The sequence below is a fragment of the uncultured Bradyrhizobium sp. genome, assembly GCF_964252615.1.
Lineage (GTDB): Bacteria > Pseudomonadota > Alphaproteobacteria > Rhizobiales > Xanthobacteraceae > Bradyrhizobium.
The window spans coordinates 1-56,193 of record NZ_CAXUNQ010000021.1; the positions used below are offsets into that span (position 1 = coordinate 1).

The window sequence follows — 56,193 nt, forward strand, 5'->3', positions numbered from 1 at the left end:
ACGACTCGCTCGACGTGTTCGGCGTCCACTGCATCGGCGGCATCGTCGGCGCGCTTGGCACCGGCATCCTGGTCAATCCGGCCCTCGGCGGCACCGGCATCATGGACTACACCACCGGCAAGATCGCGGACTACGACCTGGTCGCCCAGATGATCTCGCAAGTCTGGGGCGTCGGCACCACGCTGGTGGTCTCGGGCGTCGGTTCGGCGATCCTCTACAAGGTGGTCGACGTCATCGTCGGGCTGCGCGCCTCGGTCGAAGTCGAGCGCGAAGGCCTCGACCTCACCGAGCATACCGAGCGCGCCTACAACATGTAAGGTTCTCCCAGGGCGCGGTCTTGCAGCATGATCCGGAAAAGTGGATTTCCGGTTTTCCGAAAAGATCATGCTTCTACAAGAGACCGCGCCCGCAACTCCGGTTCGGGCACATACCCGGCAATGCCCTGACCGTTGAGGGGCTCCAGCGCAAGCTGGGGCCCCTTTCTTTTATGGGAAGCGACAAAATACAACTCCGAAACAGTACCCGGATGATCGTGGCATGAGACGATCTGAAATGCCGGAACGCCCATCAGCCCAGTGTCCTCGCTCGGCACGCAACGGACGGGATTTCGTTGGACAAGGCAGCGGAAATATCCATTCCGGACATGGCCAGATATCAATTGCTCATAAATCGGCGCAGCAGATTACTTGGCGAAAGATATTTTTGCGGGCTCGCCGCCCCAGCCATCGCGGCGGCGGCCGACTGGCTCTACTACCGGTCGTAGATTACGAGCGCCTGGGCGGGGCGCCGGCGTCGATCGCGGAAGCCCGCCTTTTAGAATAGAAGTCGGCGGGAGCGGCGGAGGCGGTTTACCGCTGACATGGTCAACTCCGATCGTTCAGACCGGCTAGCCCTGACTTTGGGCAAGCCTGAGCCAGCGTACCGTATTCCCAGATATGGGATTCCGTAGCAAAATCACCACAACCGTCGATGGTTAATCGCGTCTTAACCTCGCCGTATCTATGGTGGTCTAATCCGTTTCCGGCCGGCTATCCATGCGATCGGCCGCCCTTTAGAGTGCTGGCGCTACCCAATGGCAATGACCGTCTCATCCGGTCCGGCGCAAGGCGCCGGCAGCCAACAGCCCGCCGGTCGACCCGAACGCTCGCCCTTTGTGCGGGTGACCGAATTGCTGGCCCCGTACCAGCCGGGTAAGCCGGAGATCATGCTTTCGCTCGGCGAGCCGCGGCATCCGATGCCTGCTTTCGTCGGGCCCGTGCTGGCCAAAAACCTCGCCGATTTCGGACGTTACCCCTTGGCCAAGGGCATCGAGCCGTTTCGTCGCGCCGCCGCCAACTGGCTGGGCACCCGCTTCAAGCTGCCGCGGCCGGTCGATCCCGAGAGCGAGTTGCTGGTGCTGAACGGCAGCCGGGAGGGATTGTTTTTCGCCGCCATCACTGCCGCCCGTACCGTCACGGAGCGCAAGGGAAGGCCGGCGATCCTGATGCCGAACCCGTTCTATCCGGCCTATGGCGCCGGCGCCCGTGCCGCGGGCTGCGAACATGTTTATCTTCCGACCACGCTCGCCAACGGATTTTTGCCGGACCTCGATGCGCTGGACGACGGCCTGTTGGCGCGCACGGTCGCGTTCTACATCGCCTCGCCGGCCAACCCGCAGGGCGCGGTGGCATCGCGCGAATATCTCAGCCGCCTGTACCAGCTCGCCAGCCGCCACGGCTTCATGATTCTCAGCGACGAGTGCTATTCGGAAATCTATACCAAGCAGGCTCCGGGCAGCATGCTGGAAGTGGCCGGGCCCGACTTCAACAACGTGGTCGCATTCCAGTCGCTCTCAAAACGTTCGAACCTGCCGGGCATGCGGGTCGGCTTCGCCGCCGGCGACAGGAAATTTCTCAGCACCTATCTCGAGCTGCGCAACGTCGCGGCCCCCCAGGTGCCGGTGCCGCTGCAGCATGTCGCCGTCGCCGCCTACAGCGACGAGGCGCATGTCGAGGAGAACCGGCGGCTCTATCGCACCAAATTCGATCTCGCCGATCAGATCCTCGGCAGCCGCTACGGCTATCATCGTCCGGCCGGCGGCTTCTGCGTCTGGCTCGACATCTCGTCGTATGGCGGCGATGAGGCGGTGACGCTGAAACTGTACAAGGACGCCGGCGTGCGCGTGCTGCCTGGAAGCTACCTTGCGCAGCAGCAGCCCGACGGCAGCAATCCCGGCCTTGACTACATCCGGCTGGCATTGGTGCAGGACAGCGACACCATTGCCGAAGCGCTGCACCGGCTGGTGCAGACGCTCGATCATCGCGGAGCGCCATGAGCATGCCGGCGATCGAACGCGTCATTCCCATCGTCGGCCAGTTGCCGGCTTCGATCCGCGAAGCTTTGGCGCGGCGCTTGCGCGAACTGGCGGGCCTCGCATTGCTCAGCCTGTCCGGGGTCGCCGCGGCCGCGCTGATGACGTGGTCGGTGCAGGACCCGAGCCTCAGCCACGCCACCTCGCGATCGATCCGCAACATCGTCGGTTATCCCGGTGCGATCGCCGCTGATCTTTCCATGCAAATCCTCGGCCTCGGCGCCATCATGCTGGTCCTGCCGGTGGCGATCTGGGGCTGGCGCATGCTGACGCACCGGAATTTCGATCGCGAGGCGCTGCGCATCGCATGCTGGATTCTCTGCACCGTGATCGCGGCCGGATTTGCCAGTTGCTGGCCACATGGCGGCGCATGGCCGTTGCCGACCGGCCTTGGCGGCGTGGTCGGCGACGCGCTGGTGCGTGCGCCCGCCATGGTATTCGGCCCGCCGGGTTTCGCCTATCGGCTGGTGTTCGGATTTATTCTTGGCGCCGCGATGATTGCGACACTGCTGTTCGCCGGTGGTTTCGGCGCGCGGACAAAAGAACAGGAGCTGACGCCGATCGAGGACGACGACGCGCCGTTCATTGAGGAGGACGACCGCGGCTCGGCGGCGCTGGGATGGATCGTTCATGCGGCGATGAGCGCGAAAGCGCGGATCGGGCGCTTGCTGGCGCTGGCCTACACATCGCTGGTATCGAGCGCGCCGAGCTCGCGCGCTTCCGCCTTCGATCGCCAGGAACCGAGTTTGAACCCCGGCGTCGCACCGTCGCTGGCGCCCCGGGCCGACGATGCGTTCGAGGGCGGCGGCGAGGAAGACGACGGCGAAGAGGCCCCGGTCGCCCGCGCGCCGCGCAAGAAGGCTGCGCCGCGCGGTCCGCAGCGGAAATCATCAGACAAGTTCGAACTGCCGTCGGTGAATGTGCTTACCGCGCCGAAGGCATCCGATCGCCAGCCGCTGAGCAAGGCCGATCTCGACGCCAATTCGCGCGCGCTGGAAGGGGTGCTCGGCGATTTCGGCGTTCGCGGCGAGATCGTCAAGGCCAATCCCGGCCCGGTGGTAACGCTGTACGAACTGGAGCCGGCCCCCGGCATCAAGTCGTCGCGGGTGATCGGACTGGCGGACGATATTGCGCGCTCGATGAGCGCGCTGTCGGCGCGCGTCGCCGTGGTACCGGGCCGCAATGCCATCGGCATCGAACTGCCGAACCCGCACCGGGAAAAGGTTTATTTGCGCGAGCTGCTCACCGCCAAGGAAACCAACGACGCCATCAAGCTGCCGCTGTGCCTCGGCAAGAATATCGGCGGCGAATCCATCATCATCGATCTGGCGCGCACGCCGCATATGCTCATCGCCGGCACTACCGGCTCCGGAAAATCGGTCGCGATCAACACCATGATTTTGAGCCTGGTGTATCGGCTGCGGCCCGATCAGTGCCGCCTGATCATGGTCGACCCGAAGATGCTCGAGCTCTCGGTCTATGACGGCATCCCGCATTTGCTGACGCCCGTCGTCACCGATCCGAAGAAAGCCGTCGTCGCGCTGAAGTGGGCGGTGCGCGAGATGGAAGAGCGCTACAAGAAAATGTCCAAACTCGGGGTGCGCAACATCGACGGTTACAACCAGCGCCTGCTCGAAGCCAAAGCCAAGGGCGAGAAGCTGACGCGCACGGTGCATACCGGCTTCGACAAGGAAACCGGCAAGGCGATCTATGAAGAAGAAACCCTCGACCTCGAACCGTTGCCTTACATCGTCATTATCGTCGACGAAATGGCCGACCTGATGATGGTCGCCGGCAAGGACATCGAAGGCGCGGTGCAGCGGCTGGCGCAGATGGCGCGCGCCGCCGGCCTGCACGTCATTCTCGCCACGCAACGTCCGTCGGTGGACGTCATCACCGGCACCATCAAGGCGAACTTCCCGACCCGCATCTCGTTTCAGGTCACCTCGAAAATCGACAGCCGCACCATCTTGGGCGAGATGGGCGCCGAACAGCTGCTGGGCCAGGGCGATATGCTCTATATGGCCGGCGGCGGACGCATCAGCCGCGTGCACGGACCGTTCGTGTCAGACGAAGAGGTCGAGAAAGTCGTGCGCCACCTCAAGACCCAGGGCCAACCCGAATATCTCGAAGCCGTCACCGCGGAAGAGCCGACCGATGAGGACGGCGCGGTGTTCGATTCCACCGGCATGGGCGGGACCGAGGGTGCCGACCTGTTCGCCCAGGCGGTTGCGATCGTCAAGCGCGACCGCAAGGCTTCCACCAGCTATATCCAGCGGCGGTTGCAGATCGGCTATAACCGCGCGGCGTCGCTGATGGAGCGGATGGAACTCGAGGGCATTGTCGGGCAGGCCAACCACGCCGGAAAGCGCGAAATTCTGGTCGAGGAAGAAGAGGGCGGGTTTTGAAATGCATCATCCTGCTCACGCAAAAACGATATCCAATTGCGCTGAAAGCGCTGTAAAATGCACCCCCTCAACAGGACGTAACCTTGCATAAATTTCCGACAAACCGGGCCGGGCCGTTGTTTTCAGTTCAGGGCTTTCTGCGTGCCGGGTTCGCCGCGCTGGTCACGGTGTCGATGGCCGGCGCTGCCGCGGCGCAAGCCATTCCGGTCCCGAAGCCGGCGCCGAAAGCGCGCCCTGGGGTCGCGCCATCGGTATCCGACGCACAGGCGAGGGCGCCCCTGACCACGGCGGCGACCACCATCGTGCCCGATCCGGTCATTCCCGATCCGCGCCGCAACGTGCCGGCCAATATTTTCGCGACCTTCGACGCCAACCAGAAGGCGCAAGCGGCCAAGGTCAGCACCTACCTGTCGTCGCTGAGCACGCTGGTCGGTAATTTTGTCCAGGTTGGTCCGGACGGCACCAGGACCAAAGGCGACTTCTATATCCAGAAGCCCGGCAAGGTGCGTTTCGAATATGACGCGCCGACTCCGATTGCGATGATCGCCGACGGATCCTCGCTGGCGGTGCGCGACCGCAAGCTCGCGACGCAGGACATCTATCCGCTGTCGCAGACGCCGCTACGCTATCTGCTGTCGGACCGGATCGACCTGTTGAAGGACACCAATGTCGTCAACATCACCGCCGACGATCAGTTCATCAGCGTCACCATCGAGGAAAAGAGCGCGGTGATCGGCACCAGCCGGCTGATGCTGATGCTCGGCGCCAAGGATAACCAGCTCAAGCAGTGGACCGTAACCGACCCGCAAGGCTACGACACCACCGTTGCGGTATATAACCTGGATACCTCGAAGAAGCCCGATCCCGGCCTGTTCAAGATCGATTTCACCAATTATTCGGCGCCGCCGGGCTAGAACGCCGGGCGCCGACGCATGACCGGATGATCTGCCGCCTGTGACTTAAAAGTTACGCATCGCGGAAAACCCCACCACTTCCTCCGGTCAGGCCTTCTTTTTCAGGCACGCCTAGCTAAGCTGATCGCATTAGATTGCGGAAACTTTATTATTCCACGCAGATGGAAGACGGGTTTCTCGCTAGCAATTGGGGCCGGCGTGAAGTTTATTTCAGTACTCAAGGCAGCGATCGGCTGCGCGCTTGCAAGCGCGGCTTTTTCCAATGCGGGCGCGCAGCAGCCGGCTGGCGCGGCCGTGATAGGGACCTCGGTCGTTCAGTACGACTACGACGCGCTGTTTCAGCAGATGTACAAAAGCCCATCCAATCTGGATGTGAGCTTCAAGTTCGCCGAACAGGCGGTCGCGCGCGGCGACTATGAGGCCGCGATCGGCGCGCTCGAGCGGATGCTGTTCTTCAATCCCGACCTGCCGCGCGTGAAACTCGAGCTCGGCGTGCTCTATTTCAAGCTGGGCTCCTACGAACTGGCGCGCGGCTATTTTCAGGCAGCCACCCAGTCGGCGAGCACCCCCGACGACATTCGTGCGCAGGTCCGGGCCTATCTGGCGGAGATCGACCGCCGGCTTGCGAAATACGAATACAGCGTCTTCTTCAACGCAGGCCTGCGCTACCAGACCAACGCCAATGTCGGACCCGACGGCCAGCTGGTGCGCGCGCTCGGTCAGGACGCCATCCTCGACAACAAGTTCGGCAAGCGGCCCGACTGGAATTCCTTCCAGGTGCTGGCCGCAACCTACGCATACAAGACCAGCATGCGCGGCGATGCGATCGAGGCGACATTCGTCGGGCTGAACTCACGTCAGTTCGTGCTCGATCAGTTCAATCTGGGTGTCGTCGAACTTCTGGTCGGACCGCGCATCGCGCTGGGCCAGAACGCCTCCTTCAAATTTTACGGGATCGGCGACCAGGTCTGGCTCGGAGATGCGAATTATTTCAGTGCAGGCGGCGCCGGCGTCTCGGCTCGCTCTACCATCGGCAATGTCGGCTTGATCGAGGGCTACGTCGAAGGCCGCCGTCGAAACTTCTCGGACTCGTTCAATTATCCGACCGCGAGCCAGCAGACCGGCGGTCTTCTGACCTCCGCGGTGATCACCGATTTCACGCTGATGCCGGGATTGCATTGGGTGGGGCGCGCCGGCTACGACGAGAACCGGGCGATTTTCGATTACAACAGCTACCACCGCTACTCGATCGATGTCGCCTTTCCGTTCGAGTTTGCGCTCAACCTGTTCGGCACGCCGCGTCAATACGTGGTCGCGCCCACCGTGGGCTATAGCTGGGCCGATTACATCGTGCCCAACCCGATTATCGATCCGATAACCATCCGCCATGATCGCGAGCAGCGCTACGGCGTCATCTTCGACGCGCAGCTCGTCGATAATGTCGGCATTAGAACGCAAGTCCAGTATATCAAGATCAACTCCAGCCTGCCCAATTTCACCACGTCGAATTTTTCCATCGGCTTCGGGCCGACGCTGCGGTTCTGAGGGTTAGGATGACGGTGATGACCAGGCTCCAGAACGTGAAAATGGCCCTTGCGCTGTCGGCGGCCGCAACCTTGGGCGTTCCCGCATCTGCCGAACAGGTTGTCGGCACCGCCTCTGCGGTCAATCCCGCCGCGACCGTCAACCTGCGCACCATCAGCATCGGATCGTCGATCGCGCACAAGGAACGCGTCCGGACCACGGCAAGCGGCTCGGTCCAGGTGCTCTTTATCGACAAGACCTCGATGACCGTCGGCCCCAACAGCGACGTGACCATCGACGAGTATGTGTTCGATCCGAAAGCCGGCACCGGCAATCTGGCCGCCACCGTCGGCAAGGGCGCGATGCGTTTCGTCGGCGGCCTGATCAGCCATAACGGCAATGCTGAAATCAAGACTCCCACGGCGACGATCGGCATTCGCGGCGGCGTCGCTATCGTGAACGGGCCGAGCGTCTATGCCGGCTATGGTTCGACGTCGGTCACCTCCGGCGGCGTCACCGTCACGCTCGGCGCCAACGAATATACGCAGACCGGGAACGGAAACCCGCCGACCCCGCCCGGGCCGCCGCCGCCCGGCTTCGTGACCGCGATGCTTCAGCTATTCCAGAGCGCCGGAGGACAAACCGGCGGCGTATCGGCGGGAACGGCCTCGCGCGGCAATGTCGCGGCAGCCGAACGCCGCGCCACGGGATCGACGAGCGCGTCGGTCGCGGGCGCGCTGACGCCGCCGCCGCCAATTGCGCCGGTGAATGTGCAGACGGCGACGACCAACACCAATCTCACACAGACGATCCAGACCTCGGCACAGACCGCCGCCGCGCAAACGATTGCCGACCAGCGGCCCGTCATCGATCCGCGTCCCTCGGTGACCCTGAACGGTTTCGTCGGCGCTGTGGATCAAGTCAAAGCCGACGGGATCAACAACACCCCCGTCGCCGGAACGGCCCAGGTCGTGCTGGACGCAACCGGTAACAAAGTTCAGGCGAACTTCACGGCGTTCGGCAACACCCGGGACACGTTTCAGTTCGGCTCGACGGATCCGATGGACCCGACCGCCAGCGTCTATACCAACTACAACAATTTTTCGGCGCAATCCAAGCAAGGCGGCACCTTCAACGGCATCCCCTATAGCGGCGAAATGAACAATGTTTCCCCCGATGCAGCCAAGCAACTGGCGGCGGCGGCCGGCAAGGCGGACCTGACCCTCTGCCAATGCGATTACACGCGTTGGGGATTCTGGTCGGTCCGCAATCCCACCAACACCGAATCGATTTTCGGGCTGTGGGTTGCAGGACGTCCGGCCCAGGCCAGCGACGTGCCGGTCACCGGTACCGCCACCTATATCGGCCAGGTCGTCGCCAATGTCGGAAGCAGCGGGTCGAACGCCCTAAAGGCCGCGGCCGGCAATTTTTCCAACGAGGTCAACTTCGGAACGCGGACCGGCGCCGTTGCCGTTACCGGTCTCGATAGTACGAATTATTCCGGAACCGTTGCGCTTCAGGGCAACACCGCCAATTTCGCCGGCGCGCTTGCTGGGAATGTCGGCAACCGGCAGATGGGCCTGGTCGGCAGCTTCTACCGCTCCCCGACCAATCCGGTCGGAGAGATGGGCGGGAGCGTCGTGATCCAAGGCACCAACTACGTCGGCGGCGGCGTCTTTACCGCGGCCCGGCGGTAGGGCCGTCCTTTGCCGTTTTCCGCACCGCGCCGCAGCTACCGGCGCGGCCCACCGAGTTTCTTGTTCACCGACGCGCTGATATCGCCGAGCATGCGCCGGCCGTCGGCCATAAAAGCTCCGGACTTTTTGTCGAAGCTTTCGGCGAGCTCCCGCAGCGATTTCACGGCCGGAAGCAATTCGGCGAAATCGATGCGCCCGGCACGGCTCAGGAGGTCGTCGGTTTTGGCAAGGCCGAGGTCGACGGCGCCGACGCCGGTTTCAGCACGCCGCACCACGTCGTCGATGTTTTTGCCATTGGTCGCCAGCGACGCCGTAAACGTTTCGAGATTGAGCAGCGTATCTTTCAGATCGGCCTGATTGTCCGCGATGACCTTGTCGACGTTGCGCAGCGCCGCTTTGATCTTGGTCTCCACGTCCTGCGTCGCGTCCGGATCGGCGGTCAGCACCGGAACGCCGTCCTCGTCCAATGGAACCGGTGGTGCTTCGGGCGAGCCGCCGACCAGCGACAGCGCGGCTATACCCGTGAGTCCCTGAAATTCCAGGCCCGCCAGCGTGTCCTTGCGAACCGGCGCGCTGTTGTCGATCATGGCGAGGGCCACGACACGGCGGGGATTGTCCAGCTTGAGCGAGACCACCTCTCCCACCCGGATGCCGCCGAAATTGACGCTGCCTCCCTTGCGCAGACCGGACGCCGAACCTTCGAAAATCACGCGGAGCGGAATTCGCTGCTTGGCGCCGGCGAATTTCTGATAGCCGAGCACGGCGCCAAATCCGCTGGCGATCAGGACCAGGGTCAGCGAGCCGATCATCAGGTTGGTCATCCGCGGCTTCATCGGTAAATCCGGCAATCTTCAAGTTCGTTCATGAAATACCGGATTTTCTGCTGCCAGTCACGACCCTGCCGTCATTGCGGGTGAAGCGAAGCAGTCCGGCCGGCCGCGCGGAAGACCGGATTGCGTCGTCGCTTGCGCTTCCCGCAATGACGGGCAACAAGGAACGGCATGCAATTCACCCTGACCACGTGGAATATCAACTCGGTCCGCCTGCGCATCGGCCTCGTCGCGAAATTTATCAAGGCGGTGCGGCCGGACGTGTTGTGCCTGCAGGAAACCAAATGTCCCGACGACGCCTTTCCGCTCAAGCGCTTCAAGCGGCTTGGTTACGAGCACGTCGCGCTGAACGGGCAGAAGGGCTATCATGGCGTCGCCGTGATCTCGAAGCTGCCGTTCGACGCAACGCATATCCGCAGCTTCTGCGACAAGATCGATTCGCGGCACGTCTCGGTGGCCTTCGGCGACAAGGCGCAGATACGCAAACCGCTGGTGCTGCATAACTTCTACGTCCCAGCCGGCGGCGATATTCCCGACCCGGCGCTCAATCCGAAGTTCCAGCACAAGCTCGCCTTTCTCGACGAGATGAAGGCATGCGGGCCGCTGCATCCGCGCGGCGATCAACGGCACGTTCTGGTCGGCGACCTCAACGTTGCGCCGCACGAGCATGACGTCTGGTCACACAGGCAATTGCTGAAAGTCGTATCGCATACGCCGATCGAGTGCGAGAAACTGCTCAGCGCGCAGGCCGAGGGCGACTGGATCGACGTCGCGCGGTCGCGCATTCCGCAGTCGGAAAAAGTCTACACATGGTGGAGCTATCGCGCCGCCGACTGGACGGTCGCCGACCGCGGCCGCCGCCTTGACCACATCTGGGTCTCCCGCGCGCTCGGCGAATGCGTCCGTGATTTCAGGATCACGCGTGAAGCCCGCGGCTGGGAGCGGCCATCGGATCACGTGCCGGTGACGGTGATGCTGGAGCTGTAGAGCTTCGCACGCTGCATCAGCATGCGTCGTCCCGGCGAAACTCAGATGCTCAGCTTGGCGCCGGCCATTAGTATATCGCTGGCGATCTGGCTGGTGCGGCCGGCGAATTCGTCGCGCAGCCGGCGCGCGGCGGCGGGATCGCTTTCCAACACCCGCGAAAACATGGTGCGGGCCAGACGGATCACGCTGGAAAATTCCAGCGAGATCGCGCTCGCCGGCCGCGGCATCGGAACGATCAGCGCCAGTTCGCCGATCAGCGTACCCGGACCGGCGATCACTTCCGCAGTGCCGTCTTCAAAGCTGATCCGGAACGCGCCGCGCTGCACGACGTAGCCGCAGTCGGAATCGTCGCCGGCATTGAACAGGCGATCGCCGCGCGCGAATTCGCGGTGCTCGGAGCCGATCGCGAGCACGCGCAAGGCTTCCCGTCCCAGCAGGCGCAAGGTCGGGACGCGCTCCAGCAGCGCAACATCATCTTCGATCGACATGGAGGTCCGGGTGACGCCCTGAAAGCCGACGCTCGTTACGAATCGATGGAGCGAATCGTATCATGGCACCAGCTTGTAGCCACCGGCTTCCGTCACCAGAATCTCCGGGTTGGCGGCGTCCTTCTCGATCTTCTGGCGCAGCCGGTAGATATGGGTTTCCAGCGTATGGGTGGTGACGCCGGAATTATAGCCCCAGACTTCCTGCAGCAGCGTCTCACGCGACACCGGCAACTGCCCGGCGCGGTACAGAAACCTCAGGATGGCGGTTTCCTTCTCGGTCAGCCGCACCTTCCTGGCGTTGGCGCCGGTCAGCATCTTCGAGCCGGGCCGGAAGCTGTAGGGGCCCATCGAAAACACCGCGTCTTCGCTGGCCTCATGCTGGCGCAGTTGCGCGCGGATCCGCGCCAGCAGCACCGCAAACCGGAACGGCTTTGCCACGTAATCATTGGCCCCGGATTCGAGGCCGAGAATGGTGTCGGAATCGGTGTCGTGGCCCGTCAGCATGATGATCGGCGCCTTGAATCCGCCTTTGCGCAAGCTGCGCACCACTTCACGGCCGTCGGTGTCGGGCAGGCCGACATCCATCAGCACCAAATCAGGCGCATTGATCTTGGCGGCAGTTGCGCCCTTGGCGCCGGTGTCGACCGCAGAGGCCTCGAACTCTTCGTGCAGCGACAACTGCTCCACCAGCGCTTCGCGCAGATCGTTGTCGTCGTCCACGATCAGGATCTTGCGGGCAGTGGCCATTGCGTACCATCCTTATGGAGCGGCTGAGGACACGCGGGAGCGCGTCCCTTGTCCGGCTAAGTTCGTTCTGAGATAGCAACCTGTTACCGATTCACAAAGCAACCGGTAGTCTAGCGCAAAACTGGCGACTTTTTTGATGAATGTCCTGTAATGGCGCGAAATAGGGCAGTTGCAAGACCAGCGCCAGCGAGGGTTCCCCTCACTGGCACGGGAAGCGTAATTCCCTCAATCACTTATCGGATACCTTCGCGTGGCCGGCCGCTGCCTTTGGTGCGAATTCGCGCCGCTGCCGGTGCGCGCAGCCGCGGCTGGCTGACTGTCGCCGGGCAGGTCATCCCTGTCGCGCTGGGTCGCGGCGGCATCCGGTCCAACAAGCGCGAAGGCGACGGCGGCACGCCCGCCGGCATGTTCCACCCGGTGAGGCTGTGGTGGCGCGCCGACCGGCATCCACGGCCGCCCACCTTGCTGCCCGTTCGCGCCATCGGCCCTGAGGACGCCTGGTGCGAGGATCCCGGCGACCGGCATTACAACCAGCCGGTGCGGCTGGATCGACATCGGGGCGGCGACCGGCTCAGGCGCGACGATCATCTCTACGATTTCATTGTCGAGATCGACCATAACACGAGCCCGCGCATCGCCGGCCGCGGCAGCGCGGTATTCCTGCATCTGGCGCGCCAAAATTTTGCGCCGACCGCGGGCTGTGTGTCGATGACCAGGCCCGCGATGCTGCAACTGCTGAAGCGGCTGGGGCCGCAGACGAGGATCGTCATCGGCTGAGAGCCGTTTCCCGGGCGCGATGCAGCGCGCAATGTCGCTTCGCAGAACCGCGACAGTACCAAGCACGCGTGTTCGCTACGACCCCCCGCGCAGCAGCGCTCCGCTCCGCGAACAGCCACGCGCTGCGCTGCATCTGAGGACGCAGGCCCGTCATTGCTTCATTGCGAGGGCGCCTCGCAATGATGGCGACGCTCACCGCGTCCCGAAAATCGCCGAGCCCACCCGCACATGGGTGGCGCCGAACTGGATCGCGATGGCGAAATCGGCGCTCATGCCCATCGACAGCTTGGTCAATCCGTTGCGCGCAGCGATCTTCGCGGTCAGCGCGAAGTGCGGCGCCGGCGCGTCATTTACAGGCGGAATGCACATCAGGCCGGAAATCCGCAACCCATATCTGTCGCGGCAGCCGGCGATGAAGGCGTCGGCCTCCGCCGGCGCAATCCCCGCCTTCTGCGGCTCCTCGCCGGTATTGAGCTGGACGAACAATTCGGGCGTGCGTTTCTGCAGATCGATCGCCTTGCTCAACGCTTCGCAAATGCTTGGCCGGTCCACCGAGTGAATGGCGTCGAACAGCGCCACCGCCTCTTTCGCCTTGTTGGATTGCAGCGGCCCGATCAGATGCAGCGCCATGCCGGGCGTAGCGGACATCAATCCCGGCCATTTCGCCCTGGCTTCCTGGACGCGGTTTTCACCGAATACGCGCTGTCCGGCTGCGATCACCGGCAGAACCGCTTCGGCACCGAATGTTTTGGAGACCGCAATCAGCGTCACCGCGGCACGGTCGCGGCGCGCCTCGTCGCAGGCGCGGACAATGTCCGCTTCCACCGCAGCCAATCCGCTTGGTAAAGGCGGCGTTACCGGCGCGGCGTGCTCGTTAGCCATGTATCAACTGTCTTTATCGTTGGTTATGGAACTTGCAAAATCGTTCGAGTTTTACCGAATCCAAGAAAGGCTTCTTGAATCCTTATCCTTAAAGTCCAGCGCGGGGTAAGGGGACAAACGATGTCTGGCGTCAGTTTCAACCGCAAGCGCGCGAAACTCAAGGCAGTTCTGGGAATCCGGGCGCGGCTGGCCCTGCTGGCGCTGATCCTGGTGGTGCCCTTGATGGTGGAACGGGTGCGCTCGCTGGAGGACACGCGCGCCAGGCAGATCGCCGTCGCCTCCCTGGAATTCGCCAACCTGGCCCAGCACAGCGCCAATGCACAGCGCGAGGTGATCTCGTCGGTCGAGGCGATGCTGAAATCGGCTGCCTATATCCGCGCCTCGGCCGGCGGAGTCGGCAAAAGCTGCGTAATCCTGCGCGCCAGCCTGACCGTCGACCTGCCCTGGATCGGCAGCATGTCGATCGTCGGCCGCGACGGAAGGGTGCAGTGCTCGACCCTGAATGGCCTGGTCGGCGTCGACCTCAGCGACCGTCCTTATTTCAAGAGGATGCAGCAGACCCGCGGCTTCGTTCTCAGCGACTATCTGTTCGGCCGGGCATCGAAGCAGCCGACCATTGTGGCGGCCTATCCGGTCGCCGCGATCGACAGCGACGAGGACGCCTTCGTCATCGCGACCGTCAATCTCGACTGGATGTCGCTGAACATGGGCAATCTCGGCGGCCGCGCCGGCGTCTCCGCCGTCATGGTCGACAGCGTCGGGACCGTGATTGCAGCGCCCCCGGACCAGGCCAGCCTGATCGGCCGCCGGCTCGATCACCTGCCGCTATTGTCCGCCATTGCCAGCCAGGCGCTGGGGTCGGACAAATCCACCGGAACGGTTTCCTTCACTGCCGCCGACGGCACCAGACGCGCGGCGTCCTTTGCGCGCATCGCCGGCACCGACTCCCGCCTGGTTATCTCGATCGACGAAGCCAAGGTCTCGGCCGGCATCAACCGCGACATCCGCACCGCTTATTTCCAGCTCGCCTTCGTCTGCCTGTTCGTGCTGCTCGGCGCGCTGGTCGCCGCCGAGAAACTCATCATCGCGCCGATCAACATCATGGCGGGAATTGCGAAAAAATTCGGCCAGGGCGACTGGACCGCGCGCGTCACGCGCAAGGGGCTGCCGGCGGAATTCGTGCCGCTGGCGCGCGCGTTCAATGCAATGGCGGCGCATCTCGGCCAGCGCGAGCGCGAACTGATCGCTACCAATGACCGGTTGACCGTGATCGCATCGATCGACATGCTGTCCGGCCTCGCCAACCGCCGCGGCTTCCAGAGCCGGCTCGATTTCGAATGGCTGAAGGCGCTGCAGTCGTCCGGCGAGTTGGCGCTGCTGATGATCGACGTCGATCACTTCAAGCTCTACAACGACACCTACGGCCATCCCGAGGGCGATGTTTGTCTCTCCCGGCTCGGCGAAGCGCTGTCCGCCATCGCCGACGAGACCGGTGGCTTTGCCGGCCGTTATGGCGGTGAGGAATTCTGCCTGCTGCTGCCGAATTTCACCGCCGCGCGCGCGCTCCATGTCGGCGAAATGGTCCGCGCCGCGGTCCAGGACCTCGGCATGCCCCACGCCACCAGCGCCCATCAATACGTCACCGTGAGCGTCGGCGTCGCCTGCGCCACACCGAGCGACGCGCAGGCCCCGATGGATCTGATCGAAGCCGCCGATGCGGCGCTATATGCCGCAAAACACCGCGGCAGGAATGCGGTGGTGGAGCATGGGCTGGTAAGGGCGGGGGACGCGGGGGCAATGCAGATGGCGGGGTGAAGACGGCGCGCGTTGCGGCCAATCATCTCACCACACGGCGGGGCCTGACCGGAGTCTTGTCCGCGGACGCTCCGTCCGAAGCGCGAATCTCGTCTTCGACGAACCGCATGCGAAACTCGTCCGGAGAATGGACGAACTCACCGCAGCCGGCGGCGGACATTTCCTGTTTCGAGCCGTAGCCCCAGAGCGCGCCGACCGGCAATACGCCGTTGGCGAGCGCGCCCGTGATGTCGTAGTGCCTGTCTCCGACCATCACGGCTTCATGTTTGGCAACCCGTGCCGCCGTCAGAGCGCGCGCCACCAGATCCGTCTTGGTGTCGGTCTCGGCGAGGCTCGCGCCGATCACGCCCGCGACATAGCTGTCGAGCTTCAGGTGCGCAACGATGCGCACCGCCTGCGGTTCGGGCTTCGACGTCACCACCCAGATCGCAGAGCCGCGCTGCCGAATGGCGGTCAGCATCTGGATCACGCCGGGATATAATTCGTTGTCGATGATCCCGGTGATTTCGTAGGCCGCGCGAAACGCCGCCATGCCGGCGTCGATCTCACCTTGCGTGATCCCGGCGCGGAAGCCGCGAAACATTTCCGGCAACGGAGTTCCGAGAAAACCCGCCAGTTGCTCGTCGCTGACCGACGCCACGCCGATCGCATGCAGGCCGGCCCGAAACGCCGGATAGAGCCCCGCCCTGGAATCCGACAGCGTTCCGTCGAGGTCGAAAAGATAAGCTTTCATCCATCGAATATATGCGATCGAAGCGGCGTGCGAAACAGCGTTGTCGGACCGGTCCCAAAGAACTGCCGATCACTGCCGGCCGCTACGGATCCTGGGTCTGGGCGGACAGCAACGCCGTCATCAGGCTCGCCATCTTGGCGATGTGGCGCGAATAGTTTTTCTTCGCGGCTTTCAGCAGCCATTTGCGGACAAGATACCCCGCGACAAGGCACAAGGCGGCATAGACAAAAGCGCGCCACCCGCTGGCATTGATCAAAACCGAAACAAACAGCGCCGCGAATATCGCCAGCAGCGACAGCAGCAGGTTAAGCTGGAATTCCAGGTGGTACCAATATTGTTCCCGCACATAGGCGAACTTCTCGACGCCGATGCGCTCAATGAGGATGATCTCGGAATCAATGCAGTCGTCGCAATCGCCCGCCAAACTCGCATCCTTCGAGGCGATCGCGGCCCAGCACTGGTCGCGCAGCTTTTTCGAGAGCCGTTCGTACAAACTGCACAAGGCGGGCTCGTTGTTCTTGAACGGCGTGCGCACCCATCGATCGTTCAGGCCCATGAAAACGACAACGTTGGACAGCAGGCCCAACAGAATCGCCAGCGGGATCGCCAGCACCAGAGCGGCCTGATCCTTGGTCTTCAGGAACTCCCAGACGGACTTGTCCCAGCCTTGGATCTGGCCGAGGTCCAGCACGAAAATAACGAGTGCGATCAACCAGACGAAGCCGGGCAGGAAGGTCTTGATCAGGCTGCCGAAGGTGAATGCCCCGAAGATGTTCATGGTCGCCGGTCCGTATGCAGGTGCCGGGCATGATATTCACATGCGAGGGGGGCGCAACCCGGCGCCAAGATCGAGCTCGGAAGATGATGCGCGACCTTGGTAGATCGACCGTAACCCATTGACCCCACGGCCCCTTCATGTTCCTAGTCGGCCCGAAAGTATGACGCTCCGAAAAGACCGGATTGATGACCTCAGACCGCTACAACGCACGCGAATCCGAGCCGCGCTGGCAGCGCGAATGGGAGGTGCGCGGCATCTTCACCACCAGGAACGACGACCCCCGCGAGAAATACTATGTGCTGGAGATGTTCCCGTATCCGTCCGGGCGCATCCATATCGGGCATGTCCGCAACTACACGCTGGGCGACGTGATCGCGCGCTACATGCGCGCCAAGGGGTTCAACGTGCTGCATCCGATGGGCTGGGATGCGTTCGGGCTGCCGGCGGAGAATGCCGCGATGGAGCGCAGGGTTGCGCCGAAGGCGTGGACCTACGACAACATCGCGGCGATGAAGAAGCAGCTCAAGTCGATCGGGCTGTCGCTGGACTGGGCACGCGAATTCGCGACCTGCGATCCGAATTACTACAAGCATCAGCAGAAACTGTTTCTCGACTTCCTCAAGGCCGGCCTTGCCGAGCGCGAGCAGCGCAAGCTCAACTGGGATCCGGTCGACATGACCGTGCTCGCCAATGAGCAGGTGATCGACGGCCGCGGCTGGCGCTCCGGTGCCGTGGTCGAGCAGCGCGAGATGAACCAGTGGGTGTTCAAGATCACCCGCTATGCACAGGAATTGCTCGACGCGCTGGACTCGCTGGACCGCTGGCCCGACAAGGTGCGGCTGATGCAGCGCAACTGGATCGGACGCAGCGAGGGCATGCTGGTGCGCTTCGCGCTGGTTTCCTCGACCGCGCCTGACGGCGAAACCGATCTGAAGATTTTCACCACGCGGCACGACACGCTGTTCGGCGCCAAGTTCATGGCGATCGCGCCGGATCATCCGCTTGCCGCGGCCGCGGCGGCGAAAAATCCGAGGCTCGCCGAGTTCATCGCCGAGGCGAAGCGCCACGGCACCGCGCAGGAGATCATCGACACCCAGGAGAAGCAGGGCTTCGACACCGGCATCAAGGCGGTCCATCCGTTCGACGAAGGCTGGAAGCTGCCGGTCTATGTCGCCAATTTCGTGTTGATGGAATACGGCACCGGCGCCATCTTCGGCTGCCCGGCGCACGACCAGCGCGACCTCGATTTCGTCAACAAATACGGCTTGGGCAATATCCCGGTGGTGTGCCCGCCGGACGCCGATCCGAAAACATTCGTCATCACCGATGCCGCCTATGACGGCGACGGCCGCATGATCCATTCGCGCTTTCTCGATGGCATGACCATCGAACAGGCCAAGGCGGAGGTCGCGAAGCGGCTGGAAACCGCAACGCTCGGCAACGCGCCGGTCGGCGAGCGCAAGGTCAATTTCCGGCTGCGCGACTGGGGCATTTCGCGGCAGCGCTACTGGGGCTGTCCGATCCCGGTGATCCACTGCGCGGTTTGCGGCGTGGTGCCGGTGCCCGACCGGGAGCTGCCGGTGGTGCTGCCGGAGGACGTGACGTTCGACAAACCCGGCAACGCGCTCGACCATCATCCGACCTGGAAGCACGTCGCCTGCCCGCGATGCGGGGCCAAGGCGAAGCGCGACACCGACACCATGGACACCTTCGTGGATTCGTCGTGGTATTTCGCCCGCTTCACCGATCCGTGGAACGAGAACGCCCCGACCACGCCGGCGGTCGCCAATCGCATGATGCCGGTCGACCAGTACATCGGCGGCGTCGAGCACGCGATCCTGCACCTGCTCTACGCCCGCTTCTTCACCCGCGCCATGAAGGCCACCGGACACGTCGCGATGGATGAGCCGTTCGCCGGCATGTTCACGCAGGGCATGGTGGTGCATGAGACCTATCAGAAGGCGGACGGGTCATGGGCGACGCCGGCCGAGGTCAGGATCGAGAGCGTCGGCAGTGGCCGCCGCGCGACCCTGCATGACACCGGCGAGGAAGTGACCATCGGCTCCATCGAGAAGATGTCGAAGTCGAAGCGCAACACCGTCGATCCCGACGACATCATTGAAAGCTACGGCGCCGACGTGGCGCGCTGGTTCATGCTGTCGGATTCCCCGCCGGACCGCGACGTGATCTGGAGCGACGAGCGGGTGCAGGGCGCGTCGCGATTCGTGCAGCGGCTGTGGCGGCTGATCAACGAATCCGCCGGGGCGGCAAGGAAGGCGCCTACCGCGCGACCGCCGGTGTTCGGCCCGGAGGCCCTGGCGCTGCGCAAGGCCGCCCATGGCGCACTGGACAAGGTCTCGTCCGGCATCGAAAAACTGCATTTCAACGTCTGCCTCGCCTACATCCGGGAATTCACCAACGCGCTGGCCGACGTCCTGGCGCGCCCGGAAGCCCCTGCGCCTGACACGGTCTGGGCCATCCGCGAGGCCGCGGTCATTCTTGTTCAACTGTTCGCACCCATGATGCCGCATCTGGCCGAGGAATGCTGGGGTGTGCTGGGGCAGCCGGGGCTGGTTTCGGAGGCCGATTGGCCCAAAATCGAACGAGATTTGCTGGTTGAAGACCAGGTCACCTTGGTGGTCCAGGTCAACGGCAAGAAGCGCGGCGATGTCACAGTGGCCCGGAATGCGCAAAATCCCGAGATTGAGGCTGCCGTTTTGGCCCTCGATGCGGTAAAAGCGGCGCTGGGCGGCAAAACCGCCCGCAAGGTGATCGTGGTTCCCATGAGGATCGTCAATGTCGTTGGCTAAGATCGCTGCCCGGCTGCTGGTCGTCGCCGCCTTGGGCGCGCTGACCGCCGGCTGCTTCCAGCCGATGTACGCCGCGCATACCGACGGCACCCCCGCGCTGCGCGAGAAGCTGATGGGCGTCGACCTGCCGCCGGTGGACAAGCCGAACGGATCGCGCGATGCGCGGCTCGGCGTGGAGATCCGCAACGCGCTGGCATTCAAGCTGTATGGCGGCGCCACCGGCATGCCGCCGACCCACAAGCTGGTGATCCGGTTTACCACCAGCCGTTCGTCGCTGATCCTGGATCCGGCCACGGCGCTGCCGTCGATCGAGAATTACGGCATCGATGCACAATACAATTTGATCGAGATCGTCTCCAACAAGTCGGTGATGACGGGCAGCACCTTCTCACGCGTCTCCTACGACGTCCCCGGTCAACTGCAGCGTTTCTCCCGCCAGCGTGCCTTCCGCGACGCAGAAGACCGCGCAGCCCAGGAAATCGCGGAGAATATCCAGACGAGACTGGCGTCTTATTTCACCGCGGGCAGCTAACCACATTCGTCATTCCGGGGCGCGCGAAGCGCGAACCCGGAATCCATAACACGAACGGAGGTTATGGATTCCGGGCGCACGCCAAGAGGCGTCTCCCCGAATGACGAGTTTTCGTAGGTTTTCAACATGGTCGCGCTGCGCGGACGGGACATCGACGCATTCCTCAACAAGCCGGATCCGGCGCGTCCCATCATCCTGCTGTATGGCCCTGACGCCGGTCTGGTGCGGGAGCGGGCTGACGCGCTGGTCGCCTCGGCGGTCGACGATGCAAGCGATCCGTTTTCGCTGGTGCGGCTGGACGGCGACGAACTCGCGGCGGCGCCGTCGCGGCTGGTCGAGGAGGCGATGACCATCCCGATGTTCGGCGGCCGTCGCGCCATCCGGGTACGCGCCGGCTCGCGCAGCTTCGCCGGCGGGATCGATACGCTGAGCGAGATGCCGGTCAAGGATTGCCGCATCGTGATCGAAGCCGGCGAACTGCGCCCGGAATCGCCGCTGCGCAAGGCGTGCGAGCGCGCCAGGACAGCGGTGGCGATCGGCTGCTATCCCGACGGCGAGCGCGACCTTGCAAAACTGATCGACGACGAAATGCGGGGATCGAACCTACGCATCGCGGCGGACGCGCGCGCGGCATTGATGGCGCTGCTCGGCGGCGACCGGCAGGCCTCGCGCAACGAATTGAAGAAGCTCGCGCTCTATGCCCACGGCGAACGCGAGGTCACGCTCGACGACGTGATGGCGGTGGTCGCCGACGCCTCCGAGCTGAAACTCGATCCGATCGTGGATGGCGCCTTCGCAGGCCACTCCGCGCTGGTGGAAACCGAATTCGCCAAGGCCGTGGCCGCTGGCACCTATCCCGGCATGATCATCTCGGCAGCGCAGCGCCAGGCGGCATTGCTGCACAAGGCCAGTCTCGCTACGGCTGAAGGCACGCCGCCCTCCGCCATCGTCGAAAGCGGATTCCCCCGGCTGCATTTTTCGCGCAAGGCAAATGTCGAAACGGCGCTGCGCAATTTCAGCACCGCGCGATTGCACGCGATCATCGAGCAGCTCGCCGTCGCCGCGCTCGATATGCGCAAGCACTCGGCACTCGCCGCCGTGATCGCACAACGCACGCTGCTGTCGATCGCCGTGAATGCGCGGAGACGGGGATAGCGTTCCGTCGTCCGCCGCCCTCGCGGGGACGACATCACACCTTCGCGTCCAGCCTTCGTAAAATCTCGTCGAGCTGTTCGAGATCGCGGTACTTGATATGCATCGTCCCACTCGGTCCCTTGTGATCGACGCTGACCGAGAGACCCAGGATATCGCCGACCCGCTTTTCCAGCGCCAGCGTATCGGGGTCCTTGACCAGCGCCCCGCGCGCGGCCCGCGGCCTGCGCGGAGCGCCGCCGATATTGTGCGCCAGCGTCTCGACCTGCCTTACGTTGAGGCCTTCCGCGATGATGCGCCTGGCGGTCGCTACCTGATCGGGCACCGCGAGCAGCGCGCGGGCATGTCCCGCCGACAATTGTCCCGACGTGACGTAGGCCTGCACCTCCTCGGGCAATTTCGTCAGCCGCATCATGTTGGCGACGTGGCTGCGGCTTTTTCCGACGGTCTTGGCGATCTCGTCGGCGCTGCGGCTGAATTCGTTCGCCAGCGCGTGATAGCCGTGCGCCTCTTCCATCGCGTTGAGGTCTTCGCGCTGCACGTTTTCGACAATCGCCATTTCCAGCGCGTCGGAATCGCTGACGTCGACCGGCACGATCGGCACCTCGTGCAGCGCCGCGGCCTGCGCGGCGCGCCAGCGCCGTTCGCCGGCGATGATCTCAAACCGGTCCTGCGCGCCCTTGACGGGACGCACCAGGATCGGCTGGATCACGCCATGCCGCCGAATCGAATCGGCGAGTTCGCCGAGTTCGGCATCGGAAAACGTGCGGCGCGGATTGCGCGGATTGGGTTTGAGAAATTCGATCGGCACCTTGCGTTGCGCGCGCGGCCGCTCCAGATGCGCGGCTTCGCCGCCGACATCTCCGATCAGACTTGCAAGACCGCGCCCCAGGCGCGAACGCGCTTCGTCGGCCATCGCCAGCTCCCTTGGATTCACTTCACGTCGCTCCGTATTTTCCGGTGTCGTCTCCCGCGAAGGCGGGACCCATAATCACCGCTGCGCGCTTGTGTCACGAGCAGCTCCGCTTGAATCGAGAACTCCGCAGGTGGGTCCCGCCTCCGCGGGGCGACCGGTTAATGCGCCCGCAATTCCCGCTCGCGCTGGATCACTTCGGTCGCCAGTTTCAGATATGCGTCGCTGCCCGCGCATTTGAGATCGTAGACCAGCACCGGCTTGCCATGGGACGGCGCTTCGGAAATGCGGACGTTGCGCGGGATCATGGTGTTGTAGACTTTCGAGCCCATGAACTGGCGCACATCCGCAACCACCTGGTTGGACAAATTGTTGCGCGAGTCGAACATGGTAAGCACGATGCCGTGGATCGACAGGTTCGGATTGAGCGTGGTCCGCACCTGCTCCACGGTCTGCAACAGTTGCGACAGGCCTTCCAGCGCGAAGAATTCGCACTGCAAGGGCACGAGGATCGCATCCGATGCGGCCATCGCGTTCACCGTGAGAAGATTGAGCGACGGCGGACAATCGATCAGCACATAGGTGTAATTGGAGTCCGGGGTGACGTCGGTGTTCAATGCGGCGATGGCGTCGCGCAGGCGAAACGCGCGGTCCTTTGTCGATCCGAGTTCAAGCTCGAGGCCGGACAGGTCCAAGGTCGACGCCGCGATGTGCAGCCGCGGCACGGCGGTCGGCACCACGGCATCGCGTAGCGGCGCTTCGCCGATCAGCACGTCATAAGTCGAGACGTTGCGGCTGCGGCGGTCGATGCCAAGACCGGTGGAGGCATTGCCTTGCGGATCGAGGTCGACGATCAGCACCCGTTCGCCGATCGCGGCGAGCGCGGTGCCAAGATTGATTGCCGTGGTGGTCTTGCCGACGCCGCCCTTCTGGTTGGCAAGCGAGATAATGCGTGGATGGCCAGGTTGCGTTGTAGCGCTATCCCCTTGATATATATGATCAATTACGGTCATACCTAGCTACTTCGGTTGGCGTGCGGATGTAGTTCGCCGCTCGATGCCGTCGAGTGCAACGATCCAGCCCTGTCCGGTCAGGCTGGAATGGAGACGAGGCGTAAACTTCCAATATTTGGTAGCTTCAGTCAATTCCGTGTCTACATCTTGACCCTTCATGAGCAACGCCGTTGCGCCCTTGGTCACCAGCGGCGCGGCAAAACCGACGAGCTGGTGTAGCGGAGCCACGGCGCGGGCAGTCACGCAATCGACGGCGCCGGTAAAGCTATCCACATAATCCTCGATGTCAGCGAGATGAACTGTACCCGCCGTCCCGGTGATTCGCAGCGCCTCCCGCAGGAAAGCCGCCTTCTTGGTGTTGCGCTCCACCAGATGCACCATCGCATTTGACCGTTCGACCAAGGCGCAGGCCAGCACCACGCCTGGAAACCCGCCGCCGCTGCCAAGATCGATCCAGATTTTTGCGTCCGGAGCCAGGGTCAACAGCTGCAGTGAATCGGAGATATGCCGGGTCCAGAGATTTGGCAGCGTCGAGGAGGCGACCAGATTGGTTTTGGCCTGCCATTGCATAAGCAGCTCAACGTAAGCGTCGAGCCGCGTCTCAATGTCATGCGAAACCGGAGTGAGCGCCAGCGCTGCGGCCTTGTCGGACGGTTTTGCCATCTGCATGATTTTAAGGCGGATGAGCGCAGCGTAATCCGCCTTCCCTGTTGCCATGGTGGCCGATTAGCGTGCGCTAATCCGCCCACAATGCTCATTACAATGTTTCACGTGAAACAATTATGCTGTCGCAGCCTTGCGTGCCTGCCGTCGCAGATACGCTGCCAGGATCCCCAGTGCTGCGGGAGTCAAGCCATCGAGACGGCCGGCCTGTCCTACCGTGCGCGGCCGCGCGGCTTTGAGCTTGCTCCGGGCTTCATTGGATAATCCCGGTACATCCGCAAAATCGACGTCCGCCAGAAGCAGCCCTTCGTCACGCCGGAAGGCGTCGACATCGGCGGTCTGCCGCTTGAGATAAACATCGTATTTAGCGTCGATCTCGACATGCACGGCAATGGAAGCATCGATCGCCGCCAGTTCCGGCCAGATCGCCTTCACCTCGCTCCAGCCTACCTCTGGATATGCCAGTAGCTCGAACGCCGAACGCCGAACGCCGTCGTGATTGAGCGAGAGCCCATGGCGACCTGCTTCATTCGGGGTGATCGAGAGCGACTTCGACAGCGTTCTTGCAGCATTCAGTGCCGCCATCTTGGCGCCGTGCCGCAGCGAACGGCGCGGCCCGACGCAACCAAGCGCAATCCCTTTGTCGGTGAGGCGCTGGTCGGCATTATCGGCGCGCAGCGTCAGGCGGTATTCCGCCCGCGATGTAAACATCCGATAGGGCTCGGTAATACCCCGGGTGACCAGGTCGTCGATCATCACGCCGAGATAGCCGTCAGCGCGATCAAACACGATTCCGCCGGCCCCGCCGGCGGCCGACGCCGCGTTGAGACCTGCAACCAGCCCCTGCGCCGCAGCCTCTTCATAGCCGGTAGTGCCGTTAATCTGCCCGGCCAGAAACAACCCCGGCAGTCGCTTGGCCTGCAGCGTCGGATCAAGTTCGCGGGGATCAACGTGGTCGTATTCGATGGCATAGCCGGGCCGGATCATCCGGACCCGCTCCAGGCCTGGGATCGTCGTCAGGATCGCCTGCTGAACCTCTTCCGGCAAGGAGGTTGAGATGCCGTTGGGATAGACCGTAGCGTCGTCGAGACCTTCCGGCTCCAGAAAGATCTGGTGCCCGTCGCGGTCGCCGAAGCGCACGATCTTGTCCTCGATCGACGGACAATAGCGCGGGCCGGAACTCTTGATCTGACCCGAATACATCGGCGAGCGATGCACGTTGGCCCGAATTATTTCATGGGTATCCGGGGTCGTCCGGGTGATTCCGCACTGGATCTGCGGGGTGGTGATGCGATCGGTCATCGTCGAAAACGGTTCCGGCGGCTCATCGCCCGGCTGCATCTCGACCGCCGCCCACTCAATGCTGCCGCCATCAAGCCGCGGCGGCGTACCGGTTTTGAGGCGGCCAAGCTTAAAACCCGCTCGTTCAAACGACGTCGACAGCCCAAGCGATGGCGCTTCATCGACACGGCCGGCCGGCCAATTCTTATCACCCAGATGGATCAGGCCGCGCAGGAAGGTTCCGGTGGTAACGACCACCGCACCCGCCAATAAGTTGCGGCCGTCGGACAGCCGGATTCCGATGACACGGCCATCGGAAACCAGCAATTCATCGGCTTCGCCCTCCATCACGCTCAGATTAGCGGTCTCAGTGAGCGCAGCCTGCATCGCCGCGGCGTAAAGCTTGCGGTCGGCCTGGGCACGCGGCCCGCGCACCGCGGGACCCTTGCGCCGATTGAGCATGCGGAACTGAGTGCCGGCAGCATCGGCAACGCGTCCCATCAAGCCATCCAGCGCATCGACTTCGCGGACCAGATGCCCCTTACCCAAGCCGCCGATTGCCGGGTTGCAGGACATTGCGCCAATGGTGGTAAAACGGTGCGTAACCAAGACGGTTCGCGCTTCCATGCGAGCCGCCGCTGCTGCCGCCTCGCAGCCGGCGTGGCCCCCTCCGATCACGATAACATCAAACGACCTTTGCATAGGCGCGACTTCTACCGCGAGCTCTCTGTCATTGCGAGGAACTTTTTGTGGGAAAAGCGTGCGTGCGACTACACATCTAAAAATAATGTTTCACGTGAAACAGTAATAAGTGAATGAAGAAATATTATTTACCGATACAGAATTCGCGGAAGACCTTATCGAGTACGTCCTCGACATCGATGCGTCCCAGCAGCCGGCCCAGCGAATGAGCCGCCATGCGTAAATCCTCTGCGACCAGTTCCTCGCCTTGCCCTGTCATGCTGCGCTGCAACGAAGCGGCTGTTTCGCGCAGCAAGGCCCGCTGCCGCTCCCGGCTGATCAGCCCACCCTCGTCCGACCCGAAATAATCCTGGGCGAACCCGGCCAGCGCCGCAATCAGGATCCGCACTCCGTCGCCGCGCCACGCGGAAATTTCAAAATAGGAGCTTCCCCAGGCTCGCCCGTGGCTTGCCGAGGGCTCATCAGGCGCATTCAAATCGATTTTGTTACGCACGATCCAGACCGGCGTCGCGAGCTCGACGGCGTGCTCCCGCGGATCATCTTCGACCAGCCACAGCACCAGGTCCGCTTCGGCTGCGCGCAACCGTGCGCGCCGCACACCCTCCTGCTCTACCGGATCATTGGTTTCGCGAATCCCCGCGGTATCGATCATCGTCACCGGGTAGCCATCGAGATCGAGCTGCACTTCGATCACGTCGCGCGTGGTGCCGGCGTGCGGAGAAACGATGGCGACCTCGCGCCGCGCCAACTGGTTCATCAACGTGGATTTTCCGACATTCGGCGGCCCGGCGATCGCGACCACGAGCCCATCACGCAGGCGTTCACTTTGCCCCTGCGCGTCAACGACTTCCTGAATTTCCTTCTGAAGCTGTTCGATCCTGGCAACCGCCGGCGCGATCAGTTCCGCAGGCACATCACCCTCGTCGGAAAAATCGATGCCCGCCTCGATCAATGCCGCAGCCTCGATGATCTGCGCACGCCAGTTACGTGCTCGGTCGCCGAGCAGACCTTTCAACTGGCGCAACGCCTGGCGGCGTTGCCGGTCGGTATCGGCATGGATGAGGTCGTCGAGACCTTCGGCTTCGGTGAGATCGAGCTTTCCGTTCTCGAACGCACGGCGTGTGAACTCGCCGGGTTCGGCCGTGCGCGTGTTCTCAAACGACGACAACGCTGCGAACAACGCAGCTAGCACGGCCCGGCCGCCATGGACGTGAAATTCCGCGACATCCTCTCCGGTCGCACTTTTCGGCCCTGGAAACCACAGCATCACGGCATCATCAATAGGCTCTTGATTTGCATCGAGAAGCAGGGCGCGCGCAGCCGTCCGCGGTGCTGGAACACGGCCCGCCAAGGCGCCGAGAATCGTTTTCGCATGCGCTCCCGATATCCGCACAATGGAAATTGCGCTTGGCGGTCGTCCGGAGGACAGGGCGAAAATAGTCTGGTCCCGCGGATGCATCGCCTATCTGCCCCCCGCGCGCTTAAGGACGCAACGAAATTTCCGCCGCCCGGTTCGAGCCGGTGTCTTAAAGCCGGCGCCACTCAATGCTGCACCGCAGCATACCTGCTTTGTCACAAATATCAAGTAGAATCAACGATATGAGACAATCCCGCATCCACTGGGTCGTTGGGCATGCTGCACATATGCTGCAGCAAAACCGCAGCATAAGTGCAGCAACGACCAGCGAAGGGCGCCCACCGGTCGACCCCCCGAACCGAACTTCGACCGGCTCAGGTGTTCATCGACTCGAAGAATTCCGAGTTGTTCTTGGTGTTGCGGAGCTTGTCGAGCAGGAAGTCGATCGCATCCATGGTGCCCATCGGATTGAGGATCCGGCGCAGCACATACATTTTCTTCAAGAGCTGCGGATCGGTGATCAGCTCCTCCTTGCGGGTGCCCGAACGCGAAATGTCGATCGCGGGGAAGGTGCGCTTGTCGGAAACCTTGCGGTCGAGAATCAGTTCGGAGTTGCCCGTGCCTTTGAACTCTTCGAAAATCACCTCATCCATGCGGCTGCCGGTATCGACCAGGGCCGTTGCGATGATCGTCAGCGAGCCGCCCTCCTCGATGTTTCGTGCGGCGCCGAAGAAGCGCTTTGGCCGCTGCAGCGCATTGGCGTCGACGCCGCCGGTCAACACCTTGCCGGAAGACGGCACCACGGTGTTGTAAGCGCGCCCCAGCCGCGTAATCGAGTCCAGCAGGATCACCACGTCACGGCCGTGCTCAACCAGCCGCTTGGCCTTTTCAATGACCATCTCGGCGACCTGGACGTGGCGCACTGCCGGCTCGTCGAATGTCGATGAAACCACCTCGCCCTTTACCGAGCGCTGCATGTCGGTGACTTCTTCCGGACGCTCGTCAATCAAGAGCACGATCAGGTAGCACTCCGGATGATTGGCGGTGATCGAGTGCGCGATGTTCTGCATCAGCACGGTCTTGCCGGTGCGGGGAGGGGCCACGATCAGCGCGCGCTGGCCCTTGCCGATCGGCGCCACGATGTCGATAACCCTTGCCGAAAGGTCCTTTCTGGTGGGGTCCTCGAGTTCAAGGCGAAAGCGCTGGTCCGGAAACAGCGGCGTCAGATTGTCGAAGTTGACCTTGTGCTTGGACTTTTCCGGATCCTCGAAATTCAGCGTATTGACCTTGAGCAGCGCAAAATAGCGTTCACCTTCTTTCGGACTGCGGATATGGCCCTCGATGGTATCGCCGGTGCGAAGTCCGAACCGGCGGATTTGCGACGGAGAGACGTAGATGTCATCGGGGCCCGGCAGATAGTTCGCGTCCGGAGAGCGCAAAAAGCCGAAGCCATCGGAAAGCACCTCGACGACGCCTTCGCCGATAATGTCGGTTTCCTGGATCGCCAACTGCTTGAGAATGGCAAACATCAGCTCCTGCTTGCGCATGGTGCTGGCGTTTTCGACCCCTTTTTCTTCCGCGAACGAGACGAGCTCCGCTGGCGTCTGGGCTTTGAGGTCTTGAAGTTTCATTTCCCGCATTGGGATGGTCCTGTGGAAAAACGGGGGAAGGATTGCGAGGCGGCTCTCAGGAATGCGGATGCTGAATTAAGGAAAGTCCGCAGGTCTTCAGCTACGAAGTCTTCAGCTACGAAGTCTTGGGGCTACGGGGCTACGAAGTCTTGGGCTACGAAGTCTTGGGCTACAAAGTCTTGAGCAAGGAAGGTGCCGAGGCTTCAAACCTGATGCGGCGGTCGGTTCAACGAACCGAAACGCAACCACATCCGCCTGCGTAGGGTGGGATGTCCTCAATATAGAAAATCAGTTGGCTTTCTGCAAGGAGGTTGCGGCGGGGTCTGCTGACATCGTGCCGCGTCAAAACGGCTTCACCACCACCAGGATCACGATTCCGATCATCAGAACCGTCGGTACCTCGTTGATAAAACGAAAGAATTTTTTAGTTCGCGGATTCCGATCGGAAGCAAAATCCTTGACACAACGGGCAAGAAACCCGTGCATTCCCGTCATCGCGATCACCAGCAGTAACTTTCCGTGCAACCAGCCTGCCGAAAACCAGTGACCGGTCCAAGCGAGGTAGAGTCCGGCAAGCCATGTCACCGCCATCGCCGGGTTGATGATCGCCTTCAGCAGACGATATTCCATCACCTTGAAAGTCTCCGATTGTACAGAGCCGATCTCGGCATCGCAGTGATACACAAATAGCCGCGGCAGATAGAGCATGCCGGCCATCCACGCGATAACGGCGACCACATGCAGCGCCTTGATCCATTCGTACATCCCGACGTCTCACTCGTTTGCAACCGGCAATTTGCGTCTCGGCAACAGGGAACATCCGCGCGGCACCCGGCGTTGCAAAGCAGTGCATCAGAAAGCGGAACAGAGACATATCCGCAAGCTGCCCTTTTCTAAAACAATAATTTTAGAATCTTAGGTTTGAGTCTAAGTAGCGGTGAATAGCGACCGAGCAACGCAACTCCCGCCGTTTCCAGACTCGTTCACACCCATCAACAGTTCTTCCCGTCGCCAGGCCGATTGAAATAATCCGACCGGTTTCAATCACTTGCACTTCTCTGCAACCCGGTTATCAAGAGACAAGTCCACATAACCCCGCTATCATTGCGGGGTCGGCTGGAAGTTATCCTTGCGCGAGGCCTGTGAAGAAGATTCCGGGTTATCCCGTCTCCCCGGCGAATCTGCGATTTATCTCGGGTAAGCTCCACAGCTAATCACAGGACACACAGGGTCATGGTGCCCACCACCGGCAACTATTTTCATCTTCACCTGGTGTCCGATTCGACCGGTGAAACGCTGATCACGGTGGCTCGCGCGGTGGCTGCGCAATACGCCAATGTGACGCCGGTGGAGCACGTTTATCCCTTGGTGCGCAGCCTGAAGCAGCTCGAGCGCGCGCTGATCGAGATCGAAGAGGCGCCGGGTATCGTGCTTTTCACCCTGCTGGAGAAGGATCTGGTGGGACGGCTGGAAACCAAGTGCAAGGAAATCAACGTCCCGAGCCTGTCGATCATCGGCCCGGTGATGCAGTTGTTTCAAGCCTATCTCGGCTCCGCCACGACGGGGCGCGTGGGCGCCCAGCACACCCTCAATGCGGAATATTTCAAGCGCATCGACGCGCTGAATTATACAATGATGCATGACGACGGTCAGCATGTCGAAGGGCTGGAAGAGGCCGATGTGGTGCTGGTCGGCGTGTCGCGCACCTCCAAGACTCCGACATCGATCTATCTTGCCAACCGCGGTATCCGCACCGCCAATGTACCGCTGGTGCCGGGCATTCCGATTCCGCACCAACTGGAGACGCTGAAGAAGCCGTTGGTGGTCAGCCTCCACGCCACGCCGGAGCGGCTTATCCAGGTGCGGCAGAACCGCCTGTTAAGCATGGGGGTCGGACCCGGCAATGACGACTATATCGATCGCCAATCGGTCACCGATGAAGTTGCGTTCGCACGCCGGCTGAGCGCGAAATACAACTGGGCACTGCTCGACGTGACCCGGCGGTCGATCGAAGAAACCGCGGCGGCAGTGATGAAATTATTTGCCGATCGCCAACGCCAGCGGCTTTCGGAATGACGCTCTGGCGCGGAACGGAGCCCCTGATTCTGGCGTCGCAAAGCCCTGCACGGCAAGCGCTTCTTGCGGGCGCGGGCATTGCCTTCGAAGCAATTCCAGCCAATCTCGATGAGCGCGCGGCCGTGCTTGGCTCCGCGCTGTCGGCGCCCGGTGAAATCGCGGCGCTGCTGGCGCGGGAGAAAGCCGCGGTTGTTTCTGCAAAATATTCCGGCCGCTGGGTACTGGGGGCGGATCAAACGCTGGCGGTTGGCGAACGGTTGTTCAATAAGCCGGCAGGCCGGGCGCAAGCCGCGGGGCAATTGCGGGCCCTGGCGGGGCAGGCTCATGAACTGTATTCCGCCGCCGCCGTCGTCCGCGACGGCGAGATGGTGTTCGAGGCCCTATCGATCGCGCGCATGACCATGCGCCCGCTCGATGACGCTGCGATCTCCGCCTATCTCGACGCCGCCGGCGAAGCCGTCACCACCAGCGTCGGCGCCTATCAGCTCGAAGGCCTGGGTGTTCATTTGTTCGAACGTGTCGAAGGCGATCATTTCACCATCCTCGGTCTGCCGCTGCTGGCATTACTGGAATTTCTGCGCAGCCGGCGGCTGCTTGCCGTGTGAGCCTGAATGCGATTGGAAAGATGTCGTGAAGGGGTGACGCTTGGATGATTATTCTCGGGCTGACCGGTTCGATCGGAATGGGGAAGTCGACCACCGCAAAACTGTTCGCAGAGGCGGGCGTTCCGGTCTACGACGCCGATGCAACCGTCCACCTGATCTATCAAGGCGAGGCCGTACCGGCGATCGAAGCGGCATTTCCCGGCGCCACCGCCGCCGGCAAGGTCGACCGCGCGCGGCTATCCGAGCTCGTGGTGCATGACCCCGCCGCGATCAGGCGCCTGGAGCAGATCGTGCACCCGATGCTGCGCGGCTATCATCAGAAATTCCTGGCCGACGCAGAGCGTTCCGGCGCGCCCGTCGCAGTGGTGGACGTTCCGCTGCTGTACGAAACCGGCGGAGAGAACCGGGTCGATGCGGTCGTGGTGGTGACGACGACGCCTGAAATCCAGCGCCAGCGCATTCTGGCGCGCAACAACATGTCCGAACAAAAGCTCGACGCCATCCTGGCACGGCAAATGCCCGATGCCGAAAAGCGCGAACGCGCCGATTTCGTGGTGGATACGTCGCACGGTCTGGGTCCGGTGCGGGCGCGAATCCGCGACATTCTCGACCAGGCTGCTAAAATGCCGCGGCGGCGACCGTGATTCGCCGTTTTCACCGGCACCGCATCGATGCGCGAAATCATTCTCGATACTGAAACTACCGGCCTCGACCCGTTGCGGGGCGATCGGCTGGTTGAGATCGGCTGCATCGAAATCTTCAATCGCATGCCGACGGGTCAGACGTTTCACCGCCACCTCAATCCGGAGCGTGACATGCCGGCGGAAGCCTATGCCGTGCATGGCCTCTCCAGCGAATTTCTTGCCGACAAGCCGCTATTTGCCCACGTGGTCGAGGAGTTTCTCAACTTCATCGCCGATGCGCCGCTGGTGATTCACAACGCGTCGTTCGATATCGGCTTCATCAACGCCGAGCTGGAACGGATCAAGCGGCCGCTGATCGCGCGCGAGCGGCTGGTGGATACGCTGCTGCTGGCCCGGCGCAAGCATCCCGGCGTTTCCAACCGCCTCGACGATCTCTGCTCGCGCTATGCGATCGATCATTCCCGCCGCACCAAGCACGGCGCGTTGCTCGACGCGGAACTCCTGGCCGAAGTCTATATCGATCTGATCGGCGCCAGGCAGTCGCAACTGGTCCTGGCCGCCGACATCAGGGTTTCGCAGTTGGACGGGATTGGCGACTCGCCCCGGCGGCAACGCCCGATGCCTCTCGCGCCCCGGATTACCGAAGCGGATCGCGTGGCGCACTGGGATTTCGTCGCCACGCTCGGCGACAAGCCGGTGTGGCACGATTATCTTTAACGCGGTGCAATCGTCCGTTCAGCTCGGCTTCGCAGGTGACGCCGCCTGCGCGGCAGCCTGACGCTCCATGTTCTGGCGGTACAGACCGACGAAGTCGACCGGGTCGAGCATCAGCGGCGGGAATCCGCCGTCGCGCACCGAGGTCGCGATGATTTCGCGGGCGAACGGGAACAACAGCCGCGGACATTCGATCATGATCAGCGGGTGCAGATTTTCCTGCGGCACGTTCAGGATCCGGAAAACGCCGGCATAGGATAATTCGAAACTGAACATCAGCTTGCCGGCGTTTTCAGCCTTGCCCTCCACCGAAAGCGTCACTTCGTATTCGCTCTCCGAGACATTATTGGCGCTGACGTTGATCTGGATATTGATCGCCGGCTGCTGCTGTTGCGGGGCCAGCGAGGCCGGCGCGTTCGGATTCTCGAACGAGAGATCCTTGGTATATTGCGCCAGCACATTCAACTGGGGAGGAGGGGCCGCTTCGGGAGGCGCGCCGTTACCGTTGGTCATGAAAGCTTCTCCTGCAGCGGTTCAAGCAAAGTTCGAGCGATTTACGACTGTATTCGCGCGAAGCGGCGGAAATGTCTTGCCGCGGCGAGTGGCTATCATAGCCCTGCGGTCTTCCACAAGGATGACAACGGACGCGATCGTCGGAACAGGCGGATGGATGGCGGGCACACCACCGGCAGGTGGGCGGCGTTCGGTCTAAATTATTGAATAAGCGCGATTTCCAGGCCGGACCACGTTTCCTCCCGCGGGAAAAACGCGCTACAATTCCCTCGAATGAAGGCCCGTTGATGCGACGCGTATTCCGGCAGGCCCCCGCCTTCCGTGCCAAAACGCGCCATTGGCTGGGCAACATTTCGTGCCTACATGGGGGAGGCCGCTCGGGCAGTGACCTCTCCTGGACGCTCTACCGCCGGTCCTTTGTCCGGCACCGACCAGAAAGCGAATGCGACGTGGATATTTACACCATCATCTTCCTGGCGCTGGCGGTCTTTATTTTTCTGCGTTTGCGCAATGTGCTCGGGCAGCGTACCGGAAGTGAGCGGCCGCCCTACGACCGCGCGGCCCGTGACGTCGTGCATGGCGCGCAGGACAATAATGTCGTGCCGATGCCGGGCACGGTCATCGATCAGGCGCCGTTGGCGCCGACGGCGGACGTCGTGCCCCCGACGGATCGCTGGAAGGGCATTGCCGAGCCCGGCACGCCGCTGGCGCTCGGACTAGACGCCATCGCGGCGCAGGATTCGTCGTTTGATCCGCGGCATTTCATCAGCGGCGCGCGCAGCGCCTATGAAATGATCGTGCTGGCATTCGCCAATGGCGACCGCCGCGCGCTGAAGGATTTGCTGTCGTCGGAAGTTTACGAGAGCTTCGATGCCGTGATCAAGGATCGGGAAAAGCACGAGCAGAAGACGGAAACGCGATTTGTTTCGATCGACAAGGCCGAACTTGTGAATGCGGAGGCGCGCGACCGCGCCGCACAACTGACGGTCCGTTTTGTGTCGCAGATGATTTCGGTCACCCGCGACAAAACGGGCTCGATTGTCGACGGGAATCCGGAAAAGGTCACCGATATCACCGATGTTTGGACGTTTGCCCGCGACATCGCTTCGCGCGATCCGAACTGGAAACTGGTTGGCACGGGAAGCACGCACTGACGCCTCCGGCTCCGGACGATCCGCCGCGGCGCGGTATGCGATCGCGGTGACGTTGTCGCTTTTGCCGGTCGCCGCCGATGCCGCGCACTTGCATATGCCTTATCCGCGTCTGGATTGGCCTCCCGAGATCACCGGCAGCCAGTATGCGCCCGTCGCCTGGGCCGACATCGCCGGGTGGATCGACGACGATCATCTGAAGGCCTTCGGCGCATTCCGCGCAAGCTGCGCGCCGATAGCGGCGCAGCGAGAGCCCCCGGCCGACCCGAAAGCGTTGGGCCTGTCGCTGCGCGATCCGTGCCGCGCCGCCAGAGCGGCGGATATTTCCGATGCCGCCGCGGCCCGCACGTTTTTCGAGACGCATTTTCGCCCGTTGCGAATCTCCCGCCTCGGCGAGAGCGAAGGGTTCGTCACGGGTTACTACGAGCCGGTTATCGATGGCTCGCGCACGCAGACCGAGGTTTACACGGTGCCGGTGTATCGCCGCCCCTCCAATCTGTTCGTGCGCGGCGTCAAGCCGGGTGCGGCGGGCCTGCCCAACAACGGGCAGGTGTTTCGAAAGATCGGCCGGCGCAAGCTCGTGCCCTATTACGATCGCGCCGAGATCGAAGACGGCGTGATTGCCGGGCGCGGCCTCGAAATCTGCTGGCTCAAGAACCAGGCCGACTTGCTGTTCACGCAAATCCAGGGCTCGGCGCGGGTTCGTCTCGAGGACGGCTCGACCCTGCGCATCAATTACGACGCGCATAACGGTTATCGCTATACCCCGGTCGGGCGCATCCTCATCGAGCGCAACATCATTCCGAGAGAGCAGATGTCGATGCACCGGATTCGGGAATGGATGGATCAGAATCCCGACGGCGCCAATGAGCTTCGCCGGCAAAACAGATCCTATGTGTTCTTCCGCGAAGTGCAGTTGTCCGACAACGACGAAGCCGTCGGCGCGCAGGGCGTGCCGCTGACGCCGGGACGGTCGATCGCCGTCGACAAATCGCTGCACGTCTACGGTACGCCGTTCTTTATCGAGGGCGAACTGCCGATCGAATCCGAGCAGTCCAGGACCCAGTTCCGGCGCTTGATGGTGGCGCAGGATACCGGTTCGGCCATCGTCGGGCCGGCGCGCGCCGATATTTACTTTGGCGCCGGCGCGGATGCCGGGAAAGTGTCGGGCCGGTTGCGGCATAATGCGCGCTTTGTGATCCTCGTCCCCAACAGCCTTGACCCGGTGGTCAGGGGCCGTGCAATGCCGCTTCCGGACGCAAGGCCGGCCGCGAAAATCGCAAAATTGTTTCCGCAGACCGACCCGCTGGCGAATCAGCAGCAGAAACAAACCGACGGCGCAAAGCCCGCCGCGCCGGCCGCGGTTGCTCAGGCGGCCGTTGCCCAGCCCGTGCCGCTTCCGGAGGCGCGCCCTGCGCTCGTTCCACGCCGTCATGCGTGGCGTCATCGCACCCACCGCCGCCATCGTAACGCGCGATGAAGCGTCCCTCGCCACTGCTGGAACCGGTCGTTGCGCCGCGCCGCAAGCGTGCGTTGAGCGAGGAAGAACGCGCGCTGTGGGACAGCATCGCGAAACAGGTCAAGCCGCTGCGACGGAAGCCGCGCATCCCGAAGGCGCCGACCGCACCTGGTGAAGAGCCGCCGGCCGCCGAAAAAAAAGCCGCCGGCTTGCCGAAAGCACCGCCGAATCCGCGCTCGCCGAAAACGCCGAAGCCGGACAAGCCGCCGCCGCTGGCGCCGCTCGGCCGCCGCGAGCGGTCGCAACTGTCGCGCGGCAGGAAAGAAATCGACGCGCGGCTCGATCTGCACGGCATGACGCAGACCCGGGCGCATCGGGCGTTGTTATCGTTCCTGCAACGCGCCAACAGCGACGGCATGACATTCGTTCTTGTCATCACCGGCAAGGGGCGCACCGTCGGCGCGGAGTCCGAGCGCGGCGTACTGCGCCGCCAGGTGCCGGAATGGCTGAGCCTGCCGGAATTCCGCGCGCTCGTGGTAGGCTTCGAACAAGCGCATACCGGCCACGGCGGCGAGGGTGCGCTTTACGTGCGGGTGCGGCGGGCAAGGTAGATCAACCGTCATTGCCGGGCTCGACCCGGCAATCCATCCGCTCCGAAAGATCCGTTTCGAAGCGTAATGGATGCGCGGGGTCGGGCCCGCACATGACGGCGGAGATGGTCTGCGCCGCGACTACAAGATAAACCGGCTCAGATCCGCGTTCTTCGCCAGGTCGCCGACATGTTTCTGCACATAATCGGCGTCGATCCGGATGGTCTCGCCGTTACGATCCGGCGCGGCGAATGAAATCTCGTCGAGCACGCGCTCCATGACGGTCTGAAGCCGCCGGGCCCCGATATTCTCCACGGTGGAGTTGACGGCGACGGCCACATCCGCCAGCGCGTCGATGGCGCCGTCGGTAACATCGAGCGTCACGCCCTCGGTCTGCATCAACGCAACATATTGCTTGATCAGCGACGCCTCCGGCTCGGTCAGGATCCGTCGCATGTCGTCGCGCGTGAGGGCATTGAGTTCGACCCTGATCGGCAGCCGGCCCTGCAGTTCCGGCAGCAGGTCGGACGGTTTTGCGATATGAAACGCGCCCGACGCGATGAACAGGATGTGATCGGTCTTCACCGCGCCATGCTTGGTCGAGACCGTCGTGCCCTCGATCAACGGCAGCAGGTCGCGCTGCACGCCCTCGCGCGAGACGTCGCCGCCGCTGCGGCCGTCGCGCACGCAGATCTTGTCGATCTCGTCGAGGAATACAATGCCGCTGTTCTCGACGGCATGGATCGATTCCTGCGTGAGCTGGTCGCTGTCGAGCAGCTTGTCGGACTCCTCGTTGACAAGAAGCTCGTGCGAATCCGCAACGGTCAGCCGGCGCGTCTTGGTGCGTCCGCCCATTTTTCCGAAAATGTCGCCGATCGAGATCGCGCCCATCTGCGCGCCGGGCATGCCCGGAATTTCAAACATCGGCATGCCGCCGGAGGATTGGGTTTCGATCTCGATTTCCTTGTCGTTGAGCTCCCCGGCGCGCAGCTTCTTGCGAAACGAATCACGGGTGGCGGCGCTGGAGCTGGCGCCGACCAGGGCATCGAGGGCGCGTTCTTCGGCGGCGAGCTGGGCCCGAGCCTGCACGTCCTTGCGCTTGCGCTCGCGGGTCTGCGCGATCGCGACTTCCACCAGATCGCGGATGATCTGTTCCACGTCGCGGCCGACATAACCGACTTCGGTGAATTTCGTAGCCTCGACCTTGATGAAAGGCGCGCCCGCAAGTTTCGCAAGCCGCCGCGCGATCTCGGTCTTGCCGACGCCGGTCGGTCCGATCATCAGGATGTTTTTCGGCAGCACCTCCTCGCGCAAGGAGCCGGCGAGCTGCAGCCTGCGCCAGCGGTTGCGCAGCGCGATGGAGACCGCGCGCTTGGCGTCGGCCTGGCCGACGATGAAACGGTCGAGTTCGGAAACGATTTCGCGGGGAGAGAAGTCAGTCATGGACCTTAACTATGTTGGATTGTCAACGAGGCAAGCGGCTTAAATGATCGGCGGACCCGCTTGCCAATGCCGGATGGCGTCGAACGGATGGATCAGCATGATGATATTCAGGGTCAAATTGTCGCGGATGTGCAGCCCGACCAGAACTTCGAACAAGACCGCGAGCGCGACAGTCAACGCAACCGGCAACGTCCTTGCGAGCAGAAAGCCTGCGATCATGGACAGCGTGTCGGAAACGGAATTGACGATGCTGTCGCCGTAGTAATCCAGCGACATCGTGCCGGCGCGATAACGCTCGATGATCCAGTTCGAATTTTCGACGATCTCCCAGCCGCCTTCGATCAGCATCGCGACAATCAGGCGGCCGATCCACGGCAGCCGCGGCAGCATGAGCCGGGTCAATCCGTAGAACAGGAAGCCATGGATGACATGCGAGAATGTGTACCAGTCGGCGATGTGCTGGGAATTCTCGGAGCTGAGCACCACGCCATGCCAAAGCTTGACATAACCGCAGGCGCAGATTGGCAGGCGGCCCATGGCGTATAGAATGCAGGCCTGCAGCGCGATCAGGCCGGCCGCGACCGGCAATCCCTGCCGGACCGAAGGGCTGGTGGGCGCGGTCCGGACGGTGTCATTGGCGGTCATGGTTGGCGGACCATCAGAAGTGCGGGGCCGTCCGGCGTATCGACGATGCGGTCTCTGGTGAATCCGGCTCTTTCATAGGCCCGTATCGCGCGCGTATTGGCCGGATCAGGATCGATCACCACCCGCGGGGTGCCCTTCGCCAGCAGCCGCTCGGTAAAAGCGCGCACCAATGCGGAACCGTGGCCGCGTCCCAGCATATCCGCCTCGCCGATGAACTGGTCGAGACCGCGCGTGCCTGAAGGCTGTTCACCAAAACCGGTATTCCAGTCGCTCAAATTATAGCACTGCAAATAGGCGAATGGCCGGCCATTCCAGGCCACGACGTATTGCGCCATGTCGGGATGATCGAGGTCGCCGCTGACAAGCTCGAATTGTTCGGCCGGATCGTGCCACCATTGCGAAACATGCGGCGTCTCCAGCCAGCGGCGAATCAGCGGCAGATCGGCTGCCGCCATGGGATGGAATTGATAAAGGTCGGACGCCATGCGTCACGCGCCCAGCGTCTCGATGGTCACATTGCGATTGGTGTAGACACAGATATCGGCCGCAATATCGAGCGCGCGGCGCACGATGGCTTCGGCGTCCTTGTCGGAATCGACCAGCGCCCGGGCCGCGGCCAGCGCATAATTGCCGCCGGAGCCGATGGCCATCACGCCGGCTTCCGGCTCCAGCACGTCGCCGGTGCCGGTCAGCACCAGCGACACATCCTTGTCGGCGACAATCATCATCGCCTCCAGCCGGCGCAGATAGCGGTCGGTGCGCCAGTCCTTGGCAAGCTCGACCGCGGCGCGGGTCAATTGCCCGGGATATTGCTCGAGTTTGCTTTCCAGCCGTTCGAACAGCGTAAATGCGTCGGCCGTGGCCCCCGCGAATCCGCCGATGACATCGCCCTTGCCGAGTTTGCGGACCTTTTTGGCGTTGGATTTGACGACTGTCTGACCGATCGAGACCTGTCCGTCGCCGCCGATCACCACCTTGCTGCCCTTGCGGACCGTCAAAATGGTGGTGCCGTGCCAGACCGGCGACTGCGATGGTGATGCTTGCATGGACACCTCAGGTTGGTTCCAGATTTAGGGATTGCCGCGCGGGGTTGCAATTGCCGCCGATCAGGCCGGATTCCAGTCACCATAGGCCGAAGTCGGGCTCCGAATGCCTCTTCCCGCAGTAGCGAAGGCGGTATCGGCCTGTTAAAAGGGCGCGTTTTCGGCGACGCGGAGAGCCCCTTCATGCGCATAGCGACGATCAAGCGCAAAACCAAGGAAACCGACATCGAGGTGACCGTGAACCTCGACGGCACCGGCGTGTCCAAGGTCGCCACCGGCATCGGCTTTTTCGACCATATGCTCGATCTGCTCGCCCGCCACTCGCGCATCGACATCACCGTGAAGGCGGATGGCGACCTGCACGTCGATCACCACCACACCACCGAGGACGTCGGCATCGCACTGGGCCAGGCGGTGAAGCAGGCACTGGGCACCATGGCCGGGATCACCCGCTATGCCGGCGTCCACATGCCGATGGACGAGACGCTGTCGAGGGTCGTGATCGATATTTCGGGGCGGCCGGTCCTGGTGTTCAAGGTCGAGTTTCCGCGCGACAAGGTGGGCCAGTTCGACACCGAACTGGTACGCGAATGGTTCAACGCCTTCACCATCAATGCGGGCGTGACTTTGCACGTCGAGACCTTATATGGCGAGAACAGCCACCATATCGCCGAATCCTGCTTCAAGGGTCTGGCGCGGGCGTTGCGCGCGGCCGTCGCGATCGATCCGCGCGCGGCCGGTGAAGTGCCATCCACAAAGGGGCAGCTTGGCGGCTGATGACGGTCGTCGTTGCGAGGAGCGCTTGCGACGAAGCCATCCAGTCGGCGCCCGGTTCTCTGGATTGCTTCGGGACCGGTTGGCTCGCATTGACGGTAAGATACGGAGAAGTACCATGCCGGTTTATACAGTTCATGCTCCCGTGGCCGACGGCACGGAGCCGCGCAGCGTGACCGACCGCTTCGCGTTCATTCGCGATGGCTTCCATTTCTGGGCATTCGTTTTTGGGCCGCTGTGGCTGGCGTGGCACCGGCTGTGGCTGGCGCTGATCGGCTACATCGCGGTTTGGGTGGGCTTGGCGGTTGCGCTCGCGCAGCTTCATGTCGGCGGCGGCACGCGCTTTGCCGCGATGCTGCTGTTCGCGCTGTTGATGGGGTTCGAGGCCGCCAGCCTGTGGCGGTGGACGGTATCGCGGCACAAATGGCGCCAGCTCGATGTCGTCGTTGCCGACGACGAGGAAACCGCGGAACGGCGTTTCTTCGATCGCTGGGCACCCGACCGCCAGGGTTTGAGCGACGATCAATCGGGCATCGATCGCGGCGCGCCGCCGCCGACGAGGGATATCCCGGGCCAGACGTTTTCCCGGCCGCCGCCGCATCGCGATATCATCGGCCTGTTTCCGCAGCCGGGAGGGTCGCATTGAGCGTAGCCATCATCGATTACGGTTCCGGCAATCTGCACTCCGCCGCGAAGGCCTTCGAGCGGGCGGCGCGGAGCATGGAAAATCCGCAACCGATCGTCGTCACGCGTGACCCGGAAGTGGTGTTTCGCGCCGATCGCGTGGTGCTGCCTGGTGTCGGCGCGTTCGCCGATTGCCGCAAGGGCCTGGATGCGCTGGACGGCATGGTCGAGGCGATGACCGAAGCCGTGCGCGACAAGGCGCGGCCGTTCTTCGGCATCTGCGTCGGCATGCAGTTGATGGCGACCCGCGGCAAGGAGCACGTCATCACCGACGGGCTCAACTGGATCGCCGGCGACGTGGAAAAAATTGCGCCGCGCGAGGAGAACCTGAAAATTCCCCATATGGGCTGGAATACGCTCGACATCATCCGCGAGCATCCGGTGCTGGAGCGCCTGCCGCTGGGGCCGAAGGGCCGCCACGCCTATTTCGTGCATTCCTACCACCTGAACGCGAGCAACGAAGCTGACGTGCTGGCACGCGCCGACTATGGCGGGCCGGTGACGGCCATCGTGGGAAAAGACACTGCGATCGGCACCCAGTTTCACCCGGAGAAGAGCCAGCGGTTCGGGCTGGCCTTGATTTCGAATTTCCTGAAGTGGAAGCCGTGATGCGGGCTCGCTCGTCGGCCCGGCGAAGGCGGGAATCCATCACCACCGTCGATTGTGTTGCGCCGGGGCTTTGGCGCCATCTTCCAATTGGGAATCCTCGGCGTATGGGTCCCCGCCTGCGCGGGGACGGCGCTGCGCGGGTTGGACCGTCATTCGGATCGCCTGTCTTTGATGCAGGCAGAGCCGGAGCAGGCTTGCTCGTATGATCCTGTTTCCCGCCATCGACCTGAAGAACGGTCAATGCGTCCGCCTGGAGCAGGGCGACATGGCGCGTGCCACGGTATTCAATCTCGATCCCGCCGCGCAGGCGCGCGCTTTCGCGGCCCAGGGATTCGAGTATCTGCACGTGGTCGATCTCGACGGCGCCTTCGCCGGCAGGCCGATGAACGCGCAGGCGGTGGAGGATATGCTCGCGGCCGTCGCCATGCCGGTCCAGCTCGGCGGCGGCATCCGCGATCTGAAAACGATCGAGGCCTGGCTCGCCAAGGGCATCGCGCGCGTGATTATCGGTACCGCGGCGGTGCGCGATCCTGCGCTGGTGAAAGATGCGGCAAGGGCATTTCCGGGCCGGGTCGCCGTCGGTCTCGACGCGCGCGCGGGCAAGGTCGCGGTCGAGGGCTGGGCGGAAACCTCGCAGGTTACGGCTCCGGAGATCGCGCAGCGCTTCGAGGATGCCGGCGTCGCCGCGATCATCTTCACCGACATTGCCCGCGACGGGCTGCTGAAAGGCCTCAACCTTGAGGCCACCATCGAGCTTGCCGAAACCATCTCGATTCCGGTGATTGCGTCGGGAGGCTTTGCCTCGATCGAGGATGTGAAGGCGCTGCTGGCGCCGCGCGCGCAAAAATTGGCTGGCGCCATCGCCGGCCGCGCGCTTTATGACGGACGGCTCGATCCGGCGGCCGCGTTGGCGCTGATTCGCAATGCGCGCGCTGCGGCCTAGGGGGTCCTGATGTTCAAGGTTCGCGTCATTCCATGCCTCGACGTGAAGGACGGCCGTGTCGTCAAGGGCGTCCAATTCGCCGATCTGCGCGATGCCGGCGATCCGGTGGAAGCGGCGATCGCCTACGATGCCGCAGGCGCCGATGAACTTTGTTTTCTCGACATCACCGCATCCCACGAAAATCGCGGCACCATGCTGGACGTCGTGCGGCGCACCGCGGAAGTGTGTTTCATGCCGCTGACGGTGGGCGGCGGGGTCCGCACCGTCGACGATATCCGCACGCTGCTGCGATCCGGCGCCGACAAGGTTTCGATCAATAGTGCCGCGGTCAGCCGCCGCGAATTCGTCAAGCAAGGCGCCGAGAAATTCGGCGGACAGTGCATCGTGGTCGCAATCGACGCCAAGCGCGTCAAGCGCGGCGGGGGAGGCGAGCGCTGGGAAATCTTCACCCATGGCGGCCGCAATTCGACCGGGATCGACGCCATTGAATATGCCCAGGAAGTCGTTTCGCTCGGCGCCGGCGAGATCCTGCTCACCTCCATGGATCGGGACGGCACCCGCCAGGGTTTCGACATTCCGCTGACCCAGGCAGTTGCGGACAGCATCGCAGTACCGGTGATTGCGTCCGGCGGGGTAGGCAATCTCGACCACATGGTCGCGGGTATTCGCGACGGTCATGCCACCGCCGTGCTCGCATCCTCGATCTTCCACTTCGGCGAATTTACCATTCGGCAAGCCAAGGACCATATGGTCCGCGCCGGCCTGCCGATGCGGCTCGATCCCTGACGACTCCTTGTGACGGAAGTGCTAAACTCCGGGTGCGTCCGTCAATGGCCGCGCCTGTCGAGTTAAAGCGATATGTCGCGTTTCACCGTCCATGACCTTGCCGCCACCATCGACGCCCGCGCGGCCTCGGGAGGCGATGCGTCCTACACCCGCAGGCTGCTGGACAAGGGGCCGGAGCATTGCGCCAAGAAGCTCGGCGAGGAAGCGGTGGAAACCGTCATCGCCGCGGTCGAGAACGATCGCGATCATCTGATCGCCGAAAGCGCCGATCTTCTGTTTCATCTGCTGGTGCTGTTGAAGTCCCGCGGCGTGACGCTTGCGGATGTCGAAGCCGCCCTGGCGCAACGTACGGCGATATCGGGACTGGACGAAAAGGCGGCGCGCAAGCGCGATTGAACCAGAGCGTAAAGGCGTCATCATGGATATGCGGGCGGCGGAGCAGCAGTACAATCCCTACCGGGTGTTCTCGCGCGACCACTGGGCCAAGCTGCGCGACGATACGCCGATGACGCTGGACGCCGGCGAGATCGCGGCGCTGCGATCAATGTACGACCGGCTCGACCTCAAGGAAGTCGAAGACATCTACCTGCCGCTGTCCCGCCTGCTGTCGATCTATGTCGCGGCCACGCACCGGCTTTATTTCGCGCAGCGGCGCTTTCTCGGCATCGAGGACCGCAAGATGCCCTACATCATCGGCGTGGCGGGGTCGGTGGCGGTGGGCAAATCGACCACCGCGCGCGTGCTGCAGGCATTGCTGGCGCGCTGGTCGCCGCGGCCCAAGGTCGATCTGGTGACCACCGACGGCTTTCTGTTCCCCAACGCGGCGCTCGAGCGGCAGGGCCTGATGCAGAAAAAGGGCTTTCCCGAAAGCTACGATCTGCCGACGCTGCTGGCGTTCTTGAGCGACATCAAGGCCGGCCGCCGTCCGGTGCGGGCGCCGGTCTATTCCCATTTGACCTATGACATCATCCCCAACGAATGGATCGAGGTCGACCGGCCGGACATCCTGATCGTCGAGGGGATCAACGTTCTGCAGACCGGCCGGCTGCCACGCGACGGCAAGGCCGTCCCCGTGGTCTCGGATTTTTTTGATTTTTCCGTCTATATCGACGCCGAAGAGCCGGTGCTGCGCAAGTGGTACGTCAAACGCTTCCTGGCGCTGCGCGACACCGCCTTTCTGGATCCGCGGTCTTATTTTCACCGCTACGCGCTGTTGTCGGATGAGGAGGCTACCGCGACCGCGCTGGCGATCTGGGAGCGCACCAACCGCGCCAATCTCGAGGACAACATCCTGCCGACCCGGCCGCGCGCCACGCTGATCCTGAAGAAGGGCGCCGATCACGTGGTGGAAACGGTGGCGCTGCGGCGGCTGTAACGGCGCAATGCCTGACAGCCAGCGCGGCGCCGGCGGATTTTCTCGGCGGTCGAGGCGGCGAGGGCGTCAAGCGGCGATATGCCGTGACGCCACCAGGCCGGCGAGCGCATCCGCCAATTTCTCGCGATCCAGCGGCTTGACCAGGAAGCCGTCCATGCCGGCCTCGAAGCAGGCATAACGATCCTCCACCAGCGTGTTGGCGGTGAGCGCAAGAATCGGCGTTCGCCGTGCGCGCCGTCCCGCCTCGCGGCGGCGGATTTGCTTGGTGGTTTCGATACCGTCAAGTTTCGGCATCTGGATATCCATCAGCACCAGATCGTAAGGCGCGCCCGCGGATTCGGCTGACAACCACGATTCCAGCGCTTCTTCGCCGTTGGTCGTGATGACGCAGCGATGACCGAGCCGGCTCAGCAGCGAGCGCATGAGCAGGGCGTTGATCTCGTTGTCTTCCGCCACCAGGATGGAGAGGCGCTGCGCCGGCGGCGATGGCGGAGTTCCGATCTCGCCGAGCGGCTCCTGATCGAACGGCGCGCCGAGATCCGGGGCGAGTATTTCCGGCGGCTGCGTTAGACGCGTTGCCAGCGACGTCGCACGCAACGGCTTGACCAGGTAACCGGTGAAGGCGTTCGACGCCGAAAGCTGCAGCTCATGCCGGGTGGCCGCCGTGAACATGACGATCCGCTGCGTTGCATGGCGGCGCGCCGTCTCGCCCAGCATTTCGACCGCGGCCGCGCCCAAGGCGCGGTCGACCAGGATGGCATGCCACGCCCGCTCCGGCAGCAAGGCCCGCGCCACGGCGGCGTCGGACACGATGCAGATCTGGCCGCCCCAGCGCTCCAGCCTGCGGGCAACCAGCGATGCCTCGATGGCTTGAGGCGCGACCAGCATGATCGATTGACCGGTAAGATTCGGGGCCGGGAAACTGTTGCGCCCGCCGGCATGGCCGGCGGCCGCGAGCGGAACGGAAACCTCGAAGGTCGAACCGACGTCCGGCTTGCTCTCCAGCGTGATCCGACCGCCCATTCGCCTGACGATGCGTTCGCTGATGCTGAGGCCCAGGCCGGTGCCGCCGTAATTGCGTGCGGTGCGCTCATCCGCCTGTTCGAATTCGCGGAAGATCCTGGGCTGCGCCTCCGGCGCGATTCCGATGCCGGTGTCCCGTACCAGGAAGCTGATTTCGCCCGGGCTTGTTCCGGGCTCGACAATCAGCGCGACGCCTCCGCTCAAGGTGAACTTGATGGCGTTGCCTGCGAGATTGAGCAGCACCTGCCGCAGCCTTGCGGCGTCGCCGACCACCTCCAACGGCAATCGCTCGTCGACATAGGCGGCGATTTCGATCGCTTTCGCCTCGGCCCGGGGCGCCAGCAGCTCGGTGATATCCTCGATCAGGGCGGCGAGCGCAAACGGCCGGTGTTCGAGATCGATCTTGCCGGCTTCGATCTTGGAATAATCCAGCAATTCGTCAATCAGCGACAACAGCGCGTCCCCCGAGGTTTTGACGGCCCTGACGTAAGTCGTCTGTTCAGGCGTCAACGGCGTGTCGAGCAAGAGCCCGCTCATGCCGATGATGCCGTTGAGGGGGGTTCGAATTTCATGGGATGCCATCGCAAGGAATCGCGACTTAGCGCGGTTGGCGGCGTCGGCCTGGTCGCGGGCCTCTCCGAGGGCGCGTTCGGTCTCGGTGCGGCCGGTGACGTCGCGCCCGACCGACTGCAACTCGGGGGGCTGGTGCGCATCGGACCGGATCAGGCCCTCGCGCCACGCGATCCATCGCGGTCCCGTCACGGTTGCGATTCTCTGATCGTGAATTCGCGTGCCGTTCGGCTCGAGCGCGGCGGCGCCTTGCTCGATCACCTCAAGCGTGAAACCGCTTCCGATCAAAAGCGCGCGCGGTTGCCGCGCCAGCGCGCAATAGGCGTCGTTGACGAAGGTGATACGGCCGTCGGCATCGCGCAGAACAATCAGGTCGCCCTGGGCTTCGAACAGGCTGCGCGCGCGCTCCTCGGCTTCCTTCAGCTCCCAGTTGCGATCGGCCAGCGCTTCGTTGTGCAAAGCGAGCTTGCGAAGCCGCTTGCGGATCCAGCGCAGCCGCACGCTCAGCGTCGCCAGCGCCACGCATGCCACGGCGAACAGAAAACTGGCGCCGATTGCAAAGGCATGAGGATCGTAACCGGAGCCCTCCGACCGGCTTCCGGCGATGAACCCGTAGGCGCCGCCAAAGGCGGCGGAGAAGATCATGAACGAGCGTATCGCAAGGCTTGCCCAGGGATGACGGCGCGCGAAACGGCGTAGCCGCGCTCTGATCCGGAAAACCCGCCCCATCACCGACCACCCCGAAAATGTCTTGCCGCCGCGGCAGTTTTGCGCGGACGGCATTCAGACCGTCCGAAACCTTTGGCGCATGCCGGCGCGAAGGATGCGGCGGCGACGTTGCCAAGTGCTTGAGGCGGCGCGGCATCGCGCCGTCCGCTGCGAACAGGGTTGACGGAACGTTAATGGCGGTCAGAGCGCCGCGGCCATTCGGGCCCGCCCGCCATTGGCGCCGACGACGAGGGCGGCGGCCTCCCGCAGCGAAAACGTTTTCGACCTTACAAAAATCCGATAATCGGCCCCGCCATCGGTCGACAGATAGATGACCGGTGCGGATGCGGAGGGATAGGCCGAGATCGCGACAAATCGGGGAGCGCCGCCGCAAGTGTGCGCCTCTGCGCTGCCGGCGTCGTCAACCATCACGAAGTCGGCGGTTTCGGCGCTGTCGACGATCTGCACCCGCACCGTTGCCGTAGTCGGAACTTCGGTGAATGCGACCTGCAGATCGGCATGCCAGGGCGCCTCCGCAATCTGCAGCGCGGACCCGCCGGCCTCGATGCAGGGCCGTGGGCCGGGCAGCAATTCACCGTGCGCGAACAGCCCGGCAAGGATGAGCGGAACGGCGGAAGCCAGGATTCCGAAACGCAACATGATACACACTCGCTCAACTTGACCCATAGACGCAGGGCTTATGGTTGGCAGAGCGTAAAGAAAACTAGTTACCGCCGCGTTGACGCGCGCAGGTCAGGTGCAAAAAATGGCTGTTTCACGCCGCGCGCCTGACATCGTCGGCCAGCGCGCGATAGGACAGCGCTTCGGCCAGATGCAGCCGGCCGATTCTGTCCGTGCCATCGAGATCGGCCAGGGTGCGGGCGACGCGCAGGACGCGGTGATAGCCGCGGGCGGACAGCCGCATGGTTTCGGCGGCATCGCGCAGCAGCTTGAGGCCGCTCGCGTCCGGCTGCGCCACGGTTTCCAGCACCGCCGCCGGCGCTTCCGCATTGGTGCGCACATTGGGCAGGCCGGCAGCGGTGTAGCGCGCCCGTTGAATGCCGCGCGCCGCGGCCACGCGCGCGGCGACCTCTGCCGATCCTTCCGCGGGGGGCGGCAGGATCAGGTCGGCGGCGGTCACCGCCGGCACCTCGATGCGCAGGTCGATGCGATCCATCAGTGGCCCTGAAATACGCGCCTGATAGTCGGCGGTGCAGCGGTCGATGCGGCCGCGCTTGCAGGGATAGCCGGGCTCATAGGCGTGGCCGCAGCGGCACGGGTTCATCGCCGCGACCAGCATGAAGCGCGCCGGATAGGTGACGCGATGGTTGACGCGGGATACCGCCACCTCGCCGTTCTCCATCGGCTGGCGCAGCGAATCCAGCACCCGCGGATCGAATTCCGGCAATTCGTCGAGGAACAGCACGCCCTGATGCGCCAGCGAGATTTCCCCGGGTCTTGCGCGCATGCCGCCGCCGGTGAGCGCCGCCATGCTGGCCGAATGATGCGGGCTGCGGAACGGCCGCCTTGCGGTAAGCGCGCCACCCTCGATCTCGCCCGCGACGGAGGCGATCATCGACACTTCGAGCAGCTCGGCCGGCGACAGCGGCGGCAGGATCGAGGGCAGCCGTGCCGCCAGCATCGATTTGCCGGCGCCGGGCGAGCCGATCATCAGCAGATGGTGGCCGCCTGCCGCCGCGATCTCAAGCGCGCGCTTGGCGCTTTCCTGGCCCTTGATGTCGCGCAGGTCGAGCCCGGCTTCCTCGCGCTCGCGAACCTTCGGCTGCGGCCGCGACAGCACCTGGGTGCCCTTGAAATGATTGGCGATCTGGATCAGCGAATGGGCGGCCACGATCTCGATGTCGGGGCTGGCCCACGCCGCCTCGGCGCCGCAGGCGGAAGGGCAGATCAGGCCTTCGTCGCGCGAATTGGCGCCGATCGCTGCCGGCAGCACGCCGGCCACCGCCGCGATCGATCCATCCAGCCCAAGTTCGCCAAGCACGGTAAAACCCGCCAGCGCGTCGGCCGGAATGGCGCCGATCGCCGCCATCAGGCCGAGCGCGATCGGCAGGTCGTAGTGGCTGCCTTCCTTCGGCAGGTCGGCGGGCGCGAGGTTGACCGTGATCCGTCGCGCCGGCAGCGCCAATCCGGAGGCGATCAGCGCCGAACGCACCCGCTCGCGCGCCTCCGACACCGCCTTGTCCGGCAGCCCGACAATGGCGAATGCCGGCAGGCCGGGTGCGACCTGCACCTGTACGTCGACGGCGCGGGCCTCGATGCCTTCGAATGCGACGGTGGAAACCCGCTGAACCATGAATGCCCCTCAGTCACAACGGAGGGTAGCGTAAAGCGTCCAGGCGAACAAGAACATTCAGGGAACAACCGCAGGCTGAACCCGCATGTTACCGCGCATAGCCTGAGTTGTGCTTACGGCCGCAAAGAATCGAACTGGCACATTCATCAAAGGGGAGCCGTTCTAGGCATTCGCTCAGCATGACGACGAAAAGAGCGGGACGGGCTTTGTTAGCGGGTCGCGTGGACAATTCGGCCATGTGAACTAAAATGAGGGTCGTTGCTCAACCGAGGTCATTGTCATGGGCCAGGCAAGCGTCATCTGGAAGTTCATCGGATCAGAAAAAAATCGCAAGATCCTGTCTTGGGCTGGCGGCGGCATAGCCGTCATCATCGGGGGCCTGTTTGCCTGGTACACCTCGACACACAGTCCCGCCAAAGACCTGTCACGTGAAAGCATCAACGTCGGGGCAGGTGGAGTCGGCATCAACGGCTCAGTCACAAATTCGCCGGTAACGACTAATGTGACATCCCCGAAGTGAGGTCCCGCGGTTACATCTGCGCCATGGCCGCGGCGCTGGCGCTCGAACTGGCGCTCGAACTGGCGCTCTTGGGCCGGGTAAGCGCCCAGGACATCCGCGCCGGCGAAAACGCCGTTGTCATTCAGGGAAATGTCACAAACAGTCCGATATCGACCGGGCTGACGCCGGCGCAACTGGCCGAACTGAAGCAAATAGCCGGTATCGCAAGCGACAAACGGACCGCGGAACAAGAGCAGCTCATTGGACTGCTGCGGGAAAAGCTCTCGCTCAATGAAGCGCAAATTACGGCGGCTTTGAACCTGATCGGTGAAAAGAATGTCCCTTCGGAAGGAATTGGCGAGAAGCTGGTCGAGTTCGCGCGCAAGCACCTCCAACTCCAGAAGCAATTGGAAGAAGTATCCGACAGATATCCAAAGCTTCGGGCCTTGCGTGAAAGCGCGACCGCCCTCATCGATGCGGGAAAATTCGCCGAGGCGCGCGCTAAGATCCAGTCGGAGATCGAGAAAGGCATGGATGCTCGACGCGAAGCGGCCGAATTGACCGCCCTCCAAGCCCTGACCGCCAGTCTGCAATTCCAGACCGTAGAAGCCGCAGCGCTGTATCAGGCAGCGTCACTGCTGGCGGAGGGGGACCCCGAACTCAGCATCAACTATACCCTTTCCCAGGTACGCGAGCTGGTAAATGGCGGTGATGAGCACACGCGCCGAGACTATTTCAGAGACGCGCAGCGCGCTTTGGAAAAAGCCAGCTCGAGTTCGGCAATCGACCGCTATCCCGTACTCAAACGGGCCGTCAACCATCAGTTGGCAATCGTTCTGACCGCGAGCTGGAACCTCAATCGCTCCCCGGAAAATTTCGCCAAGGCAAAGGCCGCGTTCGAGAGAAGCATCGCCGAGGAAAAGGTCGGCAGCCAGGACTGGATTGGAGCAAAATCAGGATTGGCGACCCTGCTTCTGTTACAGAACCCGGATGATGCCATAGCGATCTATCGGGAACTCCTGGATCAGGGCGCCGCCCTGGATGGTGAAAACAAGCGCATTGTACTGGCCAATCTCGCAAGCGCCCTGGCGAGTTCGGGCAGCGAGCAAGGCAATCTCGATATGCTCAGGGAGGCCAAACAACGCGCTGAACAGGTCATCGAAATCAGTCCGGACGAAAATGACCGGCACAAGAGCCTGTATAGATACAATCTGGGCAACATCACCTATCAACTCGGGATATTATCGGCCGATCCGGGTCATCTCGCGGCTGCGGGAAGATATTATGAAGAGGCCCTCAAACTGATTTCCAGGGAGGCTGAACCTCTGTCCTGGGCGCTCACGCATCAAAACTGGGGCATGACGTTTCTGGCGCTCGGGCGCATGACGAGAAATGGCGATCACTTCGGGGAAGCAGTTCGACACTTTGATGAGGCGTTGAAGGTATGGCGGAGGGATGAACCGGTTCATGGGTGGTATGATGCGCGATTCAAACAGGCACAGGCCCTGACGGAGTGGTCCGCACTCCTTCCGGACGCGGCACGCCTGTCCCGGTCATCGGCGAATTTGCAAGAACTCAAGACGGCATTGCCTGACGATGATGAGCGAGATGACAGGCTGGTGGGTATCAATACCCTGATGGGCGACGTCTCGGCGCAAACCTGGAAGCTGACCAAAGATCCTCGCTATCGCACGGCGGCGATCACCAGCTACAAGGAAGCGCGTAAACACATCCTGGTTCCGCTCTTCGACGAGGACGCACTCAAGACAGCCGAAAAGCGGGAAAAAGAGTTGTCGGCGAAAATTAAGGCGCTTGGCGCTGCCGCTTCACGCAAAACGAAGACCAGGTAGCAACGGCCCACAAGCGGCGGGCGCATAGCTGTTGCAGATGCAGGTTATTTGCGGCATCGGACGGATGCCGACGACCATTCGGAACCGGCCTGCATGCCGAACCTTATCCCCGCTTCTTCTCGATCGCATCCCACACCTTCGCCGCCACGTCCGGCCCGCCCAGCCCGGCGATGGCGCGGATTCCGGTCGGCGAGGTGACGTTGATTTCGGTGAGGTTGCCGTCGATCACGTCGATGCCGACCAACAGCAGCCCGCGCTCGCGCAACGCGGGACCGAGCCGCGCGCAGATTTCCCGCTCGCGGTCCGTCAGCTCCGTGGCATTCGCCGCACCCCCGCGCACCATGTTGGAGCGCAGATCATCGTCGGCGGGCACGCGGTTGACGGCGCCGGCGAACTCGCCATCGACCAGGATGATGCGCTTGTCGCCCTGTCTGACTTCCGCGAGGAAGCGCTGGATCACCCATGGCTCGCGGAACGTGACCGAGAACAGGTCGTAGAGCGATCCGAAATTCATGTCCTGCGGCAGGATGCGAAATACCGCAGCACCGCCATGACCGTGCAGCGGCTTCATCACCACCGCGCCATGCTGGCCGCGGAATGCATTGATCTCGTCGCGATCGCGCGAGATCAGCGTCGGCGGCATCAGGTCCGGAAAATCCATCACGAATATTTTTTCCGGCGCGTTGCGGACGCTGGCCGGGCTGTTGACCACCAGGGTCTTGGGATGGATGCGTTCCAGCAGATGCGTCGAGGTGATGTAGGCGAGATCGAACGGCGGATCCTGCCGCAGCAGGATGACGTCGAACGCTGCAAGCTGCTCGCGCCGCGATTCGCCCAGCGTAAAATGATCGCCGTGCTGGTCCCTGACGCTGAGAAGCTGAACCGGTGCGACCAGGTCCTTTCCCCGCAGCGAAAGTTTGTCCGGCGTGTAGTAGGAAATCCTGTGGCCGCGCTTTTGCGCCTCCAGCAGCAACGCAAAAGTCGAATCGCCGCGGATGTTGATGCGCGCGATGGGGTCCATCTGGACGGCGACGTTCAATGTCATAGGCGGGGGTCCGGGTTGGATCGATCGGTCAGGGGCTGGCGTCGAACGCCGCCAACAGATGGCGCGGCAGACGACGCGGCGCAATCAGCATGACGTCGAAGCGCAGCTCGAAATTCGCATGTTCGGGGTGCGTCATCAGCCAGGCCTGGGCCGCGTCGATGATGCGCCGCTGCTGCCGCGGCGTCACCGCATAGGCCGCGTCATCGAGGCGGGCGCGGGCCTTGACCTCGACAAATGCCAGCAAATCGCGGCGCCGCGCCACGATGTCGATTTCTCCATACGGACTGCGAAACCGCTTGGCCAGGATGCGATAGCCCTTGGCCACCAGAACGGCCGCGGCGCGGGTTTCGGCCGACAGGCCGGTGCGAAAGGCGGCGACACGTTCCGGCGCCGCGATTGCCGTCGCCGTCCCGGGAGGCGAGCTGTCGTCAGTCCTGATGTCAGTCTTGGCCATCGCCGTTCCCTGCGTGGCTTTGCCTGGCCAGTTCGAGGGCGCGGGCATAAATCTCGCGGCGCGGCCGGCCCGACGCTTCGACCGCATGAGCGACCGCGTCCTTGACGCTGTCGCGTTGCAGCGCCGAGCGCAGCAGGTCGTCGAGATCGTGCTGCGCCATGACGGATGCCCGCGCCGGGGCGCCGATCACCAGCACGAATTCGCCGCGCGTCTCCAGCGCGTCGGCCGTTCGCGCCAATTCCGATAGGGAAGCGCGCCGCACCTCTTCATGCAGCTTGGTCAATTCGCGGCAGATCGCGGCATCGCGTTCGCCCATGGCATCTGCAAGATCGCGCAACGTATTCTGCACGCGGTTACCGGATTCGAACATTACCAGCGTCGCATCGATCCGCGCCAGTTCGGCAATGCGGGCGCGGCGCGCGGTTTCCTTCGGCGGCAGAAATCCCTCGAAGAAAAACCGGTCGGTCGGCAGGGCCGCCACCGCCAGCGCCGCCAGCACCGAGGAAGGGCCCGGCAGCGCGATCACGGCATGACCCGCGGCGCAGACCTCGCGCACGAGTTTGAAGCCGGGGTCGGAAATCAGCGGGGTGCCGGCGTCGGAAACCAGCGCGATCGATGCGCCCTGCGCCAGCCGCTCCAGGATTTTCGGGCGCGCCAATGCGGCATTATGTTCATGATAGGGCTTGAGCAGTGCGGCAATGCCGTAACGCTCGGTGAGCCGGCGGGTGATGCGCGTGTCTTCGCAGGCGACGATATCGACGCCGGCCAGCGTCTCCAGCGCGCGCAGGGTAATGTCGCCGAGATTTCCGATCGGCGTCGATACCAGATGAAGGCCCGGAACCGCTTTCGGGGCGGTCAGGAGGTGTCCGGCCACGCTGAAGGCGCGGCTTGCCGGCTCGTTCGGATGCTCCGGCGTGTTTGTGGAAGCAGGTTTTGGGCGCATAATGCAGTCTAGAGCGGACCGGGGTAATCCGCCACAATCGTCCTGCTCCCGCACGACCAGCGGGCGGTCTGCCGGCTTCATTGCGTCAGGGGCTTTCGATGAACATAAACCTTTTGTTTTGGTTAACCATTCGCCGACAATATGACTGAATCTGCCTTCCAGATGGTTTGCAGGTTGGTTTCGGATCGATCTGGGGGTCGATCCATGGAAAGACACGATGGCAAGCCCGCGCAATCCCAATTCTGAGCGTCCGGGAACCACCCGGCGGACGGCGGTCGGGCTGATTCTTGGCGCGCCTTTGCTGGGGGCGTGTTCGGGGGTCCAGCAGACTCTCAGCTCGTTTTCAAATCCGGTCGGCGGCTCCCAGCCCGCTCCGGCCGGTCCGCCGCAGGAGCCGCTCGCGGTGGGCAGCGGCCAGGTCAAGGTCGGACTGCTTCTGCCGCTGTCGGCGGCCGGCAATGCCGGCGTGGCGGCGCAGTCCATGAAGAACGCCGCCGAAATGGCGCTGGCGGAATTTCAAAACCCCAATGTCCAGTTGCTGATCAAGGATGACGCCGGCACCCCCCAAGGCGCGCAACAGGGCACCCAGCAGGCGCTCGACGAGGGCGCGGAGATCATTCTCGGGCCGCTGTTTGCGGTGTCGGTTCCGGCGGCGGCACAACTGACGCGCACGCGCGGCGTATCGATGATCGCCTTCTCGACCGATTCGAGCGTGGCCGGCCGCGGCGTCTATCTCTTGAGCTTCCTCCCGGAATCCGACGTCAACCGCATCATCGAATATTCCGCGAGCACCGGAAAGCGGTCCTACGCGGCATTGCTGCCTGAAAATGCCTACGGCAATGTCGTGGAGGTTGCGTTCAAGCAGGCGGTGGGCCGCAGGAACGGGCGCATCGCCGCGTTCGAAAAATACGGCGCCGATCGGGCCGGCGCGGCGCGGACCCTGGCGCAGGCGCTCGGACAGGCCGATGCGCTGTTTCTCGCCGATGACGGCGACGCGGTGGTGGGAATCGCGGATGCATTGACCGCGGCCGGCGCGAATTTGAAGAACATCCAGCTTCTCGGCACCGGGCTTTGGGACAATCCGCGCGTGTTCGCGAGCCCTGCGCTGCAGGGCGGTCTGTACGCCGCGCCGGATCCGGCCGGCTTCCGCAGTTTCGCGGGCCGCTATCGAACCAAATTCGGCGGCGAGCCGGTGCGTACCGCGACGCTGGCCTACGATGCGGTGGCCTTGGTTGCCGCGCTGGCGCGAACGCAGGGCGGCCAGCGTTTTTCGCCGGAAGTGCTGACCAATCCATCGGGCTTTGCCGGCATCGACGGCCTGTTCCGGTTTCGGACCGACGGCACCAATGAACGCGGGCTGGCCGTCATGCGCGTCGGATCGGGCGGCGGCCAGCCAGTCGCCGGCTCGCCGAAAAGTTTCGGCGCTTAAGAAAAGCCCGCAGGGCAGATCAGCCAAAAGCGTAATCCGCCATTCCGCAGGCGGCGCGGCGCAATACGCTGCGCTATTGCGCCCGCAAGGCTGGATCGCTTCGCGCGCAATCACCCATGCTACGCGGCGAGATCAGCTACAACGGCATCGAGCACCGGAAATCCGGCTTGCGTCACGCGCAGCCGTCCGTCGGCGTCGACGGTGATGGCGCCTTCGTCGCGCAGGATCGCAATGCGGGCGGGGTCGAGCGGCCGCCCCGACAGCGCCTGGTAGCGGTGCGGATCGATGCCCTCGGCAAGCCGCAAGCCCATCAGCAAGAA

At 63.2% G+C, this 56,193-nt stretch carries 53 protein-coding genes and 1 pseudogene (1 of these 54 only partly in view); 29 read left to right on the forward strand and 25 right to left on the reverse strand.

What is annotated here, in order from left to right:
- From ACFE72_RS12910 to ACFE72_RS12935, 6 genes and pseudogenes are all read left to right on the forward strand, one after another.
- Positions 1-317, forward strand: a pseudogene (locus ACFE72_RS12910) (ammonia channel protein); the annotation flags it as partial.
- Between the two features lie 755 nt (positions 318-1,072).
- A complete protein-coding gene (locus ACFE72_RS12915; RefSeq protein ID WP_375413493.1) occupies positions 1,073-2,314 on the forward strand; it encodes an aminotransferase class I/II-fold pyridoxal phosphate-dependent enzyme in 1,242 nt (413 codons plus the stop codon).
- Positions 2,311-4,758 carry a DNA translocase FtsK gene (locus tag ACFE72_RS12920; RefSeq protein ID WP_375413494.1) on the forward strand — a complete coding sequence of 816 codons (2,448 nt, stop codon included), beginning with the start codon at positions 2,311-2,313 and terminating at the stop codon, positions 4,756-4,758. The genes ACFE72_RS12915 and ACFE72_RS12920 overlap by 4 nt, the downstream gene beginning before the upstream one ends.
- A gap of 173 nt (positions 4,759-4,931) precedes the next feature.
- The gene (locus ACFE72_RS12925; RefSeq protein ID WP_375413553.1) at positions 4,932-5,672 is read left to right on the forward strand and encodes an outer membrane lipoprotein carrier protein LolA; all 741 of its coding nucleotides are present in this window, start codon (positions 4,932-4,934) and stop codon (positions 5,670-5,672) included.
- A gap of 198 nt (positions 5,673-5,870) precedes the next feature.
- Positions 5,871-7,217 (forward strand): tetratricopeptide repeat protein, encoded by a 1,347-nt coding sequence (locus ACFE72_RS12930; RefSeq protein ID WP_375413495.1) that lies wholly within the window; start codon positions 5,871-5,873, stop codon positions 7,215-7,217.
- Positions 7,218-7,234: 17 nt separating this feature from the next.
- Entirely contained in the window at positions 7,235-8,893 is a 1,659-nt protein-coding gene (locus tag ACFE72_RS12935; protein ID WP_375413496.1) for a FecR domain-containing protein, read from the forward strand.
- Between the two features lie 35 nt (positions 8,894-8,928).
- Here the strand turns inward: ACFE72_RS12935 and ACFE72_RS12940 are convergent, their stop codons facing one another.
- Complete coding sequence (locus ACFE72_RS12940; RefSeq protein ID WP_375413497.1) at positions 8,929-9,726, reverse strand: MlaD family protein; 798 nt, start codon at positions 9,724-9,726, stop codon at positions 8,929-8,931.
- Between the two features lie 168 nt (positions 9,727-9,894).
- Here ACFE72_RS12940 and ACFE72_RS12945 point away from each other — a divergent pair, with 168 nt between their 5' ends.
- Positions 9,895-10,710, forward strand: coding sequence for an exodeoxyribonuclease III (locus ACFE72_RS12945; RefSeq protein ID WP_375413498.1), 816 nt, complete (start codon positions 9,895-9,897; stop codon positions 10,708-10,710).
- A 41-nt stretch (positions 10,711-10,751) separates the two neighbouring features.
- Here the strand turns inward: ACFE72_RS12945 and ACFE72_RS12950 are convergent, their stop codons facing one another.
- Positions 10,752-11,198: a cyclic nucleotide-binding domain-containing protein gene (locus ACFE72_RS12950; protein ID WP_375413499.1), complete on the reverse strand. Its 447-nt coding sequence runs from the start codon at positions 11,196-11,198 to the stop codon at positions 10,752-10,754.
- A 60-nt stretch (positions 11,199-11,258) separates the two neighbouring features.
- Positions 11,259-11,945, reverse strand: coding sequence for a response regulator transcription factor (locus tag ACFE72_RS12955; protein ID WP_375413500.1), 687 nt, complete (start codon positions 11,943-11,945; stop codon positions 11,259-11,261).
- Positions 11,946-12,185: 240 nt separating this feature from the next.
- On the opposite strand from ACFE72_RS12955, the gene ACFE72_RS12960 reads away from it, so the two are divergent.
- The gene (locus tag ACFE72_RS12960) at positions 12,186-12,722 is read left to right on the forward strand and encodes a L,D-transpeptidase (protein ID WP_375413554.1); all 537 of its coding nucleotides are present in this window, start codon (positions 12,186-12,188) and stop codon (positions 12,720-12,722) included.
- A gap of 192 nt (positions 12,723-12,914) precedes the next feature.
- Here the strand turns inward: ACFE72_RS12960 and ACFE72_RS12965 are convergent, their stop codons facing one another.
- Positions 12,915-13,604 carry a YggS family pyridoxal phosphate-dependent enzyme gene (locus ACFE72_RS12965; protein ID WP_375413501.1) on the reverse strand — a complete coding sequence of 230 codons (690 nt, stop codon included), beginning with the start codon at positions 13,602-13,604 and terminating at the stop codon, positions 12,915-12,917.
- Between the two features lie 120 nt (positions 13,605-13,724).
- Here ACFE72_RS12965 and ACFE72_RS12970 point away from each other — a divergent pair, with 120 nt between their 5' ends.
- The gene (locus tag ACFE72_RS12970) at positions 13,725-15,419 is read left to right on the forward strand and encodes a diguanylate cyclase domain-containing protein (RefSeq protein ID WP_375413502.1); all 1,695 of its coding nucleotides are present in this window, start codon (positions 13,725-13,727) and stop codon (positions 15,417-15,419) included.
- A 22-nt stretch (positions 15,420-15,441) separates the two neighbouring features.
- On the opposite strand, the gene ACFE72_RS12975 is transcribed toward ACFE72_RS12970, so the two are convergent.
- Positions 15,442-16,152 carry an HAD hydrolase-like protein gene (locus ACFE72_RS12975; RefSeq protein ID WP_375413503.1) on the reverse strand — a complete coding sequence of 237 codons (711 nt, stop codon included), beginning with the start codon at positions 16,150-16,152 and terminating at the stop codon, positions 15,442-15,444.
- Between the two features lie 82 nt (positions 16,153-16,234).
- Positions 16,235-16,930, reverse strand: a complete 696-nt coding sequence (locus ACFE72_RS12980; protein ID WP_375413504.1) for a hypothetical protein — start codon at positions 16,928-16,930, stop codon at positions 16,235-16,237.
- A gap of 185 nt (positions 16,931-17,115) precedes the next feature.
- On the opposite strand from ACFE72_RS12980, the gene leuS reads away from it, so the two are divergent.
- From leuS to holA, 3 genes are all read left to right on the forward strand, one after another.
- Positions 17,116-19,740: a leucine--tRNA ligase gene (leuS, locus tag ACFE72_RS12985; protein WP_375413505.1), complete on the forward strand. Its 2,625-nt coding sequence runs from the start codon at positions 17,116-17,118 to the stop codon at positions 19,738-19,740.
- On the forward strand, positions 19,727-20,272 hold the full coding sequence (lptE, locus tag ACFE72_RS12990) for an LPS assembly lipoprotein LptE (RefSeq protein WP_375413506.1): 546 nt from the start codon (positions 19,727-19,729) through the stop codon (positions 20,270-20,272). The genes leuS and lptE overlap by 14 nt, the downstream gene beginning before the upstream one ends.
- A gap of 126 nt (positions 20,273-20,398) precedes the next feature.
- Positions 20,399-21,427 carry a DNA polymerase III subunit delta gene (gene holA / locus ACFE72_RS12995; protein WP_375413507.1) on the forward strand — a complete coding sequence of 343 codons (1,029 nt, stop codon included), beginning with the start codon at positions 20,399-20,401 and terminating at the stop codon, positions 21,425-21,427.
- Between the two features lie 34 nt (positions 21,428-21,461).
- Here holA and ACFE72_RS13000 read toward each other — a convergent pair whose 3' ends face one another.
- The 7 genes from ACFE72_RS13000 to hemJ all read right to left on the reverse strand — a co-directional run bounded on the left by ACFE72_RS13000 (position 21,462) and on the right by hemJ (position 29,749).
- Entirely contained in the window at positions 21,462-22,340 is an 879-nt protein-coding gene (locus ACFE72_RS13000; protein WP_375413508.1) for a ParB/RepB/Spo0J family partition protein, read from the reverse strand.
- A gap of 158 nt (positions 22,341-22,498) precedes the next feature.
- On the reverse strand, positions 22,499-23,350 hold the full coding sequence (locus tag ACFE72_RS13005; RefSeq protein ID WP_375413509.1) for a ParA family protein: 852 nt from the start codon (positions 23,348-23,350) through the stop codon (positions 22,499-22,501).
- Positions 23,351-23,356: 6 nt separating this feature from the next.
- A complete protein-coding gene (gene rsmG / locus ACFE72_RS13010; protein WP_375413510.1) occupies positions 23,357-24,013 on the reverse strand; it encodes a 16S rRNA (guanine(527)-N(7))-methyltransferase RsmG in 657 nt (218 codons plus the stop codon).
- Positions 24,014-24,130: 117 nt separating this feature from the next.
- Positions 24,131-25,996, reverse strand: a complete 1,866-nt coding sequence (mnmG, locus tag ACFE72_RS13015) for a tRNA uridine-5-carboxymethylaminomethyl(34) synthesis enzyme MnmG (RefSeq protein WP_375413511.1) — start codon at positions 25,994-25,996, stop codon at positions 24,131-24,133.
- 124 nt (positions 25,997-26,120) lie between these two features.
- Complete coding sequence (mnmE, locus tag ACFE72_RS13020; RefSeq protein ID WP_375413512.1) at positions 26,121-27,455, reverse strand: tRNA uridine-5-carboxymethylaminomethyl(34) synthesis GTPase MnmE; 1,335 nt, start codon at positions 27,453-27,455, stop codon at positions 26,121-26,123.
- A gap of 272 nt (positions 27,456-27,727) precedes the next feature.
- Complete coding sequence (rho, locus tag ACFE72_RS13025; protein ID WP_079606624.1) at positions 27,728-28,993, reverse strand: transcription termination factor Rho; 1,266 nt, start codon at positions 28,991-28,993, stop codon at positions 27,728-27,730.
- Between the two features lie 333 nt (positions 28,994-29,326).
- Positions 29,327-29,749 (reverse strand): protoporphyrinogen oxidase HemJ, encoded by a 423-nt coding sequence (hemJ, locus tag ACFE72_RS13030; protein ID WP_375413513.1) that lies wholly within the window; start codon positions 29,747-29,749, stop codon positions 29,327-29,329.
- 471 nt (positions 29,750-30,220) lie between these two features.
- On the opposite strand from hemJ, the gene ACFE72_RS13035 reads away from it, so the two are divergent.
- Genes ACFE72_RS13035 through dnaQ form a run of 4 tightly spaced genes read left to right on the forward strand, consistent with a single transcriptional unit; the run spans position 30,221 to position 33,026 of the window.
- A complete protein-coding gene (locus tag ACFE72_RS13035) occupies positions 30,221-31,060 on the forward strand; it encodes a pyruvate, water dikinase regulatory protein (protein ID WP_375413555.1) in 840 nt (279 codons plus the stop codon).
- The gene (locus ACFE72_RS13040) at positions 31,057-31,665 is read left to right on the forward strand and encodes a Maf family protein (RefSeq protein ID WP_375413514.1); all 609 of its coding nucleotides are present in this window, start codon (positions 31,057-31,059) and stop codon (positions 31,663-31,665) included. Before ACFE72_RS13035 ends, ACFE72_RS13040 begins: the two co-directional genes overlap by 4 nt.
- 44 nt (positions 31,666-31,709) lie before the next feature.
- Entirely contained in the window at positions 31,710-32,309 is a 600-nt protein-coding gene (gene coaE, locus ACFE72_RS13045; protein ID WP_375413515.1) for a dephospho-CoA kinase, read from the forward strand.
- A gap of 27 nt (positions 32,310-32,336) precedes the next feature.
- Positions 32,337-33,026, forward strand: a complete 690-nt coding sequence (gene dnaQ, locus ACFE72_RS13050; RefSeq protein ID WP_375413516.1) for a DNA polymerase III subunit epsilon — start codon at positions 32,337-32,339, stop codon at positions 33,024-33,026.
- 18 nt (positions 33,027-33,044) lie between these two features.
- Here the strand turns inward: dnaQ and secB are convergent, their stop codons facing one another.
- Entirely contained in the window at positions 33,045-33,536 is a 492-nt protein-coding gene (gene secB, locus ACFE72_RS13055) for a protein-export chaperone SecB (RefSeq protein ID WP_375413517.1), read from the reverse strand.
- Between the two features lie 449 nt (positions 33,537-33,985).
- Here secB and ACFE72_RS13060 point away from each other — a divergent pair, with 449 nt between their 5' ends.
- The 3 genes from ACFE72_RS13060 to ACFE72_RS13070 all read left to right on the forward strand — a co-directional run bounded on the left by ACFE72_RS13060 (position 33,986) and on the right by ACFE72_RS13070 (position 36,757).
- Positions 33,986-34,690, forward strand: a complete 705-nt coding sequence (locus ACFE72_RS13060; RefSeq protein ID WP_375413518.1) for a Tim44/TimA family putative adaptor protein — start codon at positions 33,986-33,988, stop codon at positions 34,688-34,690.
- 94 nt (positions 34,691-34,784) lie between these two features.
- Entirely contained in the window at positions 34,785-36,167 is a 1,383-nt protein-coding gene (locus tag ACFE72_RS13065) for a murein transglycosylase A (protein WP_375413556.1), read from the forward strand.
- Positions 36,164-36,757, forward strand: a complete 594-nt coding sequence (locus tag ACFE72_RS13070) for a Smr/MutS family protein (RefSeq protein WP_375413519.1) — start codon at positions 36,164-36,166, stop codon at positions 36,755-36,757. The genes ACFE72_RS13065 and ACFE72_RS13070 overlap by 4 nt, the downstream gene beginning before the upstream one ends.
- Positions 36,758-36,877: 120 nt before the next feature.
- On the opposite strand, the gene hslU is transcribed toward ACFE72_RS13070, so the two are convergent.
- The 4 genes from hslU to hslV are packed head-to-tail and all read right to left on the reverse strand — an operon-like array spanning position 36,878 to position 39,870.
- Positions 36,878-38,179, reverse strand: coding sequence for an ATP-dependent protease ATPase subunit HslU (hslU, locus tag ACFE72_RS13075; RefSeq protein WP_375413520.1), 1,302 nt, complete (start codon positions 38,177-38,179; stop codon positions 36,878-36,880).
- A gap of 39 nt (positions 38,180-38,218) precedes the next feature.
- Entirely contained in the window at positions 38,219-38,824 is a 606-nt protein-coding gene (locus ACFE72_RS13080) for a DUF2585 domain-containing protein (RefSeq protein WP_375413521.1), read from the reverse strand.
- Complete coding sequence (locus tag ACFE72_RS13085; RefSeq protein ID WP_375413522.1) at positions 38,821-39,309, reverse strand: GNAT family N-acetyltransferase; 489 nt, start codon at positions 39,307-39,309, stop codon at positions 38,821-38,823. Before ACFE72_RS13085 ends, ACFE72_RS13080 begins: the two co-directional genes overlap by 4 nt.
- A 3-nt stretch (positions 39,310-39,312) precedes the next feature.
- On the reverse strand, positions 39,313-39,870 hold the full coding sequence (hslV, locus tag ACFE72_RS13090) for an ATP-dependent protease subunit HslV (protein WP_375413523.1): 558 nt from the start codon (positions 39,868-39,870) through the stop codon (positions 39,313-39,315).
- A gap of 180 nt (positions 39,871-40,050) precedes the next feature.
- On the opposite strand from hslV, the gene hisB reads away from it, so the two are divergent.
- The 7 genes from hisB (at position 40,051) to coaA (ending at position 45,038) form a co-directional block, all read left to right on the forward strand.
- Complete coding sequence (hisB, locus tag ACFE72_RS13095) at positions 40,051-40,644, forward strand: imidazoleglycerol-phosphate dehydratase HisB (protein ID WP_375413524.1); 594 nt, start codon at positions 40,051-40,053, stop codon at positions 40,642-40,644.
- Positions 40,645-40,759: 115 nt separating this feature from the next.
- Positions 40,760-41,287 (forward strand): DUF2628 domain-containing protein, encoded by a 528-nt coding sequence (locus ACFE72_RS13100; protein ID WP_375413525.1) that lies wholly within the window; start codon positions 40,760-40,762, stop codon positions 41,285-41,287.
- Positions 41,284-41,934 carry an imidazole glycerol phosphate synthase subunit HisH gene (hisH, locus tag ACFE72_RS13105; RefSeq protein WP_375413526.1) on the forward strand — a complete coding sequence of 217 codons (651 nt, stop codon included), beginning with the start codon at positions 41,284-41,286 and terminating at the stop codon, positions 41,932-41,934. The genes ACFE72_RS13100 and hisH overlap by 4 nt, the downstream gene beginning before the upstream one ends.
- A gap of 202 nt (positions 41,935-42,136) precedes the next feature.
- Positions 42,137-42,877 carry a 1-(5-phosphoribosyl)-5-[(5-phosphoribosylamino)methylideneamino]imidazole-4-carboxamide isomerase gene (hisA, locus tag ACFE72_RS13110; RefSeq protein ID WP_375413527.1) on the forward strand — a complete coding sequence of 247 codons (741 nt, stop codon included), beginning with the start codon at positions 42,137-42,139 and terminating at the stop codon, positions 42,875-42,877.
- 9 nt (positions 42,878-42,886) lie between these two features.
- Positions 42,887-43,663 (forward strand): imidazole glycerol phosphate synthase subunit HisF, encoded by a 777-nt coding sequence (gene hisF / locus ACFE72_RS13115; protein ID WP_375413528.1) that lies wholly within the window; start codon positions 42,887-42,889, stop codon positions 43,661-43,663.
- 72 nt (positions 43,664-43,735) lie between these two features.
- Complete coding sequence (locus ACFE72_RS13120) at positions 43,736-44,059, forward strand: phosphoribosyl-ATP diphosphatase (protein WP_375413529.1); 324 nt, start codon at positions 43,736-43,738, stop codon at positions 44,057-44,059.
- Positions 44,060-44,081: 22 nt separating this feature from the next.
- Entirely contained in the window at positions 44,082-45,038 is a 957-nt protein-coding gene (coaA, locus tag ACFE72_RS13125) for a type I pantothenate kinase (RefSeq protein WP_375413530.1), read from the forward strand.
- A 66-nt stretch (positions 45,039-45,104) separates the two neighbouring features.
- On the opposite strand, the gene ACFE72_RS13130 is transcribed toward coaA, so the two are convergent.
- From ACFE72_RS13130 to ACFE72_RS13140, 3 genes are all read right to left on the reverse strand, one after another.
- Positions 45,105-47,360, reverse strand: coding sequence for a response regulator (locus tag ACFE72_RS13130; RefSeq protein WP_375413557.1), 2,256 nt, complete (start codon positions 47,358-47,360; stop codon positions 45,105-45,107).
- A 180-nt stretch (positions 47,361-47,540) separates the two neighbouring features.
- Complete coding sequence (locus ACFE72_RS13135) at positions 47,541-47,999, reverse strand: hypothetical protein (protein WP_375413531.1); 459 nt, start codon at positions 47,997-47,999, stop codon at positions 47,541-47,543.
- A gap of 115 nt (positions 48,000-48,114) precedes the next feature.
- Complete coding sequence (locus tag ACFE72_RS13140; RefSeq protein ID WP_375413532.1) at positions 48,115-49,653, reverse strand: YifB family Mg chelatase-like AAA ATPase; 1,539 nt, start codon at positions 49,651-49,653, stop codon at positions 48,115-48,117.
- Positions 49,654-49,933: 280 nt separating this feature from the next.
- Here ACFE72_RS13140 and ACFE72_RS13145 point away from each other — a divergent pair, with 280 nt between their 5' ends.
- Positions 49,934-50,173, forward strand: coding sequence for a hypothetical protein (locus tag ACFE72_RS13145; protein ID WP_375413533.1), 240 nt, complete (start codon positions 49,934-49,936; stop codon positions 50,171-50,173).
- A gap of 23 nt (positions 50,174-50,196) precedes the next feature.
- Positions 50,197-52,002 (forward strand): hypothetical protein, encoded by a 1,806-nt coding sequence (locus ACFE72_RS13150; RefSeq protein WP_375413534.1) that lies wholly within the window; start codon positions 50,197-50,199, stop codon positions 52,000-52,002.
- A gap of 103 nt (positions 52,003-52,105) precedes the next feature.
- Here ACFE72_RS13150 and gshB read toward each other — a convergent pair whose 3' ends face one another.
- From gshB to rsmI, 3 genes are read right to left on the reverse strand one after another with little or no spacing between them, the layout of a single operon-like run.
- On the reverse strand, positions 52,106-53,047 hold the full coding sequence (gshB, locus tag ACFE72_RS13155; protein WP_375413535.1) for a glutathione synthase: 942 nt from the start codon (positions 53,045-53,047) through the stop codon (positions 52,106-52,108).
- Positions 53,048-53,075: 28 nt separating this feature from the next.
- Positions 53,076-53,501 (reverse strand): YraN family protein, encoded by a 426-nt coding sequence (locus ACFE72_RS13160; RefSeq protein ID WP_375413536.1) that lies wholly within the window; start codon positions 53,499-53,501, stop codon positions 53,076-53,078.
- On the reverse strand, positions 53,488-54,444 hold the full coding sequence (gene rsmI, locus ACFE72_RS13165; RefSeq protein ID WP_375413537.1) for a 16S rRNA (cytidine(1402)-2'-O)-methyltransferase: 957 nt from the start codon (positions 54,442-54,444) through the stop codon (positions 53,488-53,490). Before rsmI ends, ACFE72_RS13160 begins: the two co-directional genes overlap by 14 nt.
- Positions 54,445-54,661: 217 nt before the next feature.
- On the opposite strand from rsmI, the gene ACFE72_RS13170 reads away from it, so the two are divergent.
- A complete protein-coding gene (locus tag ACFE72_RS13170) occupies positions 54,662-55,873 on the forward strand; it encodes a penicillin-binding protein activator (RefSeq protein WP_375413538.1) in 1,212 nt (403 codons plus the stop codon).
- A gap of 119 nt (positions 55,874-55,992) precedes the next feature.
- Here the strand turns inward: ACFE72_RS13170 and hemW are convergent, their stop codons facing one another.
- Positions 55,993-56,193, reverse strand: the 3' portion of a protein-coding gene (hemW, locus tag ACFE72_RS13175) for a radical SAM family heme chaperone HemW (RefSeq protein ID WP_375413539.1). It continues 960 nt past the right edge of the window; the window shows 201 of its 1,161 coding nt (coding positions 961-1,161); its start codon lies off the right edge, out of view — the gene reads right to left on this strand; the stop codon is at positions 55,993-55,995.

What these genes read in the sequence shown, in the direction of transcription:
- ACFE72_RS12915 (WP_375413493.1), top strand. Translation starts at nt 1,073, where the DNA reads ATGGCAATGACCGTCTCATCCGGTCCGGCGCAAGGCGCCGGCAGCCAA.
- ACFE72_RS12920 (WP_375413494.1), top strand. Translation starts at nt 2,311, where the DNA reads ATGAGCATGCCGGCGATCGAACGCGTCATTCCCATCGTCGGCCAGTTG.
- ACFE72_RS12925 (WP_375413553.1), top strand. Translation starts at nt 4,932, where the DNA reads ATGGCCGGCGCTGCCGCGGCGCAAGCCATTCCGGTCCCGAAGCCGGCG.
- ACFE72_RS12935 (WP_375413496.1), top strand. Translation starts at nt 7,235, where the DNA reads ATGACCAGGCTCCAGAACGTGAAAATGGCCCTTGCGCTGTCGGCGGCC.
- ACFE72_RS12940 (WP_375413497.1), bottom strand. Translation starts at nt 9,726, where the DNA reads ATGAAGCCGCGGATGACCAACCTGATGATCGGCTCGCTGACCCTGGTC.
- ACFE72_RS12945 (WP_375413498.1), top strand. Translation starts at nt 9,895, where the DNA reads ATGCAATTCACCCTGACCACGTGGAATATCAACTCGGTCCGCCTGCGC.
- ACFE72_RS12950 (WP_375413499.1), bottom strand. Translation starts at nt 11,198, where the DNA reads ATGTCGATCGAAGATGATGTTGCGCTGCTGGAGCGCGTCCCGACCTTG.
- ACFE72_RS12955 (WP_375413500.1), bottom strand. Translation starts at nt 11,945, where the DNA reads ATGGCCACTGCCCGCAAGATCCTGATCGTGGACGACGACAACGATCTG.
- ACFE72_RS12965 (WP_375413501.1), bottom strand. Translation starts at nt 13,604, where the DNA reads ATGGCTAACGAGCACGCCGCGCCGGTAACGCCGCCTTTACCAAGCGGA.
- ACFE72_RS12970 (WP_375413502.1), top strand. Translation starts at nt 13,725, where the DNA reads ATGTCTGGCGTCAGTTTCAACCGCAAGCGCGCGAAACTCAAGGCAGTT.
- ACFE72_RS12975 (WP_375413503.1), bottom strand. Translation starts at nt 16,152, where the DNA reads ATGAAAGCTTATCTTTTCGACCTCGACGGAACGCTGTCGGATTCCAGG.
- ACFE72_RS12980 (WP_375413504.1), bottom strand. Translation starts at nt 16,930, where the DNA reads ATGAACATCTTCGGGGCATTCACCTTCGGCAGCCTGATCAAGACCTTC.
- leuS (WP_375413505.1), top strand. Translation starts at nt 17,116, where the DNA reads ATGACCTCAGACCGCTACAACGCACGCGAATCCGAGCCGCGCTGGCAG.
- lptE (WP_375413506.1), top strand. Translation starts at nt 19,727, where the DNA reads ATGTCGTTGGCTAAGATCGCTGCCCGGCTGCTGGTCGTCGCCGCCTTG.
- holA (WP_375413507.1), top strand. Translation starts at nt 20,399, where the DNA reads ATGGTCGCGCTGCGCGGACGGGACATCGACGCATTCCTCAACAAGCCG.
- ACFE72_RS13000 (WP_375413508.1), bottom strand. Translation starts at nt 22,340, where the DNA reads ATGGCCGACGAAGCGCGTTCGCGCCTGGGGCGCGGTCTTGCAAGTCTG.
- ACFE72_RS13005 (WP_375413509.1), bottom strand. Translation starts at nt 23,350, where the DNA reads ATGACCGTAATTGATCATATATATCAAGGGGATAGCGCTACAACGCAA.
- rsmG (WP_375413510.1), bottom strand. Translation starts at nt 24,013, where the DNA reads ATGGCAAAACCGTCCGACAAGGCCGCAGCGCTGGCGCTCACTCCGGTT.
- mnmG (WP_375413511.1), bottom strand. Translation starts at nt 25,996, where the DNA reads ATGCAAAGGTCGTTTGATGTTATCGTGATCGGAGGGGGCCACGCCGGC.
- mnmE (WP_375413512.1), bottom strand. Translation starts at nt 27,455, where the DNA reads ATGCATCCGCGGGACCAGACTATTTTCGCCCTGTCCTCCGGACGACCG.
- rho (WP_079606624.1), bottom strand. Translation starts at nt 28,993, where the DNA reads ATGCGGGAAATGAAACTTCAAGACCTCAAAGCCCAGACGCCAGCGGAG.
- hemJ (WP_375413513.1), bottom strand. Translation starts at nt 29,749, where the DNA reads ATGTACGAATGGATCAAGGCGCTGCATGTGGTCGCCGTTATCGCGTGG.
- ACFE72_RS13040 (WP_375413514.1), top strand. Translation starts at nt 31,057, where the DNA reads ATGACGCTCTGGCGCGGAACGGAGCCCCTGATTCTGGCGTCGCAAAGC.
- coaE (WP_375413515.1), top strand. Translation starts at nt 31,710, where the DNA reads ATGATTATTCTCGGGCTGACCGGTTCGATCGGAATGGGGAAGTCGACC.
- dnaQ (WP_375413516.1), top strand. Translation starts at nt 32,337, where the DNA reads ATGCGCGAAATCATTCTCGATACTGAAACTACCGGCCTCGACCCGTTG.
- secB (WP_375413517.1), bottom strand. Translation starts at nt 33,536, where the DNA reads ATGACCAACGGTAACGGCGCGCCTCCCGAAGCGGCCCCTCCTCCCCAG.
- ACFE72_RS13065 (WP_375413556.1), top strand. Translation starts at nt 34,785, where the DNA reads ATGCCTTATCCGCGTCTGGATTGGCCTCCCGAGATCACCGGCAGCCAG.
- ACFE72_RS13070 (WP_375413519.1), top strand. Translation starts at nt 36,164, where the DNA reads ATGAAGCGTCCCTCGCCACTGCTGGAACCGGTCGTTGCGCCGCGCCGC.
- hslU (WP_375413520.1), bottom strand. Translation starts at nt 38,179, where the DNA reads ATGACTGACTTCTCTCCCCGCGAAATCGTTTCCGAACTCGACCGTTTC.
- ACFE72_RS13080 (WP_375413521.1), bottom strand. Translation starts at nt 38,824, where the DNA reads ATGACCGCCAATGACACCGTCCGGACCGCGCCCACCAGCCCTTCGGTC.
- ACFE72_RS13085 (WP_375413522.1), bottom strand. Translation starts at nt 39,309, where the DNA reads ATGGCGTCCGACCTTTATCAATTCCATCCCATGGCGGCAGCCGATCTG.
- hslV (WP_375413523.1), bottom strand. Translation starts at nt 39,870, where the DNA reads ATGCAAGCATCACCATCGCAGTCGCCGGTCTGGCACGGCACCACCATT.
- hisB (WP_375413524.1), top strand. Translation starts at nt 40,051, where the DNA reads ATGCGCATAGCGACGATCAAGCGCAAAACCAAGGAAACCGACATCGAG.
- ACFE72_RS13100 (WP_375413525.1), top strand. Translation starts at nt 40,760, where the DNA reads ATGCCGGTTTATACAGTTCATGCTCCCGTGGCCGACGGCACGGAGCCG.
- hisA (WP_375413527.1), top strand. Translation starts at nt 42,137, where the DNA reads ATGATCCTGTTTCCCGCCATCGACCTGAAGAACGGTCAATGCGTCCGC.
- hisF (WP_375413528.1), top strand. Translation starts at nt 42,887, where the DNA reads ATGTTCAAGGTTCGCGTCATTCCATGCCTCGACGTGAAGGACGGCCGT.
- ACFE72_RS13120 (WP_375413529.1), top strand. Translation starts at nt 43,736, where the DNA reads ATGTCGCGTTTCACCGTCCATGACCTTGCCGCCACCATCGACGCCCGC.
- coaA (WP_375413530.1), top strand. Translation starts at nt 44,082, where the DNA reads ATGGATATGCGGGCGGCGGAGCAGCAGTACAATCCCTACCGGGTGTTC.
- ACFE72_RS13130 (WP_375413557.1), bottom strand. Translation starts at nt 47,360, where the DNA reads ATGGGGCGGGTTTTCCGGATCAGAGCGCGGCTACGCCGTTTCGCGCGC.
- ACFE72_RS13135 (WP_375413531.1), bottom strand. Translation starts at nt 47,999, where the DNA reads ATGTTGCGTTTCGGAATCCTGGCTTCCGCCGTTCCGCTCATCCTTGCC.
- ACFE72_RS13140 (WP_375413532.1), bottom strand. Translation starts at nt 49,653, where the DNA reads ATGGTTCAGCGGGTTTCCACCGTCGCATTCGAAGGCATCGAGGCCCGC.
- ACFE72_RS13145 (WP_375413533.1), top strand. Translation starts at nt 49,934, where the DNA reads ATGGGCCAGGCAAGCGTCATCTGGAAGTTCATCGGATCAGAAAAAAAT.
- ACFE72_RS13150 (WP_375413534.1), top strand. Translation starts at nt 50,197, where the DNA reads ATGGCCGCGGCGCTGGCGCTCGAACTGGCGCTCGAACTGGCGCTCTTG.
- gshB (WP_375413535.1), bottom strand. Translation starts at nt 53,047, where the DNA reads ATGACATTGAACGTCGCCGTCCAGATGGACCCCATCGCGCGCATCAAC.
- ACFE72_RS13160 (WP_375413536.1), bottom strand. Translation starts at nt 53,501, where the DNA reads ATGGCCAAGACTGACATCAGGACTGACGACAGCTCGCCTCCCGGGACG.
- rsmI (WP_375413537.1), bottom strand. Translation starts at nt 54,444, where the DNA reads ATGCGCCCAAAACCTGCTTCCACAAACACGCCGGAGCATCCGAACGAG.
- ACFE72_RS13170 (WP_375413538.1), top strand. Translation starts at nt 54,662, where the DNA reads ATGGCAAGCCCGCGCAATCCCAATTCTGAGCGTCCGGGAACCACCCGG.